Raw genomic sequence first — 57,671 nt, forward strand, 5'->3', positions numbered from 1 at the left:
TGCGATCGAAACGCTGCAAGGCGTGGAGCAGTCGGCGCTCGTCGGCGCCAAGACCTACATCCCCGAGCGCGAGACGAACTGGAACTGGACGGGCAAGACGCCGGAGCAGAAGCGGGCCGTGCTCAACAATCGGGCCCGCACCGAGCGGGACTACGGCAAGCGGCTGCAGCGCCAGCGGAGCGAACGGGTCGAACGGAGCTTCGCCCACGTCTGCGACACCGGCGGCGGCCGCCGCACTTGGCTGCGCGGCCTCGCGAACGTTCGCAAGCACCACCTTCTGAAGGCCGCCGCGCACAACTTGGGCCTGATCCTCCGCAAGCTGCTGGGAGCGGGCAAACCGCGGGCCTACGCGGCGCTGTTGGCGCTTCTGCACGCCGTGCAGATCGCCCAGATTACGCGCCGCCGACTCCTACGCATCCTCGACGACCTGAACATGAACTCCCGACGCTCGCCGTTACGGTGGAGTGCATAGTTCCATCAGCCGCAAGAATCCGACATCTTCAACGGACTGCTAGCTGTCGATTGCGCGTCGGCCGGAGCTGATTCAGCGCTGCAGTACGGCCGTCTTGATCTCCGGGCCGCTCGCTTCGCCGCGGGGGCGATAGAACGGGTTGTGGATGACCAGCGGCTCGCTCGCGACGGATTGGCTCGTCATGCGATCGTTCGACTCCGCGGCCGCCGGCGCCGAGTCGTCGACCGTGGCGTGTCCCCGGTAATACGGATTGACGATCGCCACCGGCGTACATTGCTCGATCTCGGGCGTTTCGTGCGTCGGCAGGTAGGCGAACGGACTGTGGCCGTAGGTTCGCGGGACCGGCATGCTGTAGTACACCGGGGGAAAGGCGGCGTAGTACGGGACGCGGTCGGCTAGGACGCGATACAGATTGCCGACGTCCCAGAAGCCCATGCCGTAGCCGTACCCGCCGCATTGGGCGCGGGCGGACTGGCCGGCTGAGGTCAAGGCGACGGCGGCGACGGCGGCGAGCACGATTCGGGAAGCACGCATGGAAGGGTCTCGACGGGTGAGTCTCAATCGGGGCGAGAAAGGCGGGGCGCCGCAGGAGGCGGGTCTGTCTCTTCCACGCTAATTGGGCCCCGGCGTTTTCGCAACTTTTTGCACCCGGGGGGCCGGTTATGCGGGTTCTGCCGGGCTCGCGGAGCGACGGGGGGACGGGCTAAGGTGGAGAATCTCGACTTGCCGAGCATCGTTGCCGATGCCGCCGACTTGCCGCTTCGTTCGACCATGACTCCTGCCGATCTCACCGCCGCCGTGAAACGCCGGGCCGCCGAACTTGACTTCGGGCTGGTCGGGGTCTGCCCCGCCGTGGAACCGACGGGCGCGTCTCGTCTCGGCGAATGGCTTGAGCGGGGCTATGCAGGGCAAATGCACTATCTGGCCGATCGCCGCGACGCTTACGCCCATCCACGGCACGTGCTCGACGGGGCGTGCAGCGTCGTGATGCTCGGCATGCACTACCGAACCGAGGAGCCCGCGCCGCTGACGGCAGGCCAGGGGCGGGTCTCGCGCTACGCCTGGGGGGAGCGTGACTATCACGAGGTCATCCGCAGGCAACTCCACGCGCTCGCCGATTCCTTGCGCGAGCTCGTCCCCGCGGCGGCGACGCGCGGCGTCGTCGACACGGCCCCCCTGCTGGAACGCGAGTTCGCCCAACTCGCGGGGCTCGGCTGGATCGGCAAGCACACGTTGCTGTTGACCCGCGACGCGGGGAGTTACTTCTTCTTGGCCGCGCTGCTGACCGACGTCGAGTTGGCTCCCGACGCGCAGCACGCCGCCGATCACTGCGGCACGTGTACGGCGTGCCTCGACGCCTGTCCGACCGACGCGTTTCCGCAGCCGTACGTGCTCGACGCGACCCGTTGCATCAGTTACCTGACGATTGAACTGCAGGACCATGTCCCCATGGAACTGCGCCCCGGCATCGGCTCGTGGGCGTTCGGGTGCGACGTCTGCCAGGACGTGTGCCCCTGGAATCGTCGCGCGCCGCGGTCGCCGCGGGCGGAGTTCGTGCCCGACTCCGCGCTCGATCCGCTCGAACTGGCGCCGCTGTTCGAACTCGACGAAGGGGCGTTTCGCGCGAGGTTTCGCCACACTCCCCTGTGGCGAGCCCATCGACGCGGGCTGCTGCGCAATGCGGCCATCGTGATCGGCAACCAGCGGTACGAGGCGGGGCGCCGGGCCCTTGCGCGCGGGTTGCACGACGAGGAGCCGCTCGTCCGCGCCGCTGCGGCGTGGGCGCTGGGCCAAATCGGGGGCGAACCGTCGCGCGCCGTACTCCGCGACCGCGCAGTCGTCGAAGGCGACGCCGCGGTCGCCCAGGAGATTCGCGCCGCCCTCGCCGCTGCGATCGTCCCGCGCTCGCCGACCGCCACGTGATCGAACCGATTCGCCTGCGGTTCCCTCCCTGGGGCGACTCTCGGTCGCCTAGGCGGTCGAATCGGCGCACCCTATAATCCGTGCTCGCGAGCCGCGGGGCGAGACCAGCCGAGGCCGCGCCAGCACCAACTGCACCATGTCGATCACCGCCAACGCCGACGCTCGCTCCGGACGACCCGTCCGCATTGGCGCGGTGAACTACCTGAACACGAAGCCGCTCGTGCGCGGACTCGCCGAGTCGCTTCCCGCCGCGGAGGTCGAGTTCGAGGTTCCCAGCCGCTTGGCCGATCGACTGGCCAGCGGCGAGTTGGACGTGGCCCTCGCCCCGGCGATCGAGGTCGCTCGGCATCCGGAGTGGTCGATCACGTCGACTGCGTGCATCGGCTGTCGCGGGCCGGTGCTGAGCGTGAAGTTGCTGTTCCGCCGCCCCCCGGCGGAGGTTCGCACCCTCGCCCTCGACGAAGGCTCGCGGACGAGCGTCGTCTTGGCGCAGATCTTGCTCGCCGAGATCGTCGGCGTCCGCCCCGCCGTCGTGCCGTTGCCGTTGGACGCCCCGCTCGACTCGGTCGAGGCCGATGCGCTCTTGGTGATCGGCGATCGGGCGATCAAGCAAGACGTGACCCCGTTCGTCGAGGCCTGGGACTTAGGGGATCGCTGGCTTCGATGGACGGAACTGCCGTTCGTGTTCGCCGTCTGGGCGGCTCGGCCGGGATTCGACGCCGCTGAGATCGAGGCGGCGCTCGAGGCGGCTCGCGATCGGGGCGTTCGGGATCTCGAGCTCATCGTCGCTGAGCAAGCGACCGCCATGCGGTTGCCGGCTGAGTTGGTGCGGACGTACCTTCGCGACAACCTCAATTTCTACCTGGCGGCGGGGGAACGTCGCGGATTGGAGGCGTACCTCCGCAAGGCGGAGGCGCTGGGGCTGATTTCGCCGCGTGCGGGGGCCGTGCCCGGACCGCGCGGCGGTCCGGCAGCGGACGCGAGGGTTGACCGTGCTGAACAGTGCTCGTGCGGCGAGTGAACAAAGTTCAGGATCCAGTTTTTAGCGTGAAGGAATTGCGTCGATGATCGCCCCGCTGAGCGTCGCTGATCTGTTGGACAAGGCCGTCGCCGGCGAGCGTCTCTCGCCCGAGGAAGGCCTGCGGTTGCTGCACGTTTCGGACCTGGCCGCCTTAGGCCGCGCCGCGGACCAAGTGACCCGCCGGCTCCACCCCGAGAACTACCGCACCTACAACATTGATCGCAACATCAACTACACGAACGTTTGCACGGCGGTGTGCGACTTCTGCGCGTTCTATCGCAGTCCCAAGTCGAACGAAGGGTACGTCCTCGATCTCGACACGATCCTCGCGAAGACGGCCGAGACCGTCGCCCTGGGGGGCGAGCAGATTCTGCTGCAGGGGGGGCTCCATCCGGAGTTCAAGCTCGAGTGGTACGAAGAGATGCTCCGCGGCATCAAGGCCGCGTTCCCCCAGGTGAACATCCACGGTTTCAGCCCGCCGGAGATCTACCATTTCTCGAAGGTGAACAAACTGCCGCTGGAGACCGTGCTGGTGCGGCTCCGCGACGCGGGGCTGGGGAGCCTCCCCGGCGGCGGGGCCGAGATCCTGGTCGACCGCGTGCGCCGCGCCATCACTCGCGGCAAGGTGCTCGCCGACGACTGGCTCGACGTGAATCGCGTGTGGCACAAGCTGGGAGGCCGCAGCACGGCCACGATGATGTTCGGCCACGTCGAGACGCACGAGGAGCGGATCGAGCACTTGGAACGCCTGCGGCAGCTTCAGGACGAAACGGGGGGCTTCACGGCGTTCATCTGCTGGACCTTCCAGCCCGACCACACCGACATGGCCGACGTGCCGCCGACGGGGTCGTTCGACTATCTGCGGACCAACGCGGTCGCGCGGCTCTATCTCGACAACTTTGCGAACATCCAGTCGAGCTGGGTCACCCAGGGGCTCAAGGTGGGGCAACTCGCCCTGCTCTACGGGGCCAACGACATGGGGAGCCTGATGATCGAGGAGAACGTCGTCGCCGAGGCGGGGACTGTTCACCATCTGACGCTCCAGGAGATTCGCGCCGCGATCAGCGAGTTGGGATTCGAGCCCCGGCAGCGGAACGTCTTCTACCAACTGGTCGATCACGCGGCGGAAGCGACCTGCCTTGTCCCGCAAAGTCGGCAGAACCAGCCCACGCTGCCGATCCTAAACTGAGCGGTTCGCCGCGGCGAATACCCGGAACTGCCCGAGCCTGCTATCTTTCAGCAGGCGACCGCCGCCCCGTTCGACTGGAGGGACGGGCGCCTGGGGTCGTTCGATGCCGGCGCACGCGCGACGGTTCGATTCTGCCGACGGCGCCCCTGGCACGAACTCCCGACGAAGCTGAGCAATGATTGAAGCCCGCCAGCTCGTCAAAGCGTACGCCGATTTGCATCGGGGTCGGTTCGTGGCGCTTGACGGCCTGTCGTTCACGGCACGGCCGGGCGAGGTCTACGGCCTGCTGGGCCCCAACGGCGCCGGAAAAACGACCGCGCTGCGAATTCTGAGCACCGTCCTCGAACCGACCGGCGGGACGGCGACGGTGGGCGGGTACGACGTCGTCACGCAGCCTGCCGAGGTGCGCCGCAAGATCGGCTTCATCTCGACCAACACCGCGGTCTACGACCGGATGACCGCCTGGGAGATGGTCGAATACTTCGGCCGGCTCCACGGGATGGCGCCCGAGTTTTTGCGTGAGCGGATGGAGGGGCTGTTCGACCGGCTGCAGATGCAGGAGATCCGCGACTTGTTGGGCGCTAAGATGTCGACCGGCATGAAGCAGAAGGTGTCGATCGCTCGAGCGATCGTCCATGACCCGCCGGTGCTGATCTTCGACGAGGCCACCAGCGGGCTCGACGTGCTGGTGGCCCGGGCGCTGCTCGACGCCGTCGCCGAGCTGCGCGACGAGGGGAAGTGCATCGTCTTCTCGACCCACATCATGCGCGAGGCCGAGCGGCTGTGCGACCGGGTGGCCGTCATGCACCGCGGCCGCCTGCTGGCCGAAGGGACCCTCGAAGAACTGCGCGAGACTTGCGGCCAGCACGACCTGGAGGATCTGTTTTTCGAACTCATCCGCGGACAGGAAGCCGCGGGGAGTCGGCAGCCAGTTTCCCGCTGAGAGCCAAACACCAGTCGCCAACCCCCGCTTTCCTATGCAGTGGTCCAACGTCAAACTGATCTACCTGCGCGAGATGCGCGATCAGTTTCGCGATCGGCGGACGTTGTTCCTGATCGCGGTGCTGCCGCTGCTGCTCTATCCGCTGCTGGGGATGAGCTTTTTCCAGCTCGCCCAGTTCATGCGGAACGAATCGCCGCGGGTGCTGCTGGTGGGCGAAGAGGAACTCGCCGGGCACGACTGGCTGCCGCCGCTGGTGGGTCCTTCCGGCGACGAGTTCGCTCCCGAACTCGAGCGGTTCGCCGACCAGCGCGGGACGATCCAGCTCTTGCACGTGGCCGACTTCGCCGAGGCCCCGGAACTTAAGTCGCGCACTCCCCGCGGCTCCGGCCCCGTCGCGGAGACGGAGCGGCTCCACAAACTGGCCCGACGCCTGCTGGACGAAGGCCGGGTCCAGGCCGTGCTCTGCTTCCCCAAGAATCTCGGGACGAGCCTTGAATCGCTTCGCCAAGCGATGCAACAGCGCACGAGCGACAATCTGCCGCCGCTTCCCGAGTTGTTGCTGATGTCGAATCTGGCCAACGAGAAGTCGCGTCTCGCCCACCAGCGGCTGGAGCGGGTCGTCGAGACGTGGCGCAATCAGATTTCGCAATCCAACTTGGCCGCCGGCGAAATCCCCCCGGCGGCGACGCTGCCCTTCTCGCTGAGCGCGCTCGATCTGGCCCCCCCCGCGCAAAAGCGTTCCGCCGCGTGGTCGAAGATCCTGCCGTTCGTCGTCTTCATTTGGGCGCTCACTGGCGCGTTTTATCCGGCGGTCGACCTTTGCGCCGGCGAGAAGGAACGGGGGACGCTCGAGACGCTGCTGACCAGCCCCGCGTTGCGCCGCGAGATCGTCTGGGGGAAACTGCTGACCGTGATGAGCTTCAGCATGGCCACCGCCGTGCTCAACTTGGCCAGCTTAGGGCTCACGGCCAAGTTCGTGCTGGGGCAGTTCACGCAGATGGGGCTCGTGGCCCCCGACGCCCCGCTGACGCTGCCCTCGCTGGCCGTCATGGGCTGGCTGATCGTCGGATTGGCGCCGATCTCGGCCCTGTTCAGTGCGCTCTGCCTTGCTTGCGCGGCCTTGGCCCGCAGCACCAAAGAGGGGCAGTACTACCTGATGCCCCTGATGCTGGTGACCATGCCGCTGATGCTGCTGCCGATGTCGCCAGGGGTGGAACTCGACCTGGGAAACAGCCTCATTCCGCTGACCGGGTTGGTGCTATTGCTCAAGGCGGTGCTCGAAGGACAGTACCTCGAGGCCCTGCGATTCGCCGTTCCCGTGGCGGGGATCACTCTGATGGCCGCCCTGCTGGCGATTCGCTGGGCCGAGGAGCAGTTCAATCGCGAGAGCGTCCTGTTCCGCGAGAGCGAGCGACTGGAACTCGGCCGGTGGCTGGTCCACCTTGTCCGCGATCGGGGCGAGACCCCCAGCGCCGCTCAGTCCGTGCTTTGCATTGCGGTGATCATCGTCGTGCAGTTCTTCGTCACGGTGGCCGCCGTGCCGCCGCGCGAGGGGATTACGTTCCCGTTCTTCGCCCAGATGGCGTTTATCTCGCAAGCCGTGTGCATTCTCACTCCGGCGGCCTTGATGGCGCTGCTGTTGACCGGCAACCCCCGCAAGACGCTGCTGCTCGACCAGTGGCCGCGCATCAGCCACATTGCGGCCGCGATGCTGCTGGCCGTGGCGCTTCACCCGTTGAGTCTTCAGATGGTTAAGGGGATCCAGCTCATCTACCCGCTCGGCGAGGAGGTTCTTGCCCAGAACGCCGAGATCGAACGGGCCCTCGGCAATGCGCCCCAGTGGTGGTGGCCCTACCTGCTCATCGCGCTGCTGCCGGCGGTTTGCGAGGAGATCGCCTTCCGGGGGTTCATCCTGTCGGGGCTGCGCCGCATCGGCCACAAGTGGTGGGCCATCGGCTTCTCGGCCGTCGCGTTCGGCGCCGTTCACCTGTTCCTGCAGCAGAAGATCACCGCCGCGGTGATCGGGCTGGCGATCGGGTTCCTGGCCGTCCAGTCGGGCCGGTTGTGGACCTGCATGGCGTTTCACGCAACGCACAACGGCCTGCAACTGTTGGCGGCGAAACTCAGCGAACCCGACGCGGTCACGGAGAGCTCGTTTTTGTTTCGCTTCTACCAGGGAGACGCCCCCCTCGTCTCCGATCCCGCGATCCTGGCGATCTGCGGACTCGTCGCGATGACGATCCTGTGGGGCTTCCACTGGATCGGATATCAGCGAACCGACGAGGAGCGATTGCAGGAGGCCCGCGAGCGGCACGGGACCCTCGCCCCGTCGGAGGCCGCCGGCTAATATGCAGGCGACGAGCCGGGGCCGGTTCGTCGCTGGCCATGAGACCCGCGCCTCGCGCCGTATGACTCCCATCACCCTTCGCGCCCGGTGGATCTTGCCGATCTGCTCGCCGCCGATCGCCGACGGTTACGTGGCAATCGGCGCGGGGCGGATCGTGGCCGTCGGCAAGCGCGAGGTTGCGCAAGGGACGGTCGAAGACCTCGGCGACGTCGCGCTGCTGCCGGCGCTGGTCAACGCCCACTGTCACCTCGAGTTCAGCGGCCTGGCGGCGCCGCTCGGGGCGCCGGGGACGCCCCTTCCCGCGTGGATCGAGCAGGTCATCGGCGAGCGGAAACGAGGCCGTCGGGATCCGACCGCGGAGATTGCCGCGGGGCTGGTCGAGAGTCTGCAGGCCGGCGTGACGACGATCGGCGACATCGCCACCGCGTCCCCCGCGGCGTATTTCTCCTCGCCGCTTCCGGCGCGCCCTCGCCTCATCCGATTCCACGAGGCGATCGGCTTCTCGCGGGCTCGCAGCGAGTCGGTCTTCGCCGACGTGACGGCTCGCGCCGCCGCCACGGCCGGACACTTGGAGGCGAACGCCGACGGCGTCAGTCCGCATGCCCCGTACTCGGTGCACCCGGATCTCGTCGAGCGTCTATGCGTCTGGGCCGCCGAACGCAACGTTCCCGTGGCGATGCATCTGGCCGAGTCCCCGGAGGAACTCGAACTGCTCCAGAACGGCACAGGCCCGTTTCGCGAACTCCTGGAAGCCCGCAGCATGTGGGACCCCGCGGCGATCCCGCCGGGGACGCGGCCGTTGGCTTACCTGCGCCGCCTCGCCGTGGCGCCGCGAGCGCTGATCGTGCACGGCAATTACCTCGACGTCGAGGAGATCGCTTACCTGGCCGCGCATCGCGATCGGCTGAGCGTCGTCTACTGCCCGCGCACGCACGAGTACTTTGGTCACGAGCCTCATCCGCTGCCGGCGCTGCGGGCCGCGGGCGTGCGAGTTGCGTTGGGGACCGACAGCCGGGCGTCGAACCCCGATCTCGATCTCATGGGCGAGGTCCGCGCCGTGCTGAAGGCCCATCCGCAGTTGACGCCGACGGAGGCACTGGAGATGGCGACCCGCGAAGCCGCCGCAGCCTTGGGGGCGAGCGGCGACGTCGGCGCACTCTCCCCCGGACTGCGGGCCGATCTCTTGGCCATCCCCGTCTCTGCCGACGACGATCCGACCCCCGCCGTGATCGCCGCGCCCGATCCGCGCAACGTCTGGCTGGCCGGCGCGCTCGTCGCCGGTCCGGGCGCCCGTTGAAATACGTGCCAAGCACGCACACGGAACGCCAAGTTGGGGGGAGCTTGGCACAGGTCCGCGAGTCGGCCCGCTCCTTCGACGAGCCAGCTACTGCGCCGCCATCTCCTTCTGGACCGTCGCGATGTATTGCGACAGCCCCTCCAACGCCGCGGCGGGCCACACCATGTCCGCCTCCAGGCGGTCGGAGGCGATCTTAAGCGTGAACCCCACCGGCGGCGTCGCGGGATAGTCGGGGATCTCCGGCGCCCCGCCGCCAAAGTGACGGGTGAGCATCTTGAAGATCCGTCCGAACCACTGGACCGTCCCCTGCGGGCTCACGTAAAGTCGCCACGGCGCCTCGGGGTCAAACAGCGCCGTCGTCGCGGCGACAGGGGCCGAGTTCGCCAACGGCGATTCGGCGTGCGTCGCGGCAATTCCCAACTCGACGAGCGACTCGTCCGAGGCAATCCCCGACACGACCGTGCCGGCGTCGGCCGCGACCAGAGGCCAGCGGAGCTTTCCGTCCTTGCCGAACAGGTCCTCCGCGTAGGCGTCCATGAACCCGACGAGCTCGTCCGCCATGAGCTCGCCCAGGTCGGCTGAGAGTTCCAACGCCGGTTTGCCGGCGATCGTGCGGCGTTCCATCGCCCAGTGCATCTTCAGCTCGCTGGTGGAGCGCTCCATCAGGTCGTTGGCGATCTGCATCCCCTGCTCCCAGCGATCGAGCACCTTGGCGGAGTCGTCGCAGCCGAGCACCATGTAGTAGTTGCTCATCAGGGCGTCGTTTTCCTTCCCTGGCAGGTAGGCGATCGACAACGAATTGACTCCGTCGTACATCGTTCGCTGCTTGTCGAAGGCGGCCTTCAGTTCCTCCTCCGGAATTCCGCCGAAGCCGAATCCGTCGGGGTCGAGCGCGACGAGCCGATCGTTCAAGTCGACCAGGAACTCGGCGAATCGCCCAGAAACGGGGCCCCCGCCGACGGCGACGAACGGCTCGTCGGCGTAGCCGCGCAGCAGTTGCGGGACCGGCGCGGCGCCCTCGCCGAGCTTCCCGAGTCGGCTGTTCGGCTTGAGCAGCGCTCGTTTGCCGAGGCGCAGGTTCGCGTCGTCGTCGATCGACAATCCGACGGCCACCGCGTGGATCTCGTCGCTGCAGTTGCCGAGAAGGAGGTCGAGCATGGCGAAGCTGCGCTTCATCTCGGCCACGGTGTCGGCGAACGCCTCGTCGGCGAATTGCTCCTCGAATTCGGCGCTTTGACTGGCGAGTCCCTCGCGGCCGAGCTTCCAGACCAATTCCGCCCCGGCGGGCAGCAGCATAGCCGTGACTTGGTTCGCGGCGAACCAGCTCCCCAACGTCTCGAGTTCGGGCGCGAGGGTCGGTTCCGCGCCGAGCACCTGTTCGAGCCTCTGGCGATGCTCGACGTTCATCAACAGCGCGAAGTTCTCCGCCTTGCCGACCAGCAATTCCTCGCCCGCCACGACTACTCGGCAGATTTCGCCCGTGGGATCGCCGTTGAGGGGCGCGACGAATTCGGCGTACTCGTTCACGGGAACCGCCAGCAGCGGCACGAGCGCCGGCTTCCCCTCGGCGCCGGGCAGAAACGCCAGCGCCATGTCGCCGGATTTGTCGATTCCAGGGCCCAGGCCCGTGGCCAATTGCAACAGTGCAAGCGGCGGGGGCGCCGGGGCGTTGAACATTTGCAGCAGTCGCTGTGCCTTGGCGTCGGTGTCGGCCAAGTCGGCGATGACCACCACCCCCAGCGCATCGGCCGGGACGTGAGCCAGCACGACCGGCGACTCCGTTGCGACCGCCTCGGCGGCGTTCGACGAACGGCACGCGACGCCGACCGCCAACAGGACCAGCGTAAACCAACGACGCGAAGGGGAGAACATGATGCAAACTCTGGAATGGATCGGATCAGGTCGGCGGCCAAGTCAGCCGCGGGCCGGCCTATTATCAGCCGCGCAACGATCGGGAACAAGCGGCGTTGCCGGCAGCGTCCGAATCGGAGCGGATCGCCGGCGAGGGCCCCGGGCGCGAGTCGTCGGCGCCCTGCTGGCGCTCCTCGCGCCGGTCCACGCACTCGGGTTCGACGCCCGCAGCCAATTCGGAACTGTCGGCAGGCGTCTGCGCCAGGCGAGCCGCAGAGTTCTCGGGGTCGATCTTCAGCCGCAAGCCTCCGTCGGCCACGGCGAAGACGAACGACCAGTGGCAGGCCAAGCCGATCAGCACTGCGATGTGGAAGACTTCATGCGGTTCGACGACGCCGGGAACGATCACCGGCCAGCGGAACGCCTCCAAGAGCGCCCCGATCGAGTAGGCGACGCCGCCCCAAAAAATCGGCTCAACGAATCGGAATCCGTAGCGCCGGGCCAGCGCGATGCCCGACCCCAGGCCGACCCATCCCATGCCGAGATACAAGCCCAGCCCCAGTTTTTGCGGCATTGAGTCGAAGTACGCCATTTTCAGCGAGATGGCCGTCGCCGCGAATCCCCAGATCAGGACCAGAACCCCCCACCGCCCCCAGCCGCGGAACAGGATGATGTGAATCGGGGTGAACGAGCAGGCAATGAGCACGAAGATCGCCGCGTGGTCGAGCATCCGCAGCACGCGGCGAGCGGCGCCGCCGTCGGCCACAAGGTGATACGTGCCGCTCATCGAGAGCAGAAACACCGTGCCGAACGCGAACGTGGCGAGTCCGGTCGTGCGCAGGTTGCACCCCAGCCCGCGGCGAAACAAAAACGGGGCCAGCACCAAAAACGCCCCGGCGCCGACGAGGTGCGACAGGCTGCTGAAGGGTTCATAGAACCCAGGAATGGGAGTGATGGCAGCCATGGTCGCAGCGTAGCCGGTCCCCCGCGACGATGCCAGGAGTCGCGCTGCGGCTGCGAACTCGGGACGTTGCGTGCAGCGGCGGAATGGGGACCGTCAAGAAGGGGGCTTAGCTGTCTGTCCTTCGCACCGTGACGCGAGTTTCACAAGTCGACGCTCAATCGAGCTCCGCGAGCCAGACTCGCAGCTCGTTTTCGTACTCGCTCGCCAGATCGCCGATGATCAAAGTCCGCTGGAACTCGGCAAGGCCCTCGGGTCCGCTGTCGGCCTCTTCCGCGCTGCCGTAACGCAGCAGCGGATCGGCCGCGGTCAGCCGCCGGCAGATGTTCATCAGCAGATCGCTGTCGGCGACGTCGTCGGGCAGAATTCGGTCGAGTTGCTGCGGCAGCAGGAATTTGGCCTCCATCAACTCGCCCAGCGAGTTGAGCCCCGCGAACAGGGGCCGCCCGGCCAGCAGTTCGATGAGCACGTAGCCCAGGCTGGCCAGATCGCTCCGCGGCGTGAACTCGTTGCGTTCAAGCATCTCCGGCGCCGCGTACTGCGGCGTGCACATCCGCTGCTCGGGCATGTTCGCCAGATGGAGCGCCGAGCCGATGTCGACGATCTTCGCGTTGCCGGTCCGTTTGATCATGATGTTCGCCGGCTTGAGGTCGCCGTGAACGATCTCCTCGCGGTGCAAGGCCGCCAGGGCCGACAGGCACTGACGCATGATCGAGACCGCCACTCCCGGCTTCAGCCGCGGCCGCACCGGGCCGGCGGTGACGATGACGTTGTTCACGTAGTCCCAGCGCCGCTTGCTGACCCGCTGCTGCAGCCGGGCGAGCATCGCCGGGGTCAGCAGCCGGTCGAGGTCGTACCCGTCGACCCACTCCATCTCCATCATGCGGATGCGGTTGCGCTCGACGAAGTTCTGCACGTCCAGCAAGCTGTCGTGCTGGATCTTCGCCACGCTGCACGCGACCGCGGCAATGCGGTTCATCGCGTTGTCGTAGGCGTTCTGGCTGCTGAATCGCTCAGGCGAGAAGACTTTCAGCGCCACCGGCAGCGTGAACCCGTCGCAGCCGCGGCGGTCGGTCAAGTAGACGACCCCCTGTCCCCCGGTTCCCAAGAGCCGGCGGAAACGCAAATGTTCGGTCCAACCCAGGTGCTGCCCTTCGAGCAGTTGCTCGTAGCGCTGATAGAGGTCCGAAGGACACGAAGAAGGTTGGCGGCCGTCGAACGTGATCGTTCGCGTGCCGCGAAGAATGGTCGTCGAGGGATTCATCCAGGTCCTTGCATCGAGGAGGGCGACGACGCTGCGCACGAACAAGGCAAGAGCGCAGTGCGGCCGGAGCCGAGATCGGTCGTCGTCGCCTAGGGCGCCATCCGTGGTTCGCCGTCTACAACAATATCTTAGGCACCGGCGGGGAAAATGGTCCAGTCGTGAAAATGGGCCGCGGTGCGGAGAACCACGCCTGTGCCTCGGTATTCCCGCTGGTTTTGCGAGTTTTACGGGTCGTCTGGTGCGCGATTTTCGGTCGGACTACGGTCGTCCCGCGCTGGTTCTGTTGCGGTTCCCTGCCTGAGGACTGCGTGGTGCGTCTCTTTCCTACTCGACCCGGAGAATCGACTCCGGGTTCGGGAACCCGAGCCGTTTGTCGACCAAGTTCACCAGCGGCTCTCCGGCGCGCCAGCGGCGGATGTTCTCGCAGAACAGGTCAGTCATGTCGTCGATTCGGCTCGCCCGCTGCCCCCCCACGTGGGGCGTGATGATCAGCCGCGGTTCGTCCCAGAGCGGGCTCTCCGCCGGCAGCGGTTCGACCGCCGTGACGTCGATCCCCGCCCCCCATAAGCGGCCGTCCCTCAGCGCCGCCGCTAGATCCTCCTCGACCACCAGCGGCCCGCGGGCCACGTTCACCAGTACCGCCCCGGCAGGCAGCAGCGCCAACCGCCGGGCGTCGATCATGTTGCGAGTGTGCTCGTTCAGCGGCGCGGCGAGAATCAACACGTCGATTCGCGGCAACATGTCGTCCAGGGCGTCGGCAGGCAGGAGTTCGTCGACGTAAGGGAACTGTTGATCGGGAAACCAATCGGTCGCCAGCACGGTGGTCTCGAATCCCTTGAGCACCTTGGCAAGCCGACGCCCGTTTCCCCCCAGGCCGACGATCCCCACAGTGGCGCCGTGCAGATCGCGCGTCGGCCGGCGAGTGAAGTCGCGCGCCGCCTGCTGCCGCAAGAACCGCGGCACGTCGCGGAGCACCCCGAGCAGCAAAGCGAGCGTCTGATCGGCCACCTGCTTGGCGAGCACTCCCGAGGCGCTCGTCACCGTCAGGTCCGAAGCGACGACGCTCGGCACGAGACAGTGATCCATCCCCGCGGCCGAGGATTGGATCCACTGCAGGCGCCCCGCGGCGACCGTCTCGTCCCAGGGGACCGGGACCTTGCAGTGCCCGCAAAACACGTCGGCCGTGGGCAGCAGTTCGGCAATCCGCTCCTGCGTCGCGTCGACGACCTCGGCCCCCGGCCACGCGGCCTCGATACGAGCCACATGCGATTTTTCCACCGGATAACAGAGCACGATACGCATAGCACAACTGCCAAGGGGGAGGATTGGGGGGAATTGGCGAGAAAACTCGGCGATATCTCTCTGACGTGGGCAAACATTCTCGCCCGAAAACCGACGCCGTCCCCCGCCGAGCCGCTGGAGGGGTTGGCCGCCAGTTTCTACAATGGCGGAAAAGATTGAAATCGCGCAAGACGATCGCGCGGTCGGACTCTCCTCCTTTGGGTTCCTCAAATCTTCTCGCCCCGACCCCGTGTTGAGTAGGGGGCGATTCTGCGGGCCGCGCAATCGGAGACAGCAGCGTGACTGAACCATGCTACAGCGACTGCACGCTGGCGACCCGGCCGAAGCTGACGGCCTTGGCGATCGTGGCGCTGGTGCTTCTGCGTCTCGCGGCGGGCTGGCATTTCTGGAGCGAGGGAACCAAGAAGCTTGCCCGCACCAGCGACGGTTCGATCACGCTCAACCCCGAGTTCTCGGCCGAGGGATTTTTGAAGCAGTCGGTCGGGCCGCTGGCCGAGTTCTTCAAGGGCAAGCTCCCCGACAACCATCAGGCCGCCAAATTGCTGGCGACGCCGCACCAACTCCCCGAAGCGGAGGCGGCGAAGCTCGGCGCTTGGGCGACCGGCTACGAACAGCGTCGCGCCAAGGCGGTCGCTGACAAGCAGCCCCCGCTGCCCGCCGAGTTTCCCGACGACGCCCCCTACGCCGCCTGGGCGAAGCAGGTCGTCGCCGATTTTCGCCAGACGCTGGATCGCGTCCTGAAACTGCCGGGGCTTGACGATCTGCAGCAGACCGCGGCCGCCAAGCATGTCGAGTTCCGCGAACGGCAACTTGCCGAGTACCTCGCCGGCGAGGCGAATGCGATCGCCCAGTGGCGCCATGAACTGTGGCGACTTTCCGAGTGGGAGCAATCCGACGAGGCTCAAGAACTGCCGTTCAAAGAAGAGCGGATCGCCGAGAAGCGAGCCGAGACGGCCGCCGCCGGCCGGGCTTGGATGCAACAGGTCGCGGGGATCGAACGCGGGCTGGTCGACGATCTCAAGAGTCTTGCCGACGCCAAAGACGGCGAGACGCTCCGCGCGGCAATCGACTCCGCAGCGAGCGATCCCAAGCTTGCCGAGCTTCGCAAGATGAACCTCGTCGTGACGACGCTCATCGTCGCGGTCGGATTGTGCCTGCTCTTGGGCTTGTTTACGCGACTGGCCGCCCTGGGGGGGATCGCGTTTCTGCTCAGCGTCGTCGCGACCCAACCCCCGTGGGTCGCCGGCGCGTCGCCGGTGTACTATCAGGTCGTCGAAGCGGCCGCCTTGTTCGTCTTGTTCGCCACCGCCGCGGGGCGTTTCGCGGGACTCGACTTCTTCCTGCACGCCTTATGGCGCCGCTGCTGCGGCCGAAAGCCCGCCGCCGCTTGATGCCGTCGCCCGCGCGGCGAGTTCCCCTGATCCCCGACCTCTCCCCTCTCTCCCCTCCCCCGCCATGAACCTTACGCCCGAACAACGCGACATCGGCAAGCAGAACTTCTACGAAGCGCTGGGGACCACGCGCCGCGACTTCCTCAAGGGGTCGGCCCTGTCGGCCGCGCTGGCCGGCACGGGGCTGGGCGCGGCGTACTTCGGCTACGGCGCCAAGGTCGACCGCCCGCTGCGGGTCGGCATCATCGGCACGGGGGACGAAGGGAACGTACTGATCGGCGCACTGAACCCGGCGTACGTCGAGGTCGTGGCCATCGCCGACATCCGGCCTTACAACATTCACCGCGCGTTCCATGGCCATCAGGCCGCCCTCGCCCCCCGCCCCGGGCTGATGAAGATCTACGGCTGGTCGAGCGAAGACGAAGCCCGCAAGCAGGTCAAGGTTTACACGGGCGACTACAACGAACTGATCGACGATCCGGCCGTCGAGGGGGTGATCGTCGCCCTGCCGTTGTGGCTGCACGACGTCGCGGCGATCGCGGCGATGCGCAAGGGGAAGCACGTCCTGACCGAGAAGCTGATGGGGCAGACCGTCGGACGCTGCAAGGAGATGGCCCGCGTCGCCAAGGACTCGACCGACGCGGACGGCAATCCGATTCACCTCGCGACGGGGCACCAGCGGCACTACAGCATCCTGTACGACAACGCGGTCGATCAGATTAAGCGGGGGCTCATCGGCGAGATCCACCACATCCGCGCCCAGTGGCACCGCGGCAATCTGCCGGGCGCCGACAGTTGGCGCCCCGCGATGCCGACCAAGGAGTTGCCGAAGCGAGAAATTGACCTGGCGCTGAAGGCCGCTCGGGAGCAAGACGGCGGGAAGGACGGAGCGGCCGTGGCGGCCGTGAAAGAGGAATACAAGATCCTGCTGGACCTGTTCAACCGCGAGGGCCGCATCGCCGCGACGACCAATCCGTCGGAACGCGAGAAGCTCGAGGCCGAACTTGCCGAGTTCCGCGCTCAACTCGAGGATTTCCGCGTCGACGCCGCCAAGTACGGTTACGTTTCCAAACAGATCGCCGGCGGCGACTACACCTACTCTCCGCTCGAAGAACTGATCCGCTGGCGGTTGTTCGACCGCACTGGCGCGGGGCTCATGGCCGAGTTGGGGAGCCACCAACTCGACGCCTCGGGCATCTTCGTCAGCAGCCAACGCGACGATGGCGAGAAGGTCCACCCGCTGGCCGTGCAAGGGATCGGCGTCCGCTCGCTCTTCCCTGCCGATCGCGAGGTGGACGACCACGTCCACTGCTCGTTCGAGTACCCGATGCGGGGCTACTACGAGGACTTCAAGACGCAGAAGCTCGCCAATCCCAATCGTCGGCTGGTCGTCAGCTACAGCTCGCTCAACGGCAACGGGTTCGGCAATTACGGCGAAGTCGTCCTGGGGACCGCCGGGACGCTGATTGTCGAGAGCGAAAAGGACGTCATGCTGTTCCAAAGCGGCAACGCCAGCGTGAAAATCGCCGTCAAAGAGGGCCCCGGGGGCAAAGCGGCGATGACCAGCTACGAGACGGGGGGCGGACAGGCCGCCGCGATCGCCCAGGCGGCGACCCCCAAGGACGTCAGCCGGGGCTACCGCGAAGAGATCGAGCACTGGGCGTGGTGCATCCGCAACCCGGCCCCTGAGCACCAGGTGAAGTGCACCCCCAAGGTCGCCATGGCCGACGCGGTGATCGCCTTGGTCTCCAACATGGCGATGCGTGAGAACCAGCGGATCGAGTTCAAGAAGGAGTGGTTCGAGATCGAATCGGACGAAACTCCCGAAGGGGTCGCCCCGCGGAGCCTCGATTCGTTGGCGTGACGAACGCTCGATGCCCGGCTCGTCGCGAATCTCTGGGCTGCGCGAGACTCGATCGGAGCACGCATCAAGATTTCCTCCGGCTTTTTAGGGGGACACCCCAATTTGCCGTTGTGTTCGGCGCCTGCGGTGCAGGGAGATATGAATTTTGCATGTAAATAGGTGTTTAGGGAATGAACTCGATTGACGGGCGTCCCTCCGCCGCCGTAGTTTAGCGGTTGTGCATTCGCGTTCGGTCGCGACTCGTCGCGTCGTTTTTCTGCAGGGCTGACGTCTATGGATCGTTCTCTTCAGCGCACGGTGCGAAGTTCCTCGCCGTTCTTCGTACTGGTTTTCGCAGTCGCGAGCAGTCCTTCTGCAAGCAGATCCGAACAGTTCGTCTGGCTGCCGGTCGATCTCGGCTGGTCCGACTTCACGACGAACGACGATGCCGGTTACGACGAGGGTTTCGGCTCGGGCTTCAAGGTCGGGTTCGATCTGGGTTTGGAGAGCGGCCGTGAACGGGGCGCTTCGGCCGGCGAAGGGGAAGGGTACACGCAGGGGTTCAACGACGGTTGGGAGCGAACATACCAAGCTGCGTATGACTTGGCGTACGCCCTCAATGTCGATTTGGGGGTCCACAAAGGGGTCGTAGTCGGCTACGCCAGCGGTTTTGCCAAGGGCTTCGAAAGGGCTGAACTCGATCTCCGGATCTATCTCAGCACGTTCAGCATGAATCCCGCGGGAGGCGGGGGGAGTTCCGGTTCGAGCAGCGGTGCGATTTTGACGATCGTCAACTCATGGACTAACGATCAGCTCCTGGGTGGCGATGGCTCCCCTCGAACGTACGACGCCGGTTTCAGGCAGGGAAAATCGGCGGGTTTTGACGAAGGGTCCGCGGTCGGCTACGACGAAACTTACAGTGCGGCCTTCGACGCCGCTTACGGTCCCGCTCTCGACTTGGGGCTCGTCGCCGGCGCTTCCGCCGGCGAAGTCGCCGGGGCCCGTGAAGGGTTTCAGGACGGTTACTCGCTCGGCTTCGCGGCGAGCGAGCCCGTCGGGCTCGATGAAGGATACCGCTTCTTCTTCACGGGGATTATTTTACCCCCGCCGACTGCACGAAGCCTCGGTCTAGCGGTCTCCGTCGTCCCCGAGCCGGCAAGCGTCGGGCTTGCAAGCATCGTTCTGGGGATCGTCGCAATCAGGCGACGCTGGCGCTGACTCGCCCTTCAATTTCTCCGCAGCGCTTGTAGGATGTTGGGCAATTGCCTGCGCCTGAAGCTTGACGGGAGAATCACCATGCGTTTTCGCTCGCAGGACGTCGCGTGCGGCGCCGCCTGTCTGGCCGTTGTCGTCCTGGCGGCGCTACCGGCTTCGGCCCAGTCGCCTGCCGAGGCGAGTCCCAACGAGGGATTGCCGGGTTTCGACGGCTATCATCGCCCGATGACGACCCGCTCGCCCGAAGCCCAACGGTGGTTCGACCAAGGGCTGCAGCTCCTGTACGGGTTCAACCACGACGAAGCGATCCGTTCGTTCCACCGGGCCGCGGAACTGGACCCCGACTGTGCGATGGCCCACTGGGGGGTCGCGTACGCCCATGGGCTGCACATCAACAACCCGGTGATGACGCCCGAGCACAGCGATCTGGCGTTTGCCGCCGCTAAGCGGGCCGTCGCCGCCCTGGACGACGAAACCCCGGTCGAAGCGGCCCTGGTTCGGGCCGTGAGCGTCCGCTACGCGTCGCCGCCGCCGGAGGATCGTCGTTCGCTCGACGAGGCGTACGCCGACGCGATGGAGGCCGCGTGGCACGATTGCCCCGACGATCCCGACGTCGCGGCCCTGTTCGCCGAGGCGCTGATGAACTTGCAGCCGTGGGACCTCTGGACGGCCGCGGGCGAGCCGAAGGGACGCACGCTCGAGATCGTCGCGGTCCTCGAAAAACTGCTCCGCACGACGCCCGCCCACCCCGGCGGGAACCATTTTTACATCCACGCCGTCGAGGCCTCTCCTTGGCCGGAGCGGGCGACCGCCGCGGCCGATCGGCTTCGCGACCTGGTTCCCGGCTCGGGGCATTTGGTGCACATGCCCTCTCACATCGACATCCGCACCGGGCGCTATGCCGCTGCGGCCGCCGCGAACGAGCGAGCGATCGCCGCCGACGAGCGGTACTTCGCCCGCGCTCCGCGCCCCGAGTTTTACAACGTCTACTTCCTGCACAACATCCATTTCCTCGCCTACGCGGCGATGATGGAGGGCCGCTGCGAGGCGGCGCTTGCTGCGGCTCGCAAGTTGGAAGGGGTCGCCCCCGAGCCGTTTCTCCGGGAGTTCGTCGTGATCGCCGACGGATTCATGACGACGACGCTGCACGTGCTGGTGCGCTTCGGCAAGTGGGACGAGATCCTCGCCGAGCCCGAGCCTCCCGAATGGCGACTCTTCTCGCGGGCCGAGCGGCATTACGCCCGCGCACTGGCGCTGGCGAATCTCAAGCGGATCGCCGAGGCCCGCCGCGAGATCGAACTGCTCGACGAGACGGCGGCGGGGCTCACCGACGAGTGGCTCATGGGCAACAACAAGGCGAGCGACGTGCTGGCCGTGGCCCGCACGATGGCCGAGGGAGAGATCGCGTTCCATGCGGGCGATCGGCCTCGGGCGTTCGACCTGCTGCGCCAAGCTGTCGCCGGCGAGGACGCGTTGGCGTACGACGAACCGCCCGGCTGGATGCAGCCGGTGCGGCACGCCCTGGGTGCGTTGCTGCTGGCCGACGGTCAGCCCGCCGCGGCCGAGACGGCGTACCGCGAGGACCTCGAACGTCACCCGAACAACTCGTGGTCGCTGTTGGGACTGCAGCAGGCGCTGGCCGAGCAGGGGAACGACGCGGCGGCGCGCGAAATGACCGCGGAGGTGAAGGCCGCGTGGGCTCGGGCCGACGTGGCGCCGGAGGCAAGCTGTTACTGCCGCCGCGCCGCGGAGCAGTGAGGCGGCCGAACTTGCCGGCGGGTTCGCATCAAAACCGATCGAGCCCGTCCAGCCACCGGGCGATGATCCCCCGCGACTGGAGGTCGAGCATCCCGGCGCGGTCGATCGTGGCGCGGCGCGTGGTCTGGCTCACCGGGTATCCCGCTTCGATCAAGCGGACCGCGTCGCGGCGCACCAGCGCCGAGAAGGGAGAGTTCTCGGTCGCGATCATCAGCACCGCCAGCGGCGCGCCGGGGGCGTTCTCGGGGACCTTCGCGGTTCGAGGCAGCGGCGCTGCGACCGCCGCAACTCCGGCCAACCGGCCGCGCATCTGCAGTGCGAGCGAAAGGGCCATCTGCCCCCCCTTCCCCTCGCCGGCGACGACGATCCGCCGCGGGTCGACGCCGAACCGGCTGGCCGCCAGGGGCAACAGTCGAGCCAGATACTCCGCGTCGTCCCCCGACCAGCCCGCTTCATCCCCCGGTTCGGCGAGCACCAGCGCGACTTGCGCTCGACCAAGCGCCGCGCGCCAGGAGCGAGCGAGTTCCTGCGTGACCTCGGGGTCGCTCCCCCCCAGCCACAACAACAGTCCCGGCGCGCCTGCCGAAGCTCCCATGGCCGGCGGCGCGAGTCCGCGAGCCGTCATCGGGAACTCGGGGAGTTTGAGCTCGACGAGCGCAATCTCGTCGCTGGCCGCTGCGTTGTCGGTTCCCAACTCGGCCGCGGCCGGCATATTGCTCGCGGAGAGCAGATCGGTCGGCAAGGGGGCGAGCTGCACGCGGTACTCGCTCGTCTCGCCGGCTCGAACTGCCGCGACGGTCGTCTCCTTGCCGGCGGGCAGGGTCGCGAGCGCGTTCGCCGCGTCGGCCGCGTCGGCAATCGTCGCGTCGTTGATTTTCGTCACGCGATCCCCCGGCAGCAGGCCCGCCCGGGCCGCGGGACTGTCGGGCCACGCGGCGCGGATTGCGACTCCCGCGATCGCCGTGTCGAGTTTCACTTCGTCTGCGGCAGGATTTTCGTCCTTATCCTTGTTCCCCGGCTCGGTTTGAACGTTGGGGACCGAGTCGCCGCGCTGCGGCAGCACGCCCAAGAACCCTTGCTGGTACGGGGGCAGCTTGGCGACGAGCGTGACGCGGGTGTCAAGCTCCTCGGCGTCGTCTCCCTGCCCGCGGCGCACTCGCACCGAGAGCGAGTCCCCGGCGTACCGGGGAGCCACTTCCGTCCGCAGTTGGATCTGGGTCGAGACGGCCCGCCCGTCGACCGCGACGACAAGATCGCCGGATTGCCAACCCGCCGTCTCGGCGGGCGAGCCGGGCCAGATCGAGGTGATCCGCGGCTCGGCAGCATGGGGGCTCCCTTCGGTCATGCCGATCCCCAGCACGCCGCGCCGCAACTCCCCCGCGGCGATCCAGCGGTCGAGCTGTCCGACGACCGTCTCCAACGGAATCGCAAATGCGATGCCCGAGTCGTAATACTCAACGCCCGCGACTTCGCTCGTCTCGGCCATCGGCCCGCCGGGACCGGGAGGGGCCATCGGCACGAGCACCCCCAGCACGCGCCCGCGGAGGTCGACGAGGGGACCGCCGTAGTTCGCCGCCGAAACTTTGGCGTCGGTCTGAATCGCCCGACCGAGTTGCCGCCCTAGGGCGCTCACGACGCCGACCGACAGGTTCACGCGCTGCGGATCGAATGTGCGTCCCAAGGCGATCGCCCACTGGCCGACGCGCACCTCGTCCAGCGGCGCCGGCTCGGCGACCGGCAACTCGAGCCCCGCGGGGAGGTCGATCTTAAGCAGCACCAGCATCCGGTTGTCGTCGCGTCCGACGAGCTCCGCGGGCCGTTGGGTTCCGTCGGGAAGCCGTACGAGGATCGACGACGGATTCTGGGCGAAGCCGAACGCGCTCGACACGATGTAGCCGTCGCTCCGCACCGCCAAGCCGGTGGTCGGGCCCTGGGCGAGCACCCGGTCGTCGACTTGCTCGAGCCCGCCGATGGTGCGAACCTGCAGAACCGTCGGCGCCATCCGCCGGGCCGCGGCCTGCAGCGCCTGCTGCTCGGCGTCGGAGAGCTCGTCGCTCGCCTGCGCCGGCGCGGCCGTCGCGACAAGCAACGCGATGGTCAGGGTCCGCAAGACGAGGAGCGAACGAGCCCCGTTCAGCAAAGGATGTTGCAGGCTGCGAGTTCTCGGCATCGGCTTCGTCCGCTGGTTGTTCGGCAAGATCGGCGGTCACTTGTCCGCGGATAGCACGAGGTCCGCCAATTCGCCGTCGCGCAGCACCGAGAACCGCACCTCGTCGCGGCGGTCGATCCGGCGGAGAGCCTCGACAACCGCGGTGCAGGAAGCAGTCGGTTCTCCCGCGACGAACACGATCAAGTCGTCGCGCCGCAACCCTGCCGCGGCGGCCACCGACCCCCCTTGCACGGCGTCGACGAAGGGGGGCGTACGGGCGAGCAGATTCGGCACCAGCACGATTCCCAGGTCGGCCAGCGTCAGCGGCTCCTCGGGCGCGAGGGCCAGTTCCCCTTCGTCGATCGCCCGACCCGCGATAATCGCCTCGACCGAGCCGACCCATGCCTCGGCAGGGAGCGCGTAGTTGAGCCAGGCGCCCGTCACGCGGCTCCGCAACTCCTTCCCCAGCACCCCCAACAGCCGGCCCCGCCAATCGACCAAGGCTCCCCCCGCAGCGCCCGGGTTGTTGGCGTGCAAATCGAGCAGATACGCCTGCCCCTGATAGTTGGATTGAAACGCTCCGCGCCGCGCTTCGAGCGGGGCCACCGCGGCGATCACTCCCTGCATGACGCTCGCCGGTTCGTCCCCCGCGGCGATGCCGTAGAGATTGCTCACCGCCAGAACCCGATCGCCGGGCGAAGCGGTTGCTTGTTCGTTCAGGTCGAACCACTCGATCGGCTCGTCGCCGACGTCGACCTTCAGCACGGCCAGTTCGAGCACCGGATCGCTCCCCACGAACTTGGCCGATAGGCGGCGCCCGTCGTCGAGCACGGCGACCACGTCGTCGGTGTCGAGCACGTAGCTGAGCGCCGTGAGGACATGCCCCTCGCCCGAAACAAGCACGCCGGTCTGGTACGCCTCCAGCTCGCGCAACCCCCCCGCGCCGTAGATCTTGACGACCTTGCGCTGCGTGCCGCGAATGACGCGGTAGGGAGAGACGGCCTCGGCATGCGCAGCGATCGACGCCCCTGTTCCCCACGTCACGACGAATGCCGCCAGCATGCGCAACAGCGCCCCGCGCCGCTCCGCCCCGCTTGGATTGCGCAGGCTCATCAGCTCACTCCTTCGCGGGCTGGGAGGCGAGGGGAACTTCAAACTGCTCGATCTCGAGGGCGGTGAACTCCGCCCCCCCCGAGCGAATCATCCAACGATGCGGGAGCCGTCGCCCGCCGACGTCGCGGAAATCGGAGAAGGAAACTTGGCACGGATCGGCGTCGTCGCGCAAATACGACTCCAAACCCACAAGATCCCCCGTTTCGTCGCTGAAATAAAATCGCGCCTCCACCCCGGCGTAGAACCCGCGGAGGCAGTCGAGCGGGGTCCCGTCGGGTCCCTGCGGCACGCGGCCCAGGTAAACCGTCTCGCCGAAGGTGCGAAGCCCTTCGTCGAGGATGCGTTGCCAGAGATGAATCGCCGCCAGCAGTCCGCCGGAACCGGGAGGACTCAACTGCCCGGAGAGGTCTTCGGCGAAGATCGCTCCGGTGACTCCCTGGGGCAGGCGGATTTCGCTCTTGTCGCGACCGGTTTGCAGCCGGAACGCCCCTCCCGCGGCGACGCGGCCGACGAGACGCCACTCATAGCCGAGCGACGCAGCCGCTTCCTCTCCGTCGCTCGCGGCAAAGCTCAACAGTTGTCGATATCGCGACCAGACGCGACGCTGCGCCTGTTGGTTGTACCAGTAGTTGGCGAAACCGCGCCGCTCGACATACCGCTGGGCCACGGCGGCGGGAAGTTCAGGCTGGGCGGCTCGCGGGCGTTTGCGAGGCGGCTTGTCCGGAGCAGGTTCGCCGGGGCCCGGCTCGCCTTCCGGAGACTCGGCGGGCTTCTCCGCCTCGGCCTGCACCAGCGACACGAGCTCCGCCTCGTCGTGCTTGCCGGCCAGGCGAACGACTGCGTCGAACGTCTCCCCCGAGCGGCGATACCGGAGCGGCACGAGCCAATCGGGCGGGAACGTCCCCAGCACGTTTTGCAGGGCGTTGGCGTTTGTGACGTCACGATCCGCGAACCGCACGACCTGATCGCCATAGCGGAGCCCGCGGCGGAAGGCGTCGCTCGATTCGAGGATGTCGTCCACGACGACGCCGTCTTTCTGCGTGGCGACAGTCGCCCCCAGCGAGGCATGATCGACGATTCGCCCGCTGCGCAGATGCCAGAAGAATCGCATCGCTTGATTGATCGAGATGGCGTAGCCGACCCCCACGTTCACGCGGCCCCGCTTTTCAAACGAGCCGCGGCCGTTGATGCCGATCAGCCGGCCGGCGGCGTCGAACAGCGGTCCGCCGGAGTTGCCGGGGTTGATCGCCGCGTCGGTTTGCAGGCAGTCGGTGTACTCCAACAGCGTGCCGGCCGGGTACTGGTATCGCCGTACGCCGGAAATCATGCCGTAGGTCACCGTGGGGGTGAAGTCATCAGCCAGCAAGAACGGGTTTCCCGCCGCGAAAGCCCAATCCCCGACGCGCACGACGTCGCTGTCGGCGACTTCGGCGACGGGAAAGTCGTCTCGCCCCAAGAGTTGCACGAGCGCCAAGTCCCCCACGGGGTCGATTCCCACGAGCACCGCGTCGTAGAGCCGCCCGTCGGACAGGCCGCACTTGAACGCCGGCCCGCCGCTGGCGACGACATGGAAATTGGTCAACGCAAATCCGTCGGGCGTGACCAGCACGCCCGAGCCCCCCCCCTGCCCCGAGCCGTCGAACACGGCGATGGTTGTCGCGCAGGCCCGGGCCATTGCCGCGACGCGGGCCTCTTCGGCAGCCAACACGTCGGCCGGCGGTTCGAGCGCCGCCGCAGCGGGAGCGGCGCCCGCGAGCGTCAGGCCGATAAGCAGCACAAGGTGGGTCATTTCGTGAATCGCGCCTCCAGCAAGTGGAGCTGGTCGCCGTAGTCCAAATTCTTGCCGTAATCGACGACCAGGCGCAACCGACGCGAGCCAGCCAATTCGACGACGACGTCCTGCGGCGGAGCGACGCCGGCGATCTCGCCCGACCACAGCTTGGCGTCGTCGCCGTACACGGTCAGTTCCACTCGGCCCTGCGCCGCACAGGCCGGGTCGATCCCCGCCACGGTCGCGAACCGGGTCATTCCCGGGGGAATGTTGTACGCGATCTGCGTGCGACTCCGCAGCGCGAGTCCTTTGGGAAATGAATCCTCGGAGGCCGCCCTGACGCTGGGGGCTCCCGCGGTCCCGTGATCGACGACCCGCAGCGGTCCGCCGTCAAAGGCTCGATCGAACCGCGGTTTGCCGAAATTCGCGATCAGCGTCGCCCCGGGGGGGAGCTCCACGAGCGGCGTCCAGCGGGCGTCGAGCGGCTTGAGATCGCTGAGGTAGGCAAGCTTTCCTGCCGAAAAGTCGGCCGACTCCGCCGCCGACAACGGGACGCGCAGCCTAAGCCCCATGGGGGTGCCGACCGCCAGTTCGCCCTCGGCAAGCACGATGGTCGCGGCGGCAAGGCTCCAACCCCCGGCGAGTCGCAACCGGCAGACCGGCTCCGTCACGGGCGCCGTCTCGCCGCGATAGAACGCCACCGCCGCCACCTTGTCGCGCTTCACGGGGACTCGTTCGCCGTCCCAGTCGAACGCGACCTCGGTTTCGGTGACTGCTTCGACCTTGCCCGCAAGATAATCGACCGACTCTCCCCCCTTCTTGAGGACCAGCAGCACGTCCCCCGGGAGCGGATCGTTTTGGATTTTTTCCCAAGCCTCGCGGGCCGGGTCGCTCAGCGGGCCGAACGCCGCCAGTTCCACGTCGCGCGTGGAAACGGTCACGCTCTCGCGGGACCACGGCGTCTCGATGTGCACCGTGCGGTCGGCGATCGTCAGCGCCGAGGCGGGCAAGGTCGTGCCGTCGCGCAGGACGACGATGAGCTTGGCCTCCGCCCAAGCTGCGGGGCCCGCCGGCTTGGACGACAAGCGGACGGCGAGCAGCGAGGCCGCAGGCAGCGACTGATCGCCATCGGCCGTCATGGCATCGATCCCGTTGCTGGACCACCGCACGACTTCTCCCTCGTACCGCCGCCCATCGAGCGTTTCAAAGGTCGCGGCCTCGCAGCGCAGGCCCGCCAGCGCGAGCAGGACGAACCATCCGGAGGCGAAACGGCGCAGCACCATGCGACCTGGGCGGGAAGGGGGAGGCGGGGAACGACCAGCGGCCGCCACGACGTCGACGTGCGGCGCCTTGGCGGCTGTTCGCCGAGTCAGGGGATCACGGTTCGGAGCGAGGCGATTCCGTCGCCAACTCGCGGAAATACTGTTCGATCGCCTCGCGGTACTGAGCGGGAAACTCGCGGCCGATTTGCTGCAAGGCTTGCTCGCGCTCCTTGGGGGGAAGGTCGCCCCAACCGGCAGTGCGACCCAGGTCCCGCGGGTCGACCTTGCCCGGGCCTTTGAGCTCGGCGATCCGGCTGTCGTCCATCGGCTTCGAGGGCCCGGGGCTCGATCCGCCGCTTTGCGAACACTGTTGGGACTGGGCTTCGTCCTCGGCCTGCTTGATGAGCTTGTCCAGCGCATCGAGCACGCCTCGCTCGACCTCTTGAACCCGCGGGCCGGCGTGGCCCAGTTCCAAGCGGCGTTCGATGTCGTTCATCCGCCGGCTGATGTGATTGAGCGAGTCGTCCTTCAGCGTCGCCAGATCGCGACGAACGAGTTGGGCAAGCTGCTGAAACCGGCGCGGCAAGGTCGATTCCCGTTCCAACAGCAGCACCAAATCGGCCCGCGCTTCGTCGGGACGGACCAACTGTTGATAGGACGCCATGCGATAGAACAACAACGACGCCGGGTCCGCGACGTCGGCGATTTGCAGATCGCCAAGCTCGCGGACCGCTTCGTCGAACAAACCCTGCTGCGCCAGCCATCGGCCGTGGGCGAGCCGCACGTTGTGGCGTACGAATTCGTCAGTCTCGGCGTCGGCGAGCCAAGCCAGCCACGTGGCGTCCCCGGGGGCGAAAGGTCCCGACCACTGGCGGGCCAACTCCTCGACACGCGCATCGACGACCGACAGCGCGGCGACCAACCGATCGAGCGTCGCTTCCTCCCCCGGCGCCGCGGCGACGGGGCGATTCCAGGCGGCGATCGCAGCGTCGGTCTGCTCGGCGTCGAATTTGCCGCGGGCGAGAAACGCCTGCAACTCCGCGACGATCGCCTCGCGCCGAGGCGGACGCCAGGAGGGCTCGAAAGCAACGTCGGCCGGTGCGGAGAGCGGAACCAACCCGATCGCGAGACAGACGAGTCCCCGGGCGAGCCGTACCGACGTCGCGTTGTCAAAGGAGGACGGACGGGTCATTCAATTCTCCCTCGTGTCGAGGTCGTGAGCCGCCTGATAGATTCGTTGTTGTCGCTCGCCCAGTTCCACGACGGCGGAGCGCAGTTCCGCGTCGAGGGCCGTTTCGCCCTGGATGAGGGCGCCGTACTGGGCCGTGCGTCGGTTCACCTTGGCCTGCAACGAGCGAATCATACGCAACTCGGCCAATTTGGCCACCAGCGGTTGTTCGCCCGGTTCGCCCCCCTGCCCCGATTGCCCCCGGGCCCGCTGGTCGCGCAGCTCCTGCAGGGCCCGCTGCATGGCGGACAGCGTCTCTTCAAGCGTGGCGATAACGTCTTCTTCGAGTCCCTGGGTGATCAGCCCTGCGTCGACCCGCGCCAGCCGGTCGGCGACGGTCCGCATGTCGGTTCGGGCCTGTTCGATCGCCTCGGGGAATGCGACCGTCGTTCCGTCCTCGCGCATCAGCACGAGCGCCCGGTCCGCCTCGCGCTCGATTTCCCGTTCGGCGCGGCTCAGGCGGCCGCCGGTCATTTCGCGTTCGTGGAGCGGCGCGGTCTTGGTCGCGGCGTCGAGTTTCTTCGTCTGTTCGTAAACGTCGATCTGGGCCTCGAGCATCTTGCGGAAGCGGGCTTCCAGCAGCACCAATGTGCGTTCGAGTTCCTCCTCGCGCAGCTGTCGCAGGATCCGCTCAAGTTCAGCCTTTGCTTGTTCAAGGGCCTTGATGGCCTCTTCCTGTTCGCGCGCGGCGCCTTTGCGCTCCGACTCTTCGAGTTTGCGCTGGGCGTCTTGCATCCGCTGCTGGGCGCGGCGCATCCGCTCGACCGCGCGATCGGCGGGAGATTGGTTCTGCTGGTCGTCTTGCGACTCGGAGGGGCTCCCTTGCGACGGTTGGCCCTGCGACGGCTGGCCTTGCGACGGCTGGCCTCGCGATGGTTGACCATCGGACGGCTGGCCATCGGACGGGGACGGCGATTGCTCGCCGGACAAGGGGGGCTTCTCCCCCGAGGGAGACTGCGAGTCCTTCTCGCCGGACGGCTTGTCGCTCGGTTTCTTGTCGTCGGCCGATTTGTCGGCGCCCTTGCTCGGCTTGCCGGAATCGCCGCCGGACTGTTGTTCGGCATTGTTGCCGGGCTTGTCGGCGCCCTCCTTTGAGCCATCGGACTCCGCGACGTTCTTCCCCAGCGCGCCGGTCCGTTCGGCGACCTTGGCTTGTTCCTCGGCCAGCTTCTGGGGATCGTCGCCCCCTTCGGTGCGGCCTTTGAGGCCCCGTTCGAGACGAATCACCTGCCGGATTTCCTGCAGATACCTGCCAATCCGTTTGCGTTCCGATTCAATCTCCGCGTCGCGGTCTTCTTGCAGGAGCAGTTCGAGCAGTTTCGCGAGCTCGGCGTGGACTTCCCCCTGCCCCTCGATGGCCCGGGAGTAGCTTTCTTGCTCGAGCGCGGCGGCGATCGCGCCCATCCGGCCCGAGAGGTCCCGCTCGCGGCTGCGCGCGATCAGGTCCCGCAATACCTTGGCCCGCCGCGGCTGAGTCGTCCGCGACAGCTCGGCCAACCGTTCGGCGAGCAGTTCCAGACGATCCAGGCGTTCGGCCAATCGCGTCTCGCGGTCGGCAAGGCTGATCTCAACTTCCGCAGGCGTCGCGAACTCGAGAGCCTGGACGGCGCGGACCCCGCCGATGGCCGCCGCCAGCAGGCAAAGTAGCGGCGTCCGCAGTCGCTCGGCAAGTGCAGCGCTGGTCAGCATGCGCGATCCTGGACATGTCCCATGAAACTCGAACGCATTCGCGTCGAGCGAATCTCGTCAGCCCGTCGCCGGCGCCCGTCAGTCTTCTAGCAAACTCCGCAGTTTCTTGCGTTGTTCGGCCTTGGTGGCGTCGTTGAGTTCTTGCTGATCCGCGACGATGCCGCGCAGCAACTCGACCAGTTCGTTGTAGCTTTCCAGTTCGAGCATCCGGTCAAGGACGCCCTTCATCTGATTAATTATGGCGTCCGCCTCGGATCTTGTCGCTACGAGCGTCGCAATCGCGGCGGGACCGGGCGTTTTGCGGGCTTTTTCGTGCTCGGCCAGCAGCCGCTCCAGTTCGGGGAGCCGTTCGGTCGCGATCGCCCGCAACGGGGCCGCGATCCCCTCCCCCAGCCGTTGCCGCAGTTCCTCGGTGTCGACCCGGTTGTTGACCAACTCGGCCAGGATCGCTTCGAACCCCTCGGCGACCCCGCTGGTTTCGAACGCCAGTTGCGTCGCGTTCTGTCGGGCGCCCGACAGCCGGGACGCATCGAGGCGCCTTTGCCGGTCAGACCCCGAGTCGGACTCGTCGAGCCCCTCGGCGGCCGCACCGTCAGGTGCACCCTCGGCGGCGACGTCGAGCGCGGCGGCGGGGGGGACGATCCGGCCTAACAGCTCGCCCACCCCGACCATCTTCTCGTAGATCGCCTCGAACCGTTGCCTCAGGCCGAGTTCGCGCTTCTCGAGCAGCGACCGCAACTGCGACGGGGTGACCACGTCAAGCAAGAACCGTTGGCTTGAGCCGACATGCGCCCCCTCGCCCAGGTCGTAATAGTCGTCGGCCTGAATCGCCAGCGCAAGCCGTTGACCCGGCTTCACGGGGACGAGCGGCTGGCGGTTCGCCGGGTCGTCGGTCGTCAGATCGAACGCCTCGTCGAGCCGGACCCGCGGCAACTGCTCCGTCGGGGCCGTCAGGGGGCGCTGCGCGACCCCCTGGCCGTCGATCTGGTACTCGAACCATGCGCTGCGCAGCGCGTAGTCGTCGGTGATTTGCCCCGCAGCGGGAATCCGCGCCTGCGGGGTGACCGCCGTGCCGATGCCGCGCAATTGCACCGACAACTCCGGAACCGCGTCGGGGACGACCGACACGGCCAGCCCGTACGGCGCCAGGCTCTCGACCCCGTCGGCATCGACCAGCGCGATTGCGAGCGTCAGGTCGCCGGCGGCCGCAGAGAGCGGGAACGAGAACTCGGTCGGGCGCGCCGGGTCGATCGTCGCCGGCAGCGGCGTTTGTCGGCTCGGCTCGTAAACCCGCGCCTCGATGAGCGGCTTGGTCGCTTCGATCCGGCAGATCGCCGTCGAACCGGCGGGCAGTTCGGCCCGTTTGCTGAGCGCAATGGATCGCGGCTTGCGTTGCATGTACTCCGGGTAGGTCACGTCGAGGGCCGCTCGCGCGACGACCGGGCGTTCGACGGCCACGAGCCGCAACCCGGGCACGCGGTCGTCGCCGCCGAGAACGTCGAACTCGACGTCGCCGGTCACTTTCAGTTCGTAGCGGAAGACCTGGGCGTCGTCGCGCCCCGCGACCGCCTCGCCGATTCTGAGCATCGGATCGCGGCTCCCCAGGCCGTCGCTCAGCCGCCGCCAGCGGATCTCGACCTCGTCGGGGGCGAGAAAGCCGTCGACGATCGACGCGGCGACGCGGACCTCGTAGATCGAGTCGCGGGCGACGCGCACCTCGCGCACCGCAGCGTCGCGGTCAAACCCGGCGACCGTCAGTCGCACCGTGCGCGGCCAGGGGGTCGGATCGAGTTTCATCCGCCGGTTGAAGAACGCAAACGACTCGGGCGCGCTCCAAGCGAACGCGGCGACCGATCCCGCGGCGATGAGGGCCAGCACCCCTTTGACCGCCAGGGGGCGGCGATTGAACACCTCTGCGAGCCGCACTGTCGGCATCGCCTCGGCGGCGCGTCGGCTGGTGGCGGCGATCAACTCGGGATGATAGTCGCCGTGTCGCCGGTCGCCCGCTTGCACGGTCGTGATCAGGCTCTCGGCCAGCGCGGGGTAACGCCGCTCGACGAGCAGCGCCAGGCTGTCGTCGGGGAGCCGAGCGAGGGCCCGTCGCCCGATGTAACGGGCGAGCGCCCACGCCGCCGCGCCGATCGTCGCGGCCCACATGACGCGTCGAACGGCGGGAGTCGGCTCGAACAGCCAATCCAGCGCGAGTCCCAACCAGTACGCCCCCCCCGCAACGACCGCCAGCGCCAAGAGCCCTTCCAGCCACACGTACGCGCGCACCAAGAGCCGCAGTCGCGACATCTTCTTCGCGACCGGCCTCGGCATGACGAACTGTGGAGCGACAGAGGCCATAAAATCGCGGGGTATCAACTGTTTGAGTATCTCGCGCTAAGGCGCAACGGGACGGACGCGGTGCGAGGCGGCGGTTGTCAGGCGGGGGACGTCGGTTGTCGGTTCTTGATTGTTGGCCGAAAAGCCTTCGCTTTGCGACGGAGGATGCTTGCGTTCCGAACAATCCCAAGTCACGTCCTGATGTTCCGAGCTGTGCGCCTATGCGCCTGTGAGCGAGTTCATCGACTGTGCAAGCTGTTCACGCCAATCGATACAATCTTCTCAGCAGCCATTCCAGCAACAACGCCCCGCAGATGACGCCCAGCAGGGTCTTGTTGAGCAGTTCGGTAAAAGCGCTGTCGGGTTTGCCGCGGACGGTCTTGGTTTCGGCTCGGCTGGGGATCAGCGTCGCCACGGCCGGCGTCCCCTCGCCGCCGGTCGCGGCGGTCATCGCCTCGGCATAGTACTGCCCGCCGGTACGCTCGGCCAGCGCGGCGAGCAGCTTCTCGTCGCGACGCGTTTGGCGAAACTCGAGGTCAGGGGCCGACGCTTGAACCCGCCGCGACAGTTGTTCGTCGAGCGCGTCCGGGACGGGGAGCTCGATCCGGTACGAGCCTTCGCTCGTCGGCGTGAACTGCCCGACAAACGTCCCGGCCCGCTGCGGATCGGCTGCCAGTTCCACGTTTCTTCCGGCGCCGTCGGGGCCGGTGACGCGCGCTCGCACGCGCTCGGCGACATACGGTTCGCGGCTGGCGGTGGTCAGTTGGGCGCGGAGGACCACCGGCTCGCCGACGTCGTACCGATCGCGCTCGACGAGCAGCCGTCCCCGCGAGGAGCCGCGGAGGAGCCGCCCCTGGCTCACGTGCCGCACGAGTTGCGTATAGAGGACCTCGAAGTACTTGGGATCGACTGATCGCAGCCGCCACATCTCGCCGCTCCCCATGTAGAACACGCGCCCGGATCCGTAAAAATGCTCGACGAAGTACGCCGGCAGTTCGGCGGTGATGCTCGCGTCGGGGTCGCTGTAGCGGGCATAGACGGTCGCCGCCGGCTTGGGGCCCTTCACCGCGTAGCAGCCGTAGACGCCGGGGAACTCGTCCCAACTGCGGCGGCTGGCGTCGGGGGCGTCGGCGAGCCGCAGGAACGCCGCTTCCTCGCCGGCCCGGGTGAAGTCGAGCGGCCAAGGGGTCCGGGAACCGTACGCCCCGTCGTCCATCAGCGTCAGCCGGCGCTGGAACTCGACCGGGTAGAGGCTGCGAATTTTGGCCTGCTCGGCGCCCTGCACCCATGCGGCCGTGTGGACCGGGCCCGCGACGACGATGAGGCCCCCCGCTTCGTCGGCGACCCACTCTTCCAGCAGATCGATCTGCGCGGCGTCGAGCCGGGTCCAGTCGGGATCGAAGGCCGCGATGCAGTCGTACTCGAACAATTGCTCGCGGTCGGCGGGGAAGTCCGTGAGGATCCGGTTCGATTCCTGCGAGATCCCCGCCGGCGCCGATTGCAGCAGCACATCGACCGTCGCGTGCCGATCGCGGAACAGTTGATTGCGCAAGAACCGGTAGTCGCGCGTGGCCGAGCCGGCGATCAACAACACCCGCGAGCTCGTCTCGACGACGACCATCTCGGCGGTCGCACGGTCGTCGGCGGCGTAGGCGTCTTCGGGGGGGGCTTCGATCCGCGCTTCCAGTTCCAAGGCCCCGGCCTCGGCGGGGGTGAACGAGAATTCGACCTGGGCCTCTTGCAAGTCCTCGGTCACCTCGACCGGCTCGACGCCGATCCGCATTTCAGCCGCGGAGGCGTCGCCCTGTTTGGCGCGCGCCGTCAGTTCGACGTTGAACCGCCGCCCGCGGAGTCCTTCGGCCGAGACGAGCGCACGGATCGTCACCTCGTCGTCGGGATACGCCCGCGCCGGGGCGACGAGCTCCTGCAGTCGCGCGTTGCGGCGCGGTTCGGTCGAGCCGACCCCCGCGGTGAAGAGAGGCACGTTTGCGGCGGCAGCTCGATCGGCCGCGGCCAGCGGATCGAGCCCGCCGTTTTGGACGCCGTCGGTGACGACGAGCACTCCGGCCAGCGGTCCCGCGGCCGAATCGTCAAAGACCGCGGCCAGCGCATCGCCCAGGCGCGTCGCCGCGCCGGACGGTTGGAGCGTTTCGGTCCACTTGGCGGCGCCTGGTTCGGCGGTCGATGTTGCGTCGTCGTCCGTCGGTTGCGGCGCCGAGGGCGTCGGAGGGGTTGCATCGTCGGCCTCAGTCTGCCGCGACCACGTCGCCACGCGCAAGGTCTGGGCGTCGAACGTGCGCACCTGCACGTCGTGCTGCCGACGGAGTTGGTTCACCAGCGGCGAGTCGGCCAACAGCGCCGCGGCCGCGGCGGCACGGGAGCGGTTCTCGCCCCCCGCCGGTTCGTCGGCGATCGTCATGCTTTGGCTGGAGTCGACGAGGATCTCCACCCGCGATTCGGTCGTCACGCGGCGATCGGTCCGCTTGACCGGGGCGAGAAAGAACACGATCGCCCCGAGCACGGCGACGATCCGCAACCCGGCCAGCGTCCACGCCGCGAGGCCCGGCAACGAGACATGCTCGCGGCGATACTGCCACGCGGCAAGCGCCGCCAGCAGGCCCCCGACCGTCGCGACCGTGAGCCACATTGCCTGCGGGCCGTCAAACTGTTCGAGCCGCGAGAGGTGGTAGCTCGGCGTGCCGAGTCCGTGATCAGAGCCGCCGTCGTCGGCAGCCTGCGCGGCGCCGGCCAAGAGCCCCGGCGCGAGCGCCGCGAAAAGCCAGGAGACCTTCACGGCCCGCGTCATGCGCCCCTCCCCGCCGCGGGGGCGTGATAACTGGCCGCATAGGCGACGAGCTGCTCGAGCACCAGCGCCGCCAGCAGGGCGTACAGCAGCGCGTCGCGCAGTTGCACGCCGGCGAGCTGGTCGTCGTCCTGCGAAAGCTCGGAGGATTGCATGTATTGGTATTCGACTCCCTGGAGCCGTTCGGCGAGTTGGCGCGCGCTGGTGATGTGGAGATCGCCTTCGCCCGTCGGCACGTTGACCGCCAGGAGCCGCTCGACCTCCTGGCCGTCACGGCGCGTGAGCACAAGCCGCCACACCCCCGCCGCGGCGGCGGGCGAGAGCTGGGCCGCGTGGACGCCGTCGCGCGTCTCGGCCGTGACAATGACCCCTTCCCCCGCAACCCCGGGGGCGATGACCCGCAGTTTCGGTTCGAACTCCTCTTCCGGCAACGAGACCGTCAGCGGCAGCCCGGCGATGCGGCCGTCGTCGGTCCGCCGGGTCGACGACAGGTAGCCGACCATCTCGTTCGCCACGACGAGGAATACGGGATTGAGACTCAGGTTGTTCCAGGTCCCCAGCGGCGTGGGCCGGGGCGACAGCTTCGTGAGTTGCACGACGACCCGCCCCGCGCCGAACTGCTTCTCCATGACCAGCGGGGCGCCGTTGCGAAGCGAGGCGAGCGTGCGGACCTTCGCCGTCGCGGGGGCTTGCCAGTCAGGTTCGAGCGCGTAGTAGAAATCGACCTTCGCCAGCGGCAGATAGTTGTTTCGCTGGCCGCGGAAGACGCGGAAGATCGGATGCTCGGAGATGCGAAGATCGATCTCGTCGCTCCCGCCGCCAGCGAGGAGTTGCGTCGGCACGTCGAGCGGGGCCGGCGCCAGGCCTTCGCCGTCTCGGAAGAGCCGGTTGTTGAAGAAGTCGCGCCCGGTCGTCGGCCCGACGAAGATCGCCAACCCGCCCCCCGCCTCGACGTACTCTTCGAGCGCCTCGAGGTCGGCGTCGTCGATCCGCGGGACGTCGAGCAAGAAGACCGCCGCGTATTGGGCGAGCTTGTCGTGATTGCGAAGATAACTGATCGGCTCGACCTGCGGCGCCCAACCGTTGAGATTCCGTCCGCCCGGGCTCAGCGCGGTCGTGAGGAAGTAGCCGTCGTCCCCGTCCGGCGAACCGTCGATGACGAGCACCGGGTAAGTCGCGGGGGCGTCGAACGTCCATTGGCGGCGGTTGTCGGCCTCGACCGCGTCCGATTCGAGCGTCGCGGTCGCCGCGTGGGAGCCTGGTTCGAGGAATGCGACGCGGAACCGTTCGGCGAGTTCCTCGCCAGGGGGGATCTCGTCGAAGACCACCGCGGGGAGCCGGGCGCCGTCTTGTTCAATCGCCACCGCGACCGCCGTCGCGGGCTTGTCGCCGTAGTTCGCCACGGCCAGCTCCATCCAGGTCTCGACACCCGCGGCCCGGGCGCCGCTCTCGGGGGCGAGCCGCGTAACGGCCAGATTGCCGTGGAACTCGTCGGCGCACTGCACGAACCGCAGTTGGTCGACTCGTTCGCCCAGCCGCTGGGCCGCCTGAGCCAAGGAGGTTCGCTCCTGCCACTGTCGCTCGCGGAAGTCGGTCAGGAGGTAAACGATCGTCGTCTCGTCGGGCGCCGGCTCGGGGAGTCGGAGCGCCGCCTGCAGTGCGTCGAGCGGGCCCGCGTCATTCTCGCCGGGGCGCCATTTGCCGAGCGCCGTTTCCAACTCCGCCAAGAGCGCCGCATCGAGCGGTCGCCGCTCCCACGGGGCGCCGTCCCCGGCCGTGAGGGCCCGTGCTTCCGAGAACCGGAGCACGGTCACAAGTTGCCGCTCGGCCCGTCCGTCGGCCTGCCGGATGATTTCCAGGGCCGAGCGCACCGCCTCGCCGAACGCGGACCGCTGGTCCCGTTGGTCTGACATCGAGTAACTGTCGTCGACCAAGAGCACGTGATGCGTCGCCCCCCGGCCGAACAGCCGGCCCCAGTCCGAGGGAATGACCGGCCCGGCCAGCATGAACACCGCCAGCGCAATCGCCGCGGTCCGCAAAGCCAACAGCAGGAACTGCTTCAGCAGAATCCATTTCTTGTTCCGCTTCTGGCTTTCGAGCAGAAACGACATCGCCGCCCATTCGATTTTCCGCCGTCGGCGGAGATTGATCAGGTGGATGAGCGTCGGAACCGCAATGAGCGGCAGCCCGACGGTCAGCAGCGATTGAAACAGAAAGGACAAGGCGGGCAGTGAGGTCAGAGGTCGGGGTGCTTGATGTTTGTACGTGAGGCAGGGCTCGCGCCGAGCTTGCGGCTTTGCGCCGTCACCTCGTCCGATACGCCGCCAGTCGCCGCGTCAAAAGCGCCGCCAGCGCTGCGTCGAGCGGCTGGCTCGTTCGCAGCAACGTATAGTCGACCGCGTCCCGGGCGCACCCGTGACGCAGCGCTTCCAGGAATTGTCGGAGCGCGGCGAGGTACCCCTCGCGAAGCGCCCGCGGGTTGCAGTTGAGCGTCTCGGGGAGCTCCAAGCCTTCGAACCGAGTCGGCCCGTCGAACGGGAAGTCGAGTTCGTCGTCGTCGAGCACATGGAGCACGATCACGTCGTGCCCCCGCTGCCGCAAGAGCCGCAAGCCCCGGAGGGTCGAGCCGACGTCCCCCAGCAGATCGCTCACCACGATCATCAGCCCTCGGCGCGGGCTCGCTTCGGCGATCTCGGACAGGACGGCGCCCGCGTCCGTCTTGTCCCGGGGCGGGTTCGCATCGAGCGCCTTGACGATCGCCGCCAAGTGATTCTGCGTGCTTCGCAGCGGGGTGCGCGCTCGGATCCCCTCGTCGAACGCAATGCACGCCGCCCCGTCGTGCTGCCGCAACAGCAGATAGGCCAGACTCGCGGCGACCGTCGCGGCATACTCGTACTTGTTCAAATCCCCCGAGCCGTAGCGCATGCTGGCCGACACGTCGACCAGCAGCGTGACGCGCATGTTGGCGTCTTCCTCGAACTGCTTGACGTACAGCTTGTCCTGCTTGGCCCACGCCTTCCAGTCGACATGCCGGAGGTCGTCCCCCGGCGCGTACTGGCGGTGCTGCAGAAACTCGACCGACTGGCCGAAATACGGGCTGCGGTGCAGGCCGCTGAGGAATCCCTCGACGACGTGCCGGGCGCGCAGCTCGAGTCGACCGATTCGGCGAATCGCCTCAGGATGCAAAAATCGCTTTGAATCGGGCGTCATTCGCCAGTTCGTCCTCGAGTTTGGGCGTTCCCTCCAACAGCCGATCGATCACGTCGTCGGCAGTGACGCCGTCGCTTTGGGCGGCGAAGTTGACGACGATACGGTGCCGCAGCACCGGCTTGGCCAAGGCGGCAACGTCCTGCACCGTCACATGCGTCCGCCCGTGCATCAGCGCCCGGGCCTTGGCCCCGACGATCAGAAACTGCACGGCCCGCGGTCCAGCGCCCCACGCCAACTGCTCGGTGACGAACGCGGGGGTCGTCGGCTCGCCGACGCGGGTCTGCCGTACCAGCGACAGCGTATACCGCAGCACGTGGTCGCTGGCCGGCGTCTCGCGGACCAGGGATTGCAGCTCGAGGATCTCCTCGGGCGACACGACCGCCTGCACCGCGTCCTGCACCCGAGCGGTCGTGCGGCGAGCGACCTCGAACTCCTCGTCGAACGACGGGTATCGCACCAGCACCTTGAACATGAACCGGTCTTGCTGCGCTTCAGGGAGCGGGTAGGTCCCTTCCTGTTCGATCGGGTTCTGCGTCGCCAGGACGAAGAACGGGTCGGAGAGCTGATGCCGCACGCGCCCGACCGTGATTTGCCGTTCCTGCATCGCCTCGAGCAAGGCCGCCTGGGTCTTGGGGGGGGTGCGGTTGATTTCGTCGGCCAGGATGACGTTCGAGAACAAGGGCCCTTCCAGGAATCGCAACTCGCGGCGGCCGGTCGTCTTGTTCTCCTCGATGATGTCGGTGCCGGTGATGTCGGCCGGCATCAGGTCGGGGGTGAATTGGATCCGGCTGAACGACAAGTTCAGCGTCCGGGCGAGCGTGCTGATCAGCAGCGTCTTGGCGAGCCCCGGCACCCCCTCGAGCATGCAATGCCCGCGGCTGAACAGGCTGACCAGCAGCAGTTCGACGACCTGATCCTGCCCGACGATCACTTGCCCCAATTGCTCGCGAATGCGGCCCATGGCGCCTGCCAACCGCTCCACAATCTGGCCATCGGCCGGGGTTCCTTCAGACAAACTCATGGGCGGAAGACTCGCATTCAAGGATTCGCCGGCAAAGGCCGCTCTCGGGCCCAAGGGGGGTCAGTATGCAACAAATAGACGCGAAGGGTGAGTGGGGCCGACGAGATTTGCGGGCATGCAGACGGGGCTCGGGTCGCGAGACGGTTCAAACCGGCCTCACCGCTGATAAATCGGCAAGCAGGCATTGTCCAGTTGCAGCATGATCAGGTTCAGTGCGGTCGTATACACCGGTCCGACGTAGCCCTGTTGCCAGAAGACGACCGTCTCGTCGGCGACTTTGGTCTCGGTCGCCTCGGTCAGCAGGCGTTTGCGGATGGCGCGGCGGTATTGTTCCCACACGTCCCCTCCCTCGCGGTATTGCACCTGGGCGTAGTAGAAGTGGGCGTAGTGCCAGTGGCCGAAGCTGTCGCTGGCCGTCGGATCGAGGTTCGCCCGGCAGTACTCCAGCATCCGCGGCACGTAGTCGTCGTCGTACTCGCCGGCGTTGAACAGGCAGGCCACTGCCGCGGCGGTGATCGCCGGGCGCCCGCCGCCTCCCTTCGAGCTGTACTGGACCGCCCCGTCCTTAAGCGTGCAGCCGTGGATGTACTTGACCGCCTTGTCGATAATCTCCTTGGGGACCGGGACCCCCGCGTTGCGGCAGCTTCGCAGGCCCTGCACCTGGGTGATCGTCGTCGAGCCCTCGTCGAACCCCCCGCCGTCCTTGGCGCTGACGTAGCCCCAGCCGCCGTCCTTAGTTTGGGCGTAGCCGGTGAACTCGACCGCCTTGGCGAGGATGCGAATCAATTCCTGTTGCCGCTCGACGTCCTCCTCCTCTCCCAGGACCTCCGACAGAAACAGCATCGCAAACCCGTGGCCGTAGGTGTAGCGGTCGTCGTCCTGATCGCCGATCAGCCCGTTGGGACGGGCGCGGCGGGTGAGGAAGTCGACCGCCCGGCGGATGTTTTCGGCGTACTTTCCCTGGGTCGTCGTCGACCCTTCGCACAACATGGCCAACCCGGCCAGCGAAGTCATCGCCGTCGGGTACCGCCCTTGCGCGGTCCAACTTCCCAGTTGGTGCTGCTGGTGGGCGAGCCAATCGAGCCCCCGGGACACCGCCTGCCGCGTCTCGGGATCGATCGGCTCCGCCAGCGACGGCGCTGCACACAGGCAAGCCAACGCGGCGAAGGCGACAGTCGATGTCAGTTTGCTCAGGCGGAATTGCATGGAGGAAATCCATTTACGCGGCGAGGAGGCGACTGCGTCAATCGACGGCTTCAAACGCGCGGCGGAGCAGGTTGTTCAGCCCCTGCCGCGACTCGGAGTCGTTCGCCTCGACCTCGGCCATCGATGGCGGGATGGGCGGTCGCGGGGCGTCGGTGAACCGGAGCGAAAGCGTGCTGCTGCTCATCTCGATCGCCACGACGTGCTGAGCGTCGCTCGCCACCTGCGGCTGGCAATACCCCGCGGCGGCGGCGTTCAGCTCGTCGCTCCGGAACAGGGTCCGGCCGGTCGCCTTGTCGAGCACCAGCATCGTGGCGCTTGCGCGGCTCCCCCCTTTGTCGACGCGGTTGAGCGTGCTGGCGAACACGATCACCGGCAGGTCGACCCCTTGGGTCTGCATCAGCGCCTGTTGCGAGAGCTGCGCCGGTTGGTTCCACCGCATGGCGCCGCTTGCGCGATCGTATACGTAGAGGTCGCCGTTGATCGTCGGGTAGTCGAACTGGTTGAACAACGCGATCCGTCGCTCGGGTCGCCGCGGCGCGTTCTGCGAGACGGCGATCACCAGCGCGTCGCTTCCCGCAAGCAGGTGGATCTCATCGGCCTTGCGCGGCAGTGCGTCGTCGTCGTCGACCACGAATCGTCCGGTCGCCAGATCGATCACCGCGATCCTGCCGGCCCGTTCCATGACGGCCGCCAGACGACCGGCGTCGACGTCAACCAGCGACTCGGGAGCGAATTGCAGCTCCCACGCGCTGGCGCCGGTCCAAACGTCGACCGCCGAGAGCTTGCACCCCGCGGGTCCCGACTCCCAAGCAATGACGGTTCGGTCCCGGGTCGTCAGGCGTTCGCGCCAGCTCGGCACGGCCCGTTCGCCCAGAGCCCGGCCGTCGACGGTGCTGTACGCCTGCGCCCGGCGACTCGTGCGCGGGGCGACGAAAACGACCTGCTCGTCGCCGAACAGATCGCACCCGGCAGGAACGTCGCCCCGTCGCCACAGCGTTTCTCCCGAGAGCGGGTCGACGCAGACGAGACGCCGTGAATCGTGAAAAACGACCCCGTCGACCGTCATCGGTCCGACGACCCCGGTCCAGCGGCCGTTGAACTCGGCGCGCGGAGGGCGGTACGTTCCAGGCCGCGACGGCGTGGACGACGGGCTTCCCGGCAACTCGTCGCGCGCGTCGTTTCCGACGACGTTCGTGCGCCACAGCACGGCAGTCTCCTCGCCGCGGGCCAGCGTGTTGACCGCCGCGATTTGGCGGCCCGTCGAGACGACCATCAGACTGCCCCGGGCGACGGCGTAGCTCATCCCCGGCTCGCGATACGCGGCCTGCTGCGTCGGATCGATCAGGGTCGTGAATGCGTCGCGCCCGCGACTGTCGCGCAGCAACAAGCCGCCGTTGCGACTGATCAAGGCGACGCTCGCCCCGGCCAGCACGTCGTCGGCCCGCTCCCAGGGGACCCCCCATAGCGGCATCCGCGCTCGGCCGAGGCGGTTCTCCGGCGACGTCGGTTTGTTTTGCGGTTCAACCCGACCTTGGGGCCAGTCGAGTCCCCCCGGTTCACGCGCAACGGCCAACTCGGCGCCCGTCTTGCCATCGAGGCAAACCGTCTCGGCCAACTCGCCCGCCAATCGCACGTCGTAAGCCCCGGCGAACACGTCGGCCCCGGCGGCATGCAGGCCGCGAGCGATCCGCGCGACCGCCTCGGCGCGGACGGCCGCGTCGGTCGATTTCTCCAACGACAAGAACTGTTGCTGGGCCGCGAGCCACTGCTGCTGCTCGGCGAGCTTGCGAGCCAACTGCAAGCGCAGCTCCTCGGCGCCCGGCAGATCGCCGAACCACTCCAGATAGCGAACCGTCGGCATCCCTGATTCGTCGTCCACCGGCGCCAGCCGAGCGACTTCGTCCCGAATCCTCGCTTGCTCGGACTCGCTGCTTGCGGCGTAGATTGCGGCGATCTGGGCTCGGCCCCAGCGGGCTGGTTGAGCCTCGTGGTCGGGTCCCAGGGCGAACGGGCCGCTCGTGGCTCCGGCGGTGCGGTAAAGCTCCAAACACGCGTCGGCCGCCGGGGCCGGTTCGCCGACTTCCAGAAAGCCGCGCGCCTGAATCCGCAACAGGGACAGCCGCCGAGCGGCCGAGCCGTCCTGCAACTGGGCCAACAGCGGCAGCTTGTCGCGGTGGGCGACGAAGTCCGCTTCCAGAGATTCGATCAGGCACTCGGCCAAGACGGCCCCGACGTCGACGTCGTCCGGCGCGCGGCGGTGGGCCCGTTCGAGCAGCGAAATCGCTTCGCCGCGGCGGTCTTCGTTCATCGCGATTTCGCCCAGGGTTCTCAAGGCGTCGACGTTCTGATCGTCGTCAGCCAGGGCCGCGGTCGCCTCGGCGCGCAGCACGTCGACTTGGTCGAATCGCTCCAAGAATCGGCCCGACTGCGACAGCACGGCGCCGCGATGGCAAATCAGGTTCCCGAGCGGCCGGGCCTGCTTGGCGGCGACGCTGGCAGCGATCTTGCCGGCCGCCAGATCGACCGCGACGACCTCGCCATTGGACAGCGGCAGAAAGTACGTTCCGCCGGTCAAGAACCCTGTTCCGGTCGGAGCTGCGCCTGCGGGCCACGCGACTCCGGCGCCGTTCCACGCCATCGTGCCGTCGGCCAGCTTCAGCGCGATCGCCTTCTGCGGCCCGATCAGGAGCACCCGCCCCTCGCTGACGCAGGCCACGGCGAGCATGCCGCCGCGGTCGCGCTTCCACAGAAGTTTGCCCGTGCGAAGATCGAGGCAATGCAATTCGTTCGAGTCGGGCGGAGACGTCAGGACCTTGCCGTCGGCGATTGTCGCCGCGGCGTCGATCCAAGACCCTGCCTCGTCGCCGCTGGGGAACTCGTCGACCCGGTGGGGATAACTCTGCAACGCCTCGCGTCGCTGATAGGGATAAGCCCAGGCCAACGCGCGACTCGCCACGTCGAACCCCACCACGACGCCCCCCCCCGTCGGACAGACCAACATGCCGTCGGCATAGGAAGCGACGTTCGCGTTCAAGTGGCGCTGCGGATCGAACGCGATTTGGTAATCGAAGCTCGCCAGCGGTTGGCGCCATTCGATGTCCCCGGTCTTCGCATCGATGGCCGCCAGATTCACTTCGTCCCGCAGATCGACGACCGCGTACAGCGTCGCCCCGACAGCGATCGGGGCGCCGGAAAAGAACGCTCCGGGAAGCGGGCCGGCGACGTCGGAACCGTCGATCTCCCATGCCTTCGCCCCGCGGGCGTCCAGCCGATAGGCGCACAGGCGATTGGTCGACTCGGGGGCCGTCCGCACGTCTCCCCCGAACGGGCCGAGTCGCCACATCTCCATGCCGGGGGACTCCAGCAGCGGCTCGCTGCGAATGGCGTAAAGCTGCTCGCCGTCGCTGCTCATGACGCCGTACAGGCGGTCCCGCCAGATTCGCGTCGCAAACGCGTCCCGCGTCGCGGCGCCGCCGTCGGCGCCTTCCTCGCCCGAGTCGCGGGGCAGCAGTTGTTCGATCTCCGCCGAGCGGATCGGCTCGGATTGCCACACCAGTTTGCCCGTGGCAAAGTCCACGCCGTACAACGTGTGCGGCGTTCGCAGCACGATCACGTCGCCCACGGCCAGCGGCTCCATCGCGGGCGGAGTGAGCCGGCCTGATTCGAGCCGGTCGGCGGCCAGTTCGTCGTACACGTCCTCCAACTCGGGATGAGGAAGGGTGCGCACCTGCCAGCGGACTCGCATGTGAGGCAATCCCCCTAGCGACTCCGCGTTCCGAGCCCCGTTGCCTCGATGAGTCAGCCAATCGCGCGCGTCGAACGCCGGCAGCGCCGTCGGGTCGCCTAGCCGGGTCGCGAGCCACTCGCTGGCGGCTCGGCCCTGGGCGAGCGGCTCGGGACGGCCGCCAATCCGCACTTGCTGGTCTTTCGTTCGTGCAAGTTCGTCCCACGCAGCGCTGGCTTGCATCTCGTCCCCTGCTGCGCGCCACGCCGCCGCTGCGGCCACCGACAAATGCGGGTCGAACCGCCGGCGCGCTTCCGGCCAAGCGAGGAGCCGGTCGTATAGCAACCCCGCGCTCAGCAATCGGCCGGCGTCTTCCTCGCGGCGAGCCAACAGCAGCGCCGCTTCTTGTCCGGCCGGACAGTAAAAATATTGTCGCACGACCGCTTCGAGGTCGTTGCGCTTCCCCGAGGCGACCGCTTCGCGCAGCTTGCGCTCGGCCGTCGGCGCGAATGCGGCGACATACGCTTCGCGTCCCGCGGGGGGCAAGTCGCGCAGCAGCGCGGCGGCGCGCGACTTGAGTCCCGCGAAAGCGGCCGGCGATCCGGTCTCGACAAAGGCGTCGGCGTCGCGCCCCAACACTTCGTCCAGGAACCGCAGCGCCTGGGTGAACTCGCCCGCCGCGATTCGCTCCTCGGCCCGTCGAATGCCGCGCGACAGTTCGCGCTCCATCACGGGCTGCACCCCCTCGAAGGGGTCGGCCGGAGCGTCCTGGGCGATCGCGACCGCAACCAGAACGAGCCCCGCGCCCCCAAGAGCGGCCAGGATTCCGGGGCTCGAGACGATCCGGCGGGATAAGCTGCGGCGCGCGGCTCCGTGAGTTCCCCGGCCTCCGGCCTCAGCGGTTCGAGCTGCAGGCGGCATTCCATGCTCCCAAGGTTTGGACCAGCGCGGCAACCGGCGTTTCGCAGTGCGGTCCCGCCGGACCGATTATGCCGATTGTACGCACGACGGGTCTCTCAGAACCCCCGAACCGCCTCGGCCCCGGGAAAACCCGGGCCAAATTGCGTGGTAGTGTTTCTGCAACACGCACAAGAGCCAAAACCGGCTCGGTTTGCCCGGCTCCCCGACTTTGGGGATCCCACGGCAAGCCCGCAGTCGGTCGACCGGCAGCGTCTGGCGGTCATGCCGAAAGCCGTGGCTTGTGCGCCTAAGTCCCTTGCCGAGAGAAGTTTAGAAAGATCGTCCCCCCGGGGCAAGCAATCGCCACGGTGGTTGTCGGTCTCGCCTGTCAGTCCTCCCGTCGACCCAACCCGGGGCCTCTCCGGGGCGAGTCGGAGGGCTGCAGAAAGAAGGCGGCTCAGCCAAGAACCACTGATTTTCCAGGGTTTTTCGCGCCTGACGCCTTGTCATTCACGTTCCCCGGTCCTTACAACTGCACACGTCCAGCCCCGTTGCGGACAGGACCGAGTCACTGCCGTTTCCCGCCCAGGTCCGCTTTTTCCCCACCCACAGAATTGCTAAGGAGGGTTTTCCCAATGGCCAAAGCTCCCGTTAAGAAGCCGCCGACCAAGACCGAAGTGTTCGCCAGCATTGCCGAGACGACCGGTCTGCAGAAGAAGGACGTCGCTTCGGTGTTCGACGCCCTGGTCGACGAGATCTCGAAGGCGCTCAGCAAGAAGGGCCCGCAGAGCTTCACGCTCCCCGGGCTGTGCAAGATCGTCGTGCAGCACAAGCCGGCCCAGCCGGCCAAGAAGGGCGTGCCGAACCCCTTCAAGCCGGGCGAGTTGATGGACGTCGCCGCCAAGCCGGCGAAGAACGTCGTCAAGGTTCGCGCCCTGAAGAAGCTGAAGGACATGGTGTAAGTCGCCCCGCCGCATCGTGCGTGCGGACTCGCCGCCAATTGAAAAGCCGCCCCGACGATGGCTCGTCGAGGCGGCTTTTTTCGTGGCCCCGCGTCGCGCAAATACCGAGAGCAAAGGATGACGGCAGAGTCGCAGAGTTTGCTGAGCGTATCCCGAAGCGCTTCATCCCAGGTTTGCGAAAGTTGATTGCTGCTGATCATGGTTCTGTTCATGACCGCGAGGAACGCGAACGGCCGGGAACAGCCCAACGGCAAGCCACGCTCGGATACGCTGCAGCCGTTTCGACTTGTCGCTAAGAGCGAACTGCTCCTGCCCGGCGCCGACGGTTGCTCGTCGTCAACGGAAGACCGACGACTGACAACGGTCAACCAACCTTCCCGCAGAGTCACGGCCCGCGCATAGGGCCGCAATTCCGGCGCAGCCTGACCACGGCTCTCCTTCCCGAAGCCCCGCAGCATGGAATGCGAACAATCGTCCGTTCCGCGTGGCGCGACCGCAAGCCAACTTCAGTTTGCGCCCTTTCGAGGTTGCCCGAACCCAGATGCGCCCCGCGTCGCAACTCGCAAATCGCGTTGCCGGTTCTCTTCGCGGCATGGTATGATGCAATTGCATCAAAAACGCGCAAAAAGCGGCGAAAACGCCCCGTTTTGTCAACGATTCGGGCGAACCTTATCTGCGTCACGTGCGTACCAGCGAGTGGGGCGTCGCGTCTTCCGGGATGATCGTGAAACCGCGAGGAGCTGAGCCATGAAGCGATTCAGAAACATCCTCGTCGGCGTCGATCTGGCCGACGGCGACCGTCTTGTCGGCGATACCTTGTCCGCTCCGAGCGTGCAAGCAGTGGAGCAGGCCCTGTGGCTCGCCCGCACAAGCGGCGCCAAGGTCACCTTGATGTACTCCCTGGACGTCTGCGCCCGCACGCAGCAGATGATTCTCGAGAACGGCGGCCGCGACAACATCCACGCCCTGGCCCGCGGCGTGCTCGAAGATCTCGTCCATTCGGCCCTCGACCAAGGGGTCGACGCCACCTCTCGGGTCGAGTTCGGCCCACCCTGTACGGAGTTGATCCAAGCTGTCCGCGACGGACAGTTCGACCTTGTCGTCATCGGCACGAAACAACACTGGGTCGTATCGCAACTCCTGTTTGGCACGACGGGGCTGAAGCTCCTTCGCAAGTGTCCCTGCCCGGTGTGGGTCGTCAAACCCAACGAACGCCGGGAGGTGACGGAGTTGCTGGTGGCTCACGATCTTTCGCCGGTGGGCGAATTGGCGCTCGAACTCGGGGCCTCGATGTCGGAGCTGTATGGGGCGAAACTTCATGTGCTGCACGCCGTCGAGCCCGAGGTCGCGGCCGCGGACGAGTCGTTCGCGTTCACGCATCCGCCCGGCGAAGGCCGGACCGCCGTGGTTCGCTCGCGGATCGTCGAAGAATTGGGCGACTTGCACTGTGCAGAGACGACCGCGCTGACGGTCGTCGAGAGCGATCCCGCCGAAGCGATCGTCCGCTACGTCAACGACCACGACGTCGAACTGCTCGTGCTGGGGAGCAATGCCCGCTCGGGAATCAGCGGACTGATCTCGGGCAACTTGGCCGAACAACTGTTGCCTGGCATCCGCTGTTCGGTGATGGTCGTCAAATCGGCCGACTTGCCGGCGCAGTTGCAGGACTGCGACTGAACTGCGGGACGGGTCCAGACCAATCCCTCCGCGCGTCAAACCCTGCCGAGGAGTCCCCCGCTCCGCGGGCGCTGCCGCGCTGCCGAACGCGGCCGAAAAGAGAGAGAAAAAGTGGACAGGGGCGGGATCGAACCGCCGACACATGGATTTTCAGTCCATTGCTCTACCAACTGAGCTACCTGTCCCGAACTGGCCGTTTTAGTTCGACTGTCACTCTTTCGCAAGGGCCGAGCGCGGGGCGATTTCGATCGGGCGACGCGGGCCCTCGCTGGCGCGACTCCCCTGAATATTCCAGCCTGTTTGTCGCATTGCGAGCTTCGCCGATGCGCCGGGATTCGTTGGGTGGATAGGGTTATCGGCGCGAATCGCGGATGTTCGCGAGCCGAAATCAGCGCGGTCTGCGCCTGGGCGAATGAGCGGACGTCGGTCGTGCGAGTCGGGCCGATCGGTGCGACTTCGACCGCCGAGTCTCTGCGTGGACGGGAGATCGAGACAAAAGGTTCCCTTTCCCCAACCCGCACGCCGTGCGCAGCTTGACAGAAGGAATCGACGCGGTTTACTGTTTAGGTTGCGCAAGCGCTTAGGGGCCGATGACTTACGCTCACGAGCAAGTCACTCTGTCGGCCTGCTGATCGCGTCCTGGGTTGCTCGTTTCGGAACGGCGGCGACCCGTCGTCCCCGCCGGATGGCGCGCACGGAACAGAACGTGGCCAAATCTGCTGAAATCACCGAGTCAACCGGGCTTCGCGCCGTTGTCGCTCCCGGGGGCGCGTCCGCGTCTCGCGGGCTGCTGCGCACGTGCCGGCGACACCTTGCGGCCAGTGCCGTCGCGCTGGTCGCGGCGATGCCGGCCACGGTTCCCTGCGCACGCGCAGTGAACCCCGATAGTCCCGAAGTTCGGGAGTTGGTCGAGAAGGGGCTCGCGTTTCTTGAGAAGGAAACCGATCACCGCTTGGGGGGGAAGGCCCTGGTCGGGTTGACCTTTTACAAGGCGGGCCGCGGCAAGGATCATCCCCGCGTCAAGGAAGCGATCGAAGCCTGTCGCGGCGAGGTTGGCGCGATCGCCGAGGAAAACGAAATCTACAGCAAGGCGATCGCGGCGATCTTTCTCATCGAGATCGGCGGACACGACGCCCTCGCCGCCCAGTATTGCGGCATGCTCCAGGCCCACCAGAAAGAACACGGGGGTTACAGCTACGTCAGCTACCAAACGGGCGATACGTCGCAGACGCAGTACGCGGCGCTCACCTTCTGGGAGATGGTCAACAACGGCGCCAGCCCTAAAGCCGAATCGGTGCAGAAGTGTCTCACGTGGCTCATGCGCACGCAGGACCCGAGCGGCCTGTGGGCCTATCAGGGGCATCTCCCCGAGGACGGCGATCCCAACAAATTGATCCCCCAAGAGGAGCGTCCCGGCCAGTCGATGACGGCCGCAGGCCTGGGGGCGGCGCTGATCATGGGCAATGCCATGGGGCTGCTGAAGCCCCCGGCGGAGGAGATCGCTTCCGGAGGGGGCGAGGACTTGCCCGCCGCGCTCCGCCGGGCGGACGAGGGGCCGAAGAAACGGGTCGTCACGATCCCCGCCGGCGACGTCGACAGGAAGCGCCTGCTCGCGGCGGTCGAGCGGGGCAAGGCCTGGTTCGACAAGAATTACAAAATCGAGAATGCCGAGTACCAGAGCTACTATCTCTACTCGCTGGAGCGTTACCGCAGCTTCGAGGAGTACATCGACGGCCTCATCGACGAGGAACCGAGTTGGTATCAGGACGGCTTCCAACTGCTGAAAAAGACGCAGCAGGGAGACGGGGCTTGGGACGACTTCGCCGGCAAGCCTTGTGCGACCGCGTTTTCAATTCTGTTTTTGTTGCGATCGACTCAGCAGACGATCAAGGCGAGCCTTGGCGAAGGAACGCTTGTGGGAGGGCGCGGCCTGCCCCGCGATCTGTCGAAGGTGCGCCTCAAGGGAGGCATGCTGGTCGTCGAGACCAAGCCGACCGAGGTCGACCAACTGCTGGGGATGCTCGACGACACTGAGAGCGACGCTCTAGACGCGCTGCTCGACGATCCCGCCGCACTGCGGGTCGATGCAGTGAGTCCCAAAGACGCCCGCCGGTTGCAGCAAGTCGTCCGCAGCGGCAATCCGCAGGCGCGGGTGCTGGCCGTCCGCGCGCTGGCGAAGATGCGCAGCCTCGATTACGTTCCCACGCTGCTGTTCGCGATGACCGATCCCGACCGTCGCGTGGTTCGCGAGGCGCGGGACGGCCTCCGACTGGTCAGCCGCAAGTTCGAGGGCTTCGGGCTGGGGGACAACTTCACCGACGAAGAGCGCGATTTGGCGCTCGACAAATGGAAACAGTGGTACCGTACGGTTCGCCCCGACGCCCCCCCGTTGCCGTGACGGTCCGGGGCAGCCCGTTTTCATCCTCCGCCGCGTCTTGCCGATGGCCGTTGCACCGTCCCCAGACCGTTCGACTCGCGAGCCGCGCTACGCGCTGCCCGTGAACGCGTTCGACCGGACGGCGACGCTGCTCGTTGCGCTGTTGTTGATGGTCGGCACGGGGGTGGCGGGGTTGTCGATCGTGTTTTTCTCGAACAAATTCGGCGAGACGATCCAGGCGATCGAGTTCGTGCCGGTCGAGGCGTCAAGCCCGAACGCCAACCAGGGGATCGCCGAGGAACCGGAACCGCCCGGGGTGCAGGACGCCCCGGAACTCTCCGAGCCGCAGTTGCAGGACACGCTCGATGCGCTCGATGCGATGTCGCTTGATGCGGCGATTTTGTCCGACGAAGCCATCGACGCCGCCAAGGAAGCGGGCAAGGGCGAAGGGCTGGGAGACGCCCGACAGGCCGGGACCGGCGGGGACGGGGTCGTCGAACGCGTCCCCCGGTGGGAGCGGTGGAAGATTCGGTTCGAGCCGACCTCGCCCACGGCGTTCGCCGCTTGGCTTGACCAGTACAAGATCCGTGTCGGCGTGATCGGCCGCGACAACAAGCTGCACGTCGCGTGGAATTTCACGGGGGCCGTCGAGACCGAGACGGCCGAGTCGGTGGATTACAATGCGTGGGGCCGCACCGTGCCGGCCGACGGGCCGATGCCCCGGCTCACCAAAGAATTGGCCGCCAAGGCGGGCGTGGCGCGGTTCGGCAACTTCGCGCTGCTGTTTTTCCCGTTCGAAGCGGAAGCGTTGCTGTGGACCATCGAGAAGGCGGCCAACGAGTCGGGCGACCCCAATCGAATTCGCGAGACGGTGTTCACCGTCGTCGAGAGTCGCAACGGCTACACGTTCGAAGTCGTCGATCAAAAATATTTTTAGCCGGGCGAGCGCCGAGCCCGTATTCGATCTCCCATTCACATTATTTCTTGCCGAGCCGTCGCGCAACTTACGAACATGCCTGACCTGTTTACCATCATCGGTTGGATCGTCTATTTCGTCATGGGAGTGCTGGCTCTGTGGGGCGCGTACTGCGTCATCATGGTCTGGCGGCGCGTCTCCGACACGAGATTCGTCGACGAGGAGGAGCAAGCCGAGTTTCTCGCCGAGTTGGAACAATCGCTCGGCGCGAAGAAATTCGACGCCGCAGTCGAATTGTGCGAAGGCGATCGCCGCGCGATGCCGCAGTTGGCGATGTTCGCCGTCGCGAACCGCGACCTGGGATACGCGCGGTTGCGGCGCCGAATCGGCGAGCGATTTCAACAAGACGTGATGGCCGACATCGAGCATCGGCTGAGCTGGGTCGCGACCGTCGCCAAGTCGGCCCCAATGATCGGGCTGTTGGGGACGGTTATGGGCATGATGGGCGCTTTCGCCAAGCTCGGCGGCAGCGAGCAGGTCGACGCCACCCAAATGGCGACCGACATTCAGTTCGCGCTCACGACGACCGCGCTGGGGTTGGCGATCGCCGTGCCGTTGGTCCTTGCCACCGCCAGCGTGAACGTGCGGATCCGCAAGATGGAAGACCTCGTCGGGGTGGGACTGGGACGGATGTTCGAAACCTTGCGAACCCTGCTGCCGGCTTGAAAGCCGTTTCGCATAAGCCCGTCGGTCGTCGTCCGCGCTCCGTTCCGATTCCCTTTGCTCGCTTGCCATGGCCGAAGTTGCCGCCAAAGCCGCTCCCTCGCTCGTCGACGAAGATTTCGACGACGGTCCGCTGCTGGGCGGAGAGTCGAAGCTCCCCGACGCTGAGATGGACATCACGCCGATGATCGACGTGACGTTCCTGCTTTTGATCTTTTTTATCGTTTGCTCGACGATGGACCCGAGTTCGGCGGTCGACTTGGCGGCCGCCAAGCACGGCCAAGCGGTCGGCGAGCGGGAGTGCTTCATCATCACCGTCGTCGCCGGCGGGATGGATCAGGCCCCGGTCTATCTGGCCGACGGCGACGTCGGCGACCCGTTGTCGGAGGATCTCGACGAACAGAACGAACAGATCCGCGCCGCGGTCGAAGAGGCCAAGAACGGCGACGGCAAGACCAAGCCGAAGCAGGACGTGCTGATCAAGGCTGATCGCAACGTGGCTCACCGTGACGTGGCGCGAGTGATCAAGGCGGTGTCGAAGGTTTCCGACATGCGCATCCACCTTGCGGTGGCGGAGGCGAGATAGATGTCGCACGACCATCAAGGGTCGCACGAGTTCGACGAATTCCTCACCACCGAGGAGATGGAAGCGACGCGCCCCCGCGACGTCGACGACGAGATGGATCTCACGCCGATGGTCGACGTGACGTTCCTGTTGTTGATCTTCTTCATGATTACCGCGGCGTTCGCGGCGTCGAAGGCGATCAACGTTCCCCCGGTCAGCGACGACGCGGCGCAAAACCAAGTGGTCGACGATCCCGAACTTGACATGATCACCGTGCGGATCGACGCCGACAACGTGTACTGGATCGCCGCCCCCGCATGGCCCGACGAGCAGCGGGCGATGAGCGCCGCGGCGATGCGGGACAAGCTGCGCGAGGCACGGACCGACGGCCCGAAGCCGCCGAACAAACTGCTCGTGCAGGCGCACGGCGATTCGCGTCATGAAAGCGTCGTCGCGGCGCTCGACGGCGGGGCCGGCGCCGGATGCGAGGAGATCGCCCTCATGAGCTACGAAGACGGAGACTTGGATTTCTAGTCTCCCCCCGACCCGCTTTCGCTCGCACCCCACGAACGCTCACCCGCTGACGCCATGACGCCCGACGATTTTCTTGACGTCCTCGCCGAACGCAAATCGGTCTCGACCGGCGTGATCGCCCAACTGCGGCAGAAGGTGCGGCAGGGAGACCACCGGATCACGTCGAAGAGCCTGTTGAAGTTTCTGGTGAAGAAGGAACTGATCGACCGGGACGAGGCGAAGCGGTTGCTGGAGACGTCGTTGATCGTCAGCCCGGGTGCCGAATCGAGCATCCTGGGGCTCGTGCCGCTGCCGAAGCGGCCGAACCAACCCCCTGCGACGCCCCCCGCCGAACCCCCTGCCCCGATAAGGCGACCGGCTCGCGAGGAGGAGCCGATCGCATTGATGCCGGCCGAGGAGCTGCCGGCGGCCCCCGGCGGGCTCGAGAGTCTGCCGGGCGATCGGAGCTTGTTCTCGTCGGCAGGGCTCGACGACGCGGCCGCCGGACATGACCCGCTGCTTGAGGCCGAGGGGGGCGCTGGCGCCGACGGTTCCAGCGGGAAAAAGAAGCGATCCCGAAAAAAACGCGACCGTCGCCGGCAGAATGAATGGGACTCGCCGCTGATCTTGCTCGGGTTCGGGGGCTTGGCGTCGCTGCTGATTGCCGGCGCGGTGATCTGGTACCTGCTGTTCCGCGAGAACGCCGACAAACTGCTCCAAGACGCGGGCCGGTTGTTCGACGCGGGGTCGTATTCGCAGGCGATCACGCAGTACGAAAAGTTTGTCGCCGATTTCCCCCGGCACTCGGATGTCAGCCAAGCCCGGGTTCGGCTGGAGATGTCCAAGCTGTGGCGCGACACGACCGGCCGCAGCGACTTCACGACCGCGCTCGCTACGGCTCAGGCGACGACTGCCGCGATTCAGGACGAGCCGGCCTTCAGCAGCGAAGGGGAGTCGGGGGGCGGAAGCCTCTCGCAAGCGAAGAGCGAGCTTTCCGAGTTGCTCGCCAAGATCGCCACGGGGCTGGCGGCCCAGGCTGAACAGGCGACCGAGCCCGCGGAGATTCGCCAGCTCATCGACTCCTCAAAGAGCGCGGTCGGGCTCTGCATGAACACCAAGTTCGTCCCGCAACGGCTGCGGCTGGACAGCGAGTTGGAATCGGTTCGCGAGACGCTCGAGCGCGTCCAGCGGCGGCTCACCCGCAACGAGGATCTTGCGCAGACGATCGCCGCGATGGACGCCGCGATCAAGGCCGCCGACCCCGCCGCGGCGTTCACGGCCCACAAGGAACTGCTGGCCACCTACCCGATGTTGGTGACCGACGAACAATTGGGGGCGAAGGTCCGCGAAGTGTCGGCCGCGGAGCAGGCCTTGGTGAAGTTCACCGCCGAGCCCCGCGCCGCCGAAACCGCCGAGCGCCCCGCTCCCCTGGCCGCCGCGATCGCTCTGGCCGAGCGACTAAGCTCTGCGGGCCCCAGCGGCGAGACGGGCGCGATCGCCGTGCGGATCGACGGCGTGCTCTACGGCCTGTCGGCCAGCGACGGGACCCTGCTGTGGCGTCGGCCGGTCGGCGTCGGCGGGACCGCCTTCGCGGGGCCCGACGATCTGCAGATCGCCGTCGACTCGCTTCATCAGGAGGTCGTCGCCGTGGACGGCTCTTCGGGCAAGCTCGCGTGGCGCCAACCGCTGGGGGAAGCCCTCGGTCAGGGCGCCCTGCGTGACGCGACGCTGCTCGTCCCCGGCGCGTCGGGCAAGTTGTACGTCCTTGACGCCGTCAGCGGCGAGTTGCGCGGCCACGTCCAATTCAGCCAGCCGATTCGCATTCCCCCGGCGTTCAGTCCCCGCGGCGACCGAGTCTATGTCGTCGGCGATTACTCGAATCTTTATACGCTCGACGCGCAGACCCTGTCGTGCTTGGGAGTCTACTTCGTCGGACACGCCAAAGGGAGCGTGCAGGCCCCGCCGCTGCCGGTGCTCAACAAGGTGCTCGTCGCCGAGAACGCCGGGGTCGAGACGTGCCAACTCCACGTCGTGGGGCTCGACAAACGGCAAGCGGCGATGCAGCCCGTGACGGTGTTGCGGTTGAAGGGCCCCGTCGTTACGCCGCTGTTGTCGGCCGGGCGTCGATTTGCGGCGCTCACCACGTTGGGCGAGGTCGCGGTGTACGAAGCGGGCGCCGGCGACGACGCGGCGGCGATCACGCAACTCGCCAAGCGAGACGCGAACCTCGCCGCATCGATCGCGCCGTTCGGGATGCTCGTCGAGGGGACTCAGGAGTCGCACCTGTGGGTCGCCGCGGGCAACTTGCAGAAGTTCGCGGTCCAACCGACCGGCAATCGGCTGCCGGTCCGCACGCTGCCGCGCGACTATCCTGGAGACGTGTTCGATCAGGCGTTGCTCCGAACCGGCGAAGTGCTGATCCATGTGCGGCGTCCGCAAAACGGCGGAGGCGCGATCGTCGAAGCCCTCGATCGCGACACCGACAAGACGCTGTGGGAGACGCGGTTGGCCGCTCCCGCCGCGGGCGCCCCGGCGGTCGATCCGCAGGGGTTGCGGATCTCGGCGGCCAGTTCCGCGGGGGGCGTGTACCTGCTCGATCGTCAATCGCTCGGCCGCCGCGTACAAGATCGCCCGCTGCGGGCCGAGGGTCCCGGCGGACAGGTCGCCCTGGACGAGTTGGTCGACCTGGGCGGCGGCCGCATGGTCGCCGGCGCCGTGGGAGCCAAGACGCTGCTTCTATTCCGCCCCGATGCCCCGCGCGATTCGCTGCTGCCGTTGCCGTTGCCGGCCGCGCTGGCGTGCGAACCGATTCCCTGGGGAGAAGGGGTCGTCGTCCCCACGCAAATCGGCCAAGTGTTTTGGTTGAGCGCCGTCGATGGCGGACAGCTGGCCGCGCCCTTCCAACCGCGGATGGAGCCGGGCCAAGACGTCGCTTGGTTGGCGCCGACGGCCGTCCCCGGCAGCGAGCTCCGGTTCGCGATCAGCGACGGCGCGAAGAAACTGTATCTCGTCGGCGTGCAAGGCGTCGGCGCTCAGGCGGCGCTGGCGGTTGCGGCGGAGGTCGAACTCGGCGAGGCGTCGCTGGAAACTCCGCTCGCGGCGATTGCAGGCCGCATTGTCGCGGGCGACTCCCAGGGGAATCTGGCCGCGTTTGACGCCGCGACTCTCGCCCCGGCTGAGCCGACGTCGCTCGGCGGACGGATTACCTGGGGACCCTTCCCGCTCGGCCCCCCCGGGGGCGCCGCCGAAGCGGTGTTGGCGGCTCTTGATTCCGGGGAAGTCGTGGCGATCTCGCCGACGGCCGGCGTCGCGTGGCGGCAGCAGGTCGCCGGGCAACTCGGCGGGCGACCGCTGGTCGAGGGCGACGGCGTCTGGCTGCTCGACGTCGAGGGCCGCCTGATTCGGCTCGCCCTGAAAGACGGCCAGGAATCGGTGCGCATCGAGCTGGATGAGCCGGCCGTCTTCGGCCCGGTCCCCTTCGGCCCGCGATTGGTAGTCGCCGGCAGCGACGGGGCTCTTTTGGTCGTCAATCGACCGTGAGCGACGCAATACCCGCCGGACTTCGCCCGATACGACGCACGAACACGACTCGACGGCAACAATGAGCCTGAGCTTCCGACAGACCGACGCCCTGGCGCCCGCGCGAAGACTGCGATTCGCGCTGGCGAGCGCGTGCGCCTTGATTGCGCTTGTCGTCGTCGGAACGAGTCTCGCCGCCGAAGATGCCGGCGAGGATGCCGCCGGCGAGTCGATCGAAGTGCCGCAGCGGCTGCTTGATCGCCCGCCGTTCGATCGCGTGACGCTCGACGCGGCCAGCCAGGGAGCGGTCATCGAGTCGGTGCTGCTGGACCTGCCCGATCGCCGCAAGCTGCGACCGTTTCCCCAGCAAGGCTCGCTGAAGATACGCCGACTCAGCAATCCCTCGACCCCGTACGAAGCGTCGTGGTCCGCGATTGCGAAGATCGAGCTGTACGAAGAGATGCTGCTGGCGGAGGCGCAACGGCTGACCGCCGCCGGCGCATTGACCGAAGCGTTCGAGTACTTCGGATTCCTGCTGAAGAACTACCAGGATTTGCCGGGGATTGAAGACGCTGCCCAAGATCACCTGTGGCAGGACGCGGCCGCGTCGTTCCGCGAGAAGCGGTTGGAGGACGCGCTGGCCAGTCTGCTGGCCCTCTACGATCGCAATCCGGCACACTCCCGGCTGGCGGGCGCCGTCGACGCGGTGAGCGACGTGCTAGTCACCCAGCGGTTAGCCAAGGGAGATTTCGCCTCTGCACGCACTGTGATCGACATGCTCGAGGCGTCGTTTCCCCAGGCGAAGCTCGCCAGCGTGGCCAAGTGGCGCCGCAAGTTCCGGGACGATGCGGCGACCGAGCTTGCCCGCGGACGACAGGCGATGGCCGCCGGGGAGTTCGCCGCGGCGCGAGCAGCCGTCACCCACGCCAGGGCGATCGACCCGGGAATCGAGGGCGCCGCGGCGCTGCTCGCCAAGATTCAGGACGCGGCGCCCGAGATTCGCGTCGGCGTACTGCAGGGGGCCCAGGTCGACGCCGGGGCGAATCCGTTGGAATGGGCGATCGTGCGCGCCCGGGGGCTCACCGACCCGCAGTTGATCGAGATGCCCTCGTTCAGCGCCGAAGGGGGGGACTATGAATCTCCCTGGGCCAAGATCGACACCGACGACGAGGGGGTCGTCACTACTCTCTTGGCCGGCGAGTCGGGGCGCCGCTACGGCATCACGGCCGCGGCGATCG

General features: G+C 67.2%; 38 protein-coding genes and 1 tRNA gene (1 of these 39 running past the window's edge). 20 read left to right on the forward strand and 19 right to left on the reverse strand.

Going from position 1 to position 57,671, the window contains the following annotated elements; genetic code table 11:
- Positions 1 to 472 (forward strand): transposase (locus KF688_18555; protein MBX3427687.1); only part of this gene is annotated, 472 nt, incomplete at its 5' end.
- A gap of 72 nt (positions 473 to 544) precedes the next feature.
- On the opposite strand, the gene KF688_18560 is transcribed toward KF688_18555, so the two are convergent.
- A complete protein-coding gene (locus KF688_18560) occupies positions 545 to 1,006 on the reverse strand; it encodes a hypothetical protein (protein ID MBX3427688.1) in 462 nt (153 codons plus the stop codon).
- A 237-nt stretch (positions 1,007 to 1,243) separates the two neighbouring features.
- Between KF688_18560 and queG the strand changes: the two genes are divergently transcribed.
- The 6 genes from queG (at position 1,244) to KF688_18590 (ending at position 9,192) form a co-directional block, all read left to right on the forward strand.
- Positions 1,244 to 2,395, forward strand: coding sequence for a tRNA epoxyqueuosine(34) reductase QueG (queG, locus tag KF688_18565; GenBank protein ID MBX3427689.1), 1,152 nt, complete (start codon positions 1,244 to 1,246; stop codon positions 2,393 to 2,395).
- A gap of 136 nt (positions 2,396 to 2,531) precedes the next feature.
- Entirely contained in the window at positions 2,532 to 3,416 is an 885-nt protein-coding gene (locus tag KF688_18570) for a menaquinone biosynthesis protein (protein ID MBX3427690.1), read from the forward strand.
- Between the two features lie 43 nt (positions 3,417 to 3,459).
- Positions 3,460 to 4,605, forward strand: coding sequence for a dehypoxanthine futalosine cyclase (mqnC, locus tag KF688_18575; protein MBX3427691.1), 1,146 nt, complete (start codon positions 3,460 to 3,462; stop codon positions 4,603 to 4,605).
- Positions 4,606 to 4,780: 175 nt separating this feature from the next.
- A complete protein-coding gene (locus KF688_18580; GenBank protein ID MBX3427692.1) occupies positions 4,781 to 5,548 on the forward strand; it encodes an ATP-binding cassette domain-containing protein in 768 nt (255 codons plus the stop codon).
- Between the two features lie 34 nt (positions 5,549 to 5,582).
- Positions 5,583 to 7,895, forward strand: a complete 2,313-nt coding sequence (locus KF688_18585; protein ID MBX3427693.1) for a CPBP family intramembrane metalloprotease — start codon at positions 5,583 to 5,585, stop codon at positions 7,893 to 7,895.
- A gap of 61 nt (positions 7,896 to 7,956) precedes the next feature.
- On the forward strand, positions 7,957 to 9,192 hold the full coding sequence (locus tag KF688_18590) for an amidohydrolase family protein (protein ID MBX3427694.1): 1,236 nt from the start codon (positions 7,957 to 7,959) through the stop codon (positions 9,190 to 9,192).
- Positions 9,193 to 9,279: 87 nt separating this feature from the next.
- Here the strand turns inward: KF688_18590 and KF688_18595 are convergent, their stop codons facing one another.
- From KF688_18595 to KF688_18610, 4 genes are all read right to left on the reverse strand, one after another.
- Positions 9,280 to 11,064, reverse strand: a complete 1,785-nt coding sequence (locus KF688_18595) for a hypothetical protein (GenBank protein MBX3427695.1) — start codon at positions 11,062 to 11,064, stop codon at positions 9,280 to 9,282.
- 64 nt (positions 11,065 to 11,128) lie between these two features.
- Complete coding sequence (locus KF688_18600; GenBank protein MBX3427696.1) at positions 11,129 to 12,007, reverse strand: hemolysin III family protein; 879 nt, start codon at positions 12,005 to 12,007, stop codon at positions 11,129 to 11,131.
- Positions 12,008 to 12,161: 154 nt separating this feature from the next.
- Complete coding sequence (locus KF688_18605; protein MBX3427697.1) at positions 12,162 to 13,268, reverse strand: serine/threonine protein kinase; 1,107 nt, start codon at positions 13,266 to 13,268, stop codon at positions 12,162 to 12,164.
- Between the two features lie 324 nt (positions 13,269 to 13,592).
- Entirely contained in the window at positions 13,593 to 14,570 is a 978-nt protein-coding gene (locus KF688_18610; protein MBX3427698.1) for a D-2-hydroxyacid dehydrogenase, read from the reverse strand.
- A gap of 278 nt (positions 14,571 to 14,848) precedes the next feature.
- Between KF688_18610 and KF688_18615 the strand changes: the two genes are divergently transcribed.
- From KF688_18615 to KF688_18630, 4 genes are all read left to right on the forward strand, one after another.
- The gene (locus tag KF688_18615) at positions 14,849 to 15,961 is read left to right on the forward strand and encodes a DoxX family membrane protein (GenBank protein ID MBX3427699.1); all 1,113 of its coding nucleotides are present in this window, start codon (positions 14,849 to 14,851) and stop codon (positions 15,959 to 15,961) included.
- A 64-nt stretch (positions 15,962 to 16,025) separates the two neighbouring features.
- Positions 16,026 to 17,825, forward strand: coding sequence for a Gfo/Idh/MocA family oxidoreductase (locus KF688_18620; protein ID MBX3427700.1), 1,800 nt, complete (start codon positions 16,026 to 16,028; stop codon positions 17,823 to 17,825).
- Between the two features lie 273 nt (positions 17,826 to 18,098).
- On the forward strand, positions 18,099 to 19,022 hold the full coding sequence (locus KF688_18625) for a hypothetical protein (protein MBX3427701.1): 924 nt from the start codon (positions 18,099 to 18,101) through the stop codon (positions 19,020 to 19,022).
- 78 nt (positions 19,023 to 19,100) lie between these two features.
- Positions 19,101 to 20,777, forward strand: a complete 1,677-nt coding sequence (locus KF688_18630; GenBank protein ID MBX3427702.1) for a hypothetical protein — start codon at positions 19,101 to 19,103, stop codon at positions 20,775 to 20,777.
- A gap of 28 nt (positions 20,778 to 20,805) precedes the next feature.
- On the opposite strand, the gene KF688_18635 is transcribed toward KF688_18630, so the two are convergent.
- The 13 genes from KF688_18635 to KF688_18695 form a co-directional block, all read right to left on the reverse strand.
- Positions 20,806 to 22,887: a PDZ domain-containing protein gene (locus KF688_18635; GenBank protein MBX3427703.1), complete on the reverse strand. Its 2,082-nt coding sequence runs from the start codon at positions 22,885 to 22,887 to the stop codon at positions 20,806 to 20,808.
- A gap of 96 nt (positions 22,888 to 22,983) precedes the next feature.
- Complete coding sequence (locus KF688_18640) at positions 22,984 to 23,988, reverse strand: trypsin-like peptidase domain-containing protein (protein ID MBX3427704.1); 1,005 nt, start codon at positions 23,986 to 23,988, stop codon at positions 22,984 to 22,986.
- 55 nt (positions 23,989 to 24,043) lie between these two features.
- Positions 24,044 to 25,828 (reverse strand): trypsin-like peptidase domain-containing protein, encoded by a 1,785-nt coding sequence (locus tag KF688_18645; GenBank protein ID MBX3427705.1) that lies wholly within the window; start codon positions 25,826 to 25,828, stop codon positions 24,044 to 24,046.
- On the reverse strand, positions 25,825 to 27,093 hold the full coding sequence (locus tag KF688_18650; GenBank protein MBX3427706.1) for an NPCBM/NEW2 domain-containing protein: 1,269 nt from the start codon (positions 27,091 to 27,093) through the stop codon (positions 25,825 to 25,827). Before KF688_18650 ends, KF688_18645 begins: the two co-directional genes overlap by 4 nt.
- Before the next feature lie 94 nt (positions 27,094 to 27,187).
- The gene (locus KF688_18655) at positions 27,188 to 28,264 is read right to left on the reverse strand and encodes a hypothetical protein (protein MBX3427707.1); all 1,077 of its coding nucleotides are present in this window, start codon (positions 28,262 to 28,264) and stop codon (positions 27,188 to 27,190) included.
- Complete coding sequence (locus KF688_18660) at positions 28,265 to 29,989, reverse strand: hypothetical protein (GenBank protein MBX3427708.1); 1,725 nt, start codon at positions 29,987 to 29,989, stop codon at positions 28,265 to 28,267.
- Between the two features lie 78 nt (positions 29,990 to 30,067).
- Complete coding sequence (locus KF688_18665) at positions 30,068 to 32,338, reverse strand: hypothetical protein (protein MBX3427709.1); 2,271 nt, start codon at positions 32,336 to 32,338, stop codon at positions 30,068 to 30,070.
- 238 nt (positions 32,339 to 32,576) lie between these two features.
- Positions 32,577 to 35,123 carry a VWA domain-containing protein gene (locus KF688_18670; protein MBX3427710.1) on the reverse strand — a complete coding sequence of 849 codons (2,547 nt, stop codon included), beginning with the start codon at positions 35,121 to 35,123 and terminating at the stop codon, positions 32,577 to 32,579.
- A complete protein-coding gene (locus tag KF688_18675) occupies positions 35,120 to 37,342 on the reverse strand; it encodes a BatA domain-containing protein (GenBank protein MBX3427711.1) in 2,223 nt (740 codons plus the stop codon). Before KF688_18675 ends, KF688_18670 begins: the two co-directional genes overlap by 4 nt.
- 82 nt (positions 37,343 to 37,424) lie before the next feature.
- On the reverse strand, positions 37,425 to 38,330 hold the full coding sequence (locus KF688_18680; GenBank protein ID MBX3427712.1) for a DUF58 domain-containing protein: 906 nt from the start codon (positions 38,328 to 38,330) through the stop codon (positions 37,425 to 37,427).
- On the reverse strand, positions 38,296 to 39,351 hold the full coding sequence (locus KF688_18685; protein MBX3427713.1) for a MoxR family ATPase: 1,056 nt from the start codon (positions 39,349 to 39,351) through the stop codon (positions 38,296 to 38,298). Before KF688_18685 ends, KF688_18680 begins: the two co-directional genes overlap by 35 nt.
- Positions 39,352 to 39,507: 156 nt before the next feature.
- Positions 39,508 to 40,557 carry a terpene cyclase/mutase family protein gene (locus tag KF688_18690; GenBank protein MBX3427714.1) on the reverse strand — a complete coding sequence of 350 codons (1,050 nt, stop codon included), beginning with the start codon at positions 40,555 to 40,557 and terminating at the stop codon, positions 39,508 to 39,510.
- 37 nt (positions 40,558 to 40,594) lie between these two features.
- A complete protein-coding gene (locus KF688_18695) occupies positions 40,595 to 45,202 on the reverse strand; it encodes a PQQ-binding-like beta-propeller repeat protein (GenBank protein MBX3427715.1) in 4,608 nt (1,535 codons plus the stop codon).
- A gap of 614 nt (positions 45,203 to 45,816) precedes the next feature.
- Between KF688_18695 and KF688_18700 the strand changes: the two genes are divergently transcribed.
- Both KF688_18700 and KF688_18705 read left to right on the forward strand, forming a co-directional pair.
- On the forward strand, positions 45,817 to 46,143 hold the full coding sequence (locus KF688_18700; protein ID MBX3427716.1) for an HU family DNA-binding protein: 327 nt from the start codon (positions 45,817 to 45,819) through the stop codon (positions 46,141 to 46,143).
- 747 nt (positions 46,144 to 46,890) lie between these two features.
- Positions 46,891 to 47,820, forward strand: coding sequence for a universal stress protein (locus KF688_18705; protein MBX3427717.1), 930 nt, complete (start codon positions 46,891 to 46,893; stop codon positions 47,818 to 47,820).
- Between the two features lie 112 nt (positions 47,821 to 47,932).
- Here KF688_18705 and KF688_18710 read toward each other — a convergent pair.
- Positions 47,933 to 48,005, reverse strand: a tRNA-Phe gene (locus tag KF688_18710).
- Positions 48,006 to 48,694: 689 nt separating this feature from the next.
- On the opposite strand from KF688_18710, the gene KF688_18715 reads away from it, so the two are divergent.
- The 7 genes from KF688_18715 to KF688_18745 form a co-directional block, all read left to right on the forward strand.
- Positions 48,695 to 50,218: a hypothetical protein gene (locus KF688_18715; protein ID MBX3427718.1), complete on the forward strand. Its 1,524-nt coding sequence runs from the start codon at positions 48,695 to 48,697 to the stop codon at positions 50,216 to 50,218.
- 100 nt (positions 50,219 to 50,318) lie between these two features.
- Positions 50,319 to 51,134, forward strand: a complete 816-nt coding sequence (locus tag KF688_18720) for a hypothetical protein (GenBank protein ID MBX3427719.1) — start codon at positions 50,319 to 50,321, stop codon at positions 51,132 to 51,134.
- Between the two features lie 75 nt (positions 51,135 to 51,209).
- On the forward strand, positions 51,210 to 51,839 hold the full coding sequence (locus KF688_18725; protein ID MBX3427720.1) for a MotA/TolQ/ExbB proton channel family protein: 630 nt from the start codon (positions 51,210 to 51,212) through the stop codon (positions 51,837 to 51,839).
- A 67-nt stretch (positions 51,840 to 51,906) separates the two neighbouring features.
- Entirely contained in the window at positions 51,907 to 52,422 is a 516-nt protein-coding gene (locus KF688_18730; protein MBX3427721.1) for a biopolymer transporter ExbD, read from the forward strand.
- Positions 52,423 to 52,935: a biopolymer transporter ExbD gene (locus tag KF688_18735; GenBank protein MBX3427722.1), complete on the forward strand. Its 513-nt coding sequence runs from the start codon at positions 52,423 to 52,425 to the stop codon at positions 52,933 to 52,935. It begins immediately after the preceding gene.
- Positions 52,936 to 52,989: 54 nt separating this feature from the next.
- Positions 52,990 to 56,454 (forward strand): PQQ-binding-like beta-propeller repeat protein, encoded by a 3,465-nt coding sequence (locus KF688_18740; protein MBX3427723.1) that lies wholly within the window; start codon positions 52,990 to 52,992, stop codon positions 56,452 to 56,454.
- 61 nt (positions 56,455 to 56,515) lie between these two features.
- A protein-coding gene (locus tag KF688_18745) for a hypothetical protein (GenBank protein ID MBX3427724.1) crosses the window boundary here: on the forward strand, positions 56,516 to 57,671 show its beginning. The gene runs 1,322 nt beyond the window's last position; 1,156 of the gene's 2,478 nt are visible here — the first part of the coding sequence; its start codon is at positions 56,516 to 56,518; its stop codon lies off the right edge, out of view.

The sequence above is a fragment of the Pirellulales bacterium genome, from assembly GCA_019636345.1.
In the GTDB taxonomy this organism is placed as follows: Bacteria; Planctomycetota; Planctomycetia; order Pirellulales; family Lacipirellulaceae.

Bases quoted from the DNA above. Each gene is read 5' to 3' on its own strand.
- KF688_18685 (MBX3427713.1), bottom strand. From the start codon at position 39,351: ATGAGTTTGTCTGAAGGAACCCCGGCCGATGGCCAGATTGTGGAGCGG.
- KF688_18645 (MBX3427705.1), bottom strand. From the start codon at position 25,828: ATGACCCACCTTGTGCTGCTTATCGGCCTGACGCTCGCGGGCGCCGCT.
- KF688_18655 (MBX3427707.1), bottom strand. From the start codon at position 28,264: ATGACCCGTCCGTCCTCCTTTGACAACGCGACGTCGGTACGGCTCGCC.
- KF688_18705 (MBX3427717.1), top strand. From the start codon at position 46,891: ATGAAGCGATTCAGAAACATCCTCGTCGGCGTCGATCTGGCCGACGGC.
- KF688_18625 (MBX3427701.1), top strand. From the start codon at position 18,099: ATGGATCGTTCTCTTCAGCGCACGGTGCGAAGTTCCTCGCCGTTCTTC.
- mqnC (MBX3427691.1), top strand. From the start codon at position 3,460: ATGATCGCCCCGCTGAGCGTCGCTGATCTGTTGGACAAGGCCGTCGCC.
- KF688_18560 (MBX3427688.1), bottom strand. From the start codon at position 1,006: ATGCGTGCTTCCCGAATCGTGCTCGCCGCCGTCGCCGCCGTCGCCTTG.
- queG (MBX3427689.1), top strand. From the start codon at position 1,244: ATGACTCCTGCCGATCTCACCGCCGCCGTGAAACGCCGGGCCGCCGAA.
- KF688_18650 (MBX3427706.1), bottom strand. From the start codon at position 27,093: ATGGTGCTGCGCCGTTTCGCCTCCGGATGGTTCGTCCTGCTCGCGCTG.
- KF688_18725 (MBX3427720.1), top strand. From the start codon at position 51,210: ATGCCTGACCTGTTTACCATCATCGGTTGGATCGTCTATTTCGTCATG.
- KF688_18665 (MBX3427709.1), bottom strand. From the start codon at position 32,338: ATGGCCTCTGTCGCTCCACAGTTCGTCATGCCGAGGCCGGTCGCGAAG.
- KF688_18605 (MBX3427697.1), bottom strand. From the start codon at position 13,268: ATGAATCCCTCGACGACCATTCTTCGCGGCACGCGAACGATCACGTTC.
- KF688_18700 (MBX3427716.1), top strand. From the start codon at position 45,817: ATGGCCAAAGCTCCCGTTAAGAAGCCGCCGACCAAGACCGAAGTGTTC.
- KF688_18740 (MBX3427723.1), top strand. From the start codon at position 52,990: ATGACGCCCGACGATTTTCTTGACGTCCTCGCCGAACGCAAATCGGTC.
- KF688_18730 (MBX3427721.1), top strand. From the start codon at position 51,907: ATGGCCGAAGTTGCCGCCAAAGCCGCTCCCTCGCTCGTCGACGAAGAT.
- KF688_18695 (MBX3427715.1), bottom strand. From the start codon at position 45,202: ATGCCGCCTGCAGCTCGAACCGCTGAGGCCGGAGGCCGGGGAACTCAC.
- KF688_18690 (MBX3427714.1), bottom strand. From the start codon at position 40,557: ATGCAATTCCGCCTGAGCAAACTGACATCGACTGTCGCCTTCGCCGCG.
- KF688_18735 (MBX3427722.1), top strand. From the start codon at position 52,423: ATGTCGCACGACCATCAAGGGTCGCACGAGTTCGACGAATTCCTCACC.
- KF688_18620 (MBX3427700.1), top strand. From the start codon at position 16,026: ATGAACCTTACGCCCGAACAACGCGACATCGGCAAGCAGAACTTCTAC.
- KF688_18590 (MBX3427694.1), top strand. From the start codon at position 7,957: ATGACTCCCATCACCCTTCGCGCCCGGTGGATCTTGCCGATCTGCTCG.
- KF688_18595 (MBX3427695.1), bottom strand. From the start codon at position 11,064: ATGTTCTCCCCTTCGCGTCGTTGGTTTACGCTGGTCCTGTTGGCGGTC.
- KF688_18580 (MBX3427692.1), top strand. From the start codon at position 4,781: ATGATTGAAGCCCGCCAGCTCGTCAAAGCGTACGCCGATTTGCATCGG.
- KF688_18670 (MBX3427710.1), bottom strand. From the start codon at position 35,123: ATGACGCGGGCCGTGAAGGTCTCCTGGCTTTTCGCGGCGCTCGCGCCG.
- KF688_18680 (MBX3427712.1), bottom strand. From the start codon at position 38,330: ATGACGCCCGATTCAAAGCGATTTTTGCATCCTGAGGCGATTCGCCGA.
- KF688_18600 (MBX3427696.1), bottom strand. From the start codon at position 12,007: ATGGCTGCCATCACTCCCATTCCTGGGTTCTATGAACCCTTCAGCAGC.
- KF688_18610 (MBX3427698.1), bottom strand. From the start codon at position 14,570: ATGCGTATCGTGCTCTGTTATCCGGTGGAAAAATCGCATGTGGCTCGT.
- KF688_18640 (MBX3427704.1), bottom strand. From the start codon at position 23,988: ATGCTGGCGGCATTCGTCGTGACGTGGGGAACAGGGGCGTCGATCGCT.
- KF688_18585 (MBX3427693.1), top strand. From the start codon at position 5,583: ATGCAGTGGTCCAACGTCAAACTGATCTACCTGCGCGAGATGCGCGAT.
- KF688_18570 (MBX3427690.1), top strand. From the start codon at position 2,532: ATGTCGATCACCGCCAACGCCGACGCTCGCTCCGGACGACCCGTCCGC.
- KF688_18660 (MBX3427708.1), bottom strand. From the start codon at position 29,989: ATGCTGACCAGCGCTGCACTTGCCGAGCGACTGCGGACGCCGCTACTT.
- KF688_18630 (MBX3427702.1), top strand. From the start codon at position 19,101: ATGCGTTTTCGCTCGCAGGACGTCGCGTGCGGCGCCGCCTGTCTGGCC.